Consider the following 54,817-nt stretch of genomic DNA (forward strand, 5'->3'; position numbering starts at 1 on the left):
CCTCCCCTTCTTCTCGTTTCAAATACTCCCGCCGGAGGCGGCCTGACGCCGCCCCCGCGCGCGCCGGTCAGTCGCCTTCGAACACCGGTTTTTCCTTGGCGACAAAGGCATGGTAGGCGCGGTGGAAATCCTGCCCCTGCATGCAGATCGCCTGCGCCTGGGCCTCGGCCTCGATCGCCTGTTCGATCGACATGCACCATTCCTGCGCCAGCATGGTCTTGGTCATCATGTTGGCGAAATTGGGCCCGGCGGCGATGCGCGCGGCGAGGTCGCGGGCGGTCGCGTCCAGCTCTTCCGCCGGCACCACCTTGTTGAAATAGCCCCAGGCCAGGCCCTCCTCGGCGCTCATCGCCCGGCCGAGGTACAGAAGTTCAGCCGCCCGGCCCTGGCCGATGATGCGCGGCAGGATCGCGCAGGCGCCCATGTCGCATCCCGCCAGTCCGACCCGGTTGAACAGAAAGGCCGTCTTCGCCCCCGGCGTGGCCACCCGCAGATCGGAGGCCATCGAGATGATCGCGCCCGCCCCGGCGCAGATACCATCAACGGCGGCGATGATCGGCTTGCCGCAATTGATCATCGCCTTGACCAGATCACCGGTCATCCGGGTGAAGGTCAAAAGCTCCTTCATCGTCATCTTGGTCAGCGGGCCGATGATGTCATGCACGTCGCCGCCCGAGCTGAAATTTCCGCCGTTGGAGGCAAAGACAACCGCCTTGACCGTGTCGTCGTAATGCAGGTCGCGGAACCAGTCGCGCAGTTCGGCATAGCTGTCAAAGGTCAGCGGGTTCTTGCGGTCGGGCCGGTCCAGCGCGACGGTGGCGATGCCGTCGGCGATCTCGCATTTGAAATGCTGCACGTCGCTATTCATGGTCATTCTTTCTCCTCCAGGGTGTTATTCAGGTAATCAAGCCGCCGGATCATCCCCGCGACGTCATCGGCGTTCAGCCCGTCGAGCATGTCGTCGATCCAGCTTTCATGGGCCGCGGCATGTTCGGCAAAGGCCGCCTGCCCCTTGGGCGTCAGCCGCACCAGCGAGGCGCGCCGGTCGCCCGGCACCGCCACGCGCAGCGCCAGCCCCTCGTCGGTCAGCCGGTCGACGATGCCGGTTACGTTGCCGTTGGAGACCCGCAGCATCTCCGAGATCTGCGACATCTTCAGCCCCTCGGGGCTGCGCGCCAGCGCCGACATCACGTCGAAACGCGGCAGGGTGGACTGGTACTGTTCGCGCAGGCGGCGACGGATCTGGTCCTCGATCAGGTTGCTGGCCTTGAGCAGTTTCAGCCAGAGCCGCAGGCGGGATTTCGACAGCGGCTCGTTGCGGGTCTCGACCGATTGCGGTGTCATATCTCTCCCCCCGAAAGGCTCAGCGCGTGGCCGTTGACCGAGCGCGCGGCCTGCGAACACAGCCAGAGCGCGGCGCCTGCAACCTCGTCGGTCTGGATGAAGCGCTTCTGCGGGTTGCCGGATTTCAGCGATTTTTCCGCCTGTTCCGCGCTCATGCCGGTGGTCGTGACGATATTCTCGATCGAGCGCTCCAGCAACTGGGTCTCGATGAACCCGGGGCAGATAGCGTTCACCGTGACGCCGGTGGCGGCCAGTTCCAGAGACAGCGCCCGGGTCAACCCGACCACCCCGTGTTTCGCCGCGCAATAGGCGGCAACGTAAGGATAGCCCTTGAGCCCTGCGGTGGAGGCCACGGCGATCATCCGGCCCCAGCCCGCCGCCTTCATGTCGGGCAGCGCCGCCTGCCAGCAGTTGGAGACCCCCACCAGGTTGACCGAGAGCATGGCGGTCAACTGCTCCGGCGTCATCTTTGCAAACGGCACGCTGTCGGCAGCGCCGGCGTTGGCGACCATGATCCCGACCGGCCCCTGTTCGGCGCGCGCGGCCTCGAAGGCGGCCCGAACCGCACCCGCGTCGGTCACGTCACACAGCTGATAGGGCAACCCCTGCGCCTTGAGCGGCGCCTCCGACCGGCCCATGATGGTGACCTTGGCGCCGGCCTCGGCCAGGGCGCGGGCCACCTCGGCCCCCACCCCGGTGCCGCCGCCGGTGACGACGGCATGTTTACCCGAAAGGCTCATACCTTGATCGCCGCTTCGGCTTCGCGCTCGGCCAGGCGCCAGTAGAGGTCTCGACCACCGCGATAGGGATCGGGCCAGACCGCATGGCGATCGCCCAGCTGGCTGCCCGCATGCAACGTCCAGTAGGGATCGGCCAGATGCGCCCGCGCCAGGCAAACCAGGTCGGCGCGCCCGGCCATCAGGATCGAGTTGACGTGGTCGGGCTCGTAGATATTGCCGACCGCCATGGTCTTGATCCCGGTCTCGTTGCGGATGCGGTCCGAGAACGGCACCTGGAACATCCGGCCATAGACCGGCTGTTCCTCCGACACGGTCTGACCCGAGGAAACGTCGATGATATCGACACCGGCGGCGTCGAAGGCCTTGGCAATCTCCACCGCGTCCTCGGGCTGGTTGCCATCCTCGCCGACCCAGTCATGGGCCGAGATCCGCACCGACATCGGCTTGGACGCGGGCCAGACGGCGCGCATCGCGTCGAACACCTCCAGCGGGAAGCGCAGGCGGTTTTCCAGGCTACCGCCGTAATCGTCGCCGCGCTGGTTGGTGGCCGGCGACAGGAAGCTGCCGATCAGATAGCCGTGGGCGGCGTGCAGCTCGATCATGTCGAAGCCGGCGCGCTCGGCCATCTGCGCGGCTGCAACGAACTGGTCGCGCACCATGTCCATGTCCGCGCGGGTCATCTCGCGCGGGGTCTGGCTGGCCGGTTTGTAAGGCAGCGACGAGGGGGCGAGGATTTCCCAGTTGCCGTCCGCCAGCGGCGCGTCCATGCCGCCCCCGTCCCAGGGCACGCAGGTCGAGCCCTTGCGCCCCGAATGGCCGATCTGGCAGCACATCCTGGCCTGCGTCTCGGCATGCACGAAATCGGTCAGACGTTTCCACGCCGCCTCGTGCTCGGGGGTGTAGAGGCCGGGGCAGCCGGGCGTGATCCGCCCCTCGGGGCTGACGCAGGTCATCTCGGTATAGACCAGCGCGGCGCCGCCCTTGGCGCGTTCCGAGTAATGGACGAAGTGCCAGTCGGTCGGGCAGCCGTCCACCGCCTTGTACTGCGCCATGGGCGAGACAACGACGCGGTCGATCAGCTCCATCTCGCGCAGCTTGAAGGGGGCGAACATGGGCGCGCGCACCGGCGCATCCGCCGGCACGCCGGCCTGCATCTGGAACCATTTCTCGGCCGATTCCAGCCACTTGGGGTCGCGCAGCCGCAGGTTTTCGTGGGAAATCCGCTGCGACCGGGTCAGCAGCGAATAGTTGAACTGCACCGGGTCCAGGTCGAGATAGCGTTCGACCTCCTCGAACCATTCGAGCGAGTTGCGCGCCGCCGATTGCAGCCGCAGCACGTCGAGGCGCCGCTCTTCCTGGTAGCGTTCAAAGGCCTTTTCCAGCGTCGGTTCGGAGTGCAGGTAATTGGCCAGCGCAATGGCACTGTCAAAGGCCAGCCGCGAGCCCGACCCGATCGAGAAATGCGCCGTGGCCGAGGCATCGCCCAGCAGAACCACGTTCTCGTGATACCATTTCTCGCACAAGACGCGGGGAAAGTTGATCCAGACCGCCGAACCGCGCAGGTGATCGGCGTTCGACATCAGCTCGTGCCCGCCAAGGTGAGCCTCGAACACCTTGCGGCAGGTCTCGACGATCTCTTCCTTGCTCATCCCCTCGAAGCCGAAATTCTCCCAGGTCTGTTGCGAGCATTCGACGATGAAAGTCGCGGTCTTGTCATCGAACTGATAGGCATGCGCCCAGATCCAGCCGTGCTCGGTCTTTTCGAAGATGAAGGTAAAGGCATCATCGAACCGCTGGTGGGTGCCGAGCCAGAGGAACTTGCACTTGCGGGTGTCGATATCGGGCTTGAAGTGGTCCGCATATTCGGTCCGCACGCGCGAATTCAGACCGTCGCAGGCGACCACCAGATCGTATTCCTGCCGGATCGCCTCGGCGGATTCGAATTCGGTCTCGAACCGCAGCTCGACGCCCAGCTCGCGCGCCCGCTCCTGCAGCAGGATCAACATCTGCTTGCGGCCGATCCCGGCGAAGCCGTGCCCGCCCGAGACAGTGCGCACGCCATCGTGCACCACCGCGATGTCATCCCAATAGGCAAAATGGTTGCGGATTGCCTCGGCGCTGACCGGATCGTTCTCGCGCAGGTTCTCCAGCGCATCATCGGACAGGACCACGCCCCAGCCAAAGGTATCGTTGGCGCGGTTCCGCTCGATCACGACGACCTCGTGGCCCGGGTCGCGCAGCTTCATCGAGATCGCGAAATAGAGCCCCGCCGGCCCGCCGCCCAGACACGCAATGCGCATGAGGATTCTCCCCCCTTTGAGTGTTTCCCAAGGGCCGGCAGCCCGGCCGTTGAGGAAACGCTAGAGCGAGTCGCATTTTACTTCAAGCTTAAACTTTATATACCAAAAATATTCATGTTCGAATTTCTGAAACCCGGTTTCGAAGCGCCAGGGATTTGCCGAGAGGGCCGCAAACAAGACACCGCCGCCGGCGATCCCTCACCGGCAGATCAGTTGCCATGGCGGAAGTGTGAACGCGGCTAGCCCAGCACCGCCGGAAGGCTGGCGTAGCCACGGAACCGGATGCGCCCGCCGGACACGCGGCCCCCGGTCACGCGGTAGCCGGGAAAGCGATCCAGCAGCCGACCGATGGCGATACGCCCCTCCAGCCGTGCCAGCGTCAGCCCGACGCAGACATGCGGCCCGCCGGCAAACGCCAGATGCTTGTTCGGCCTGCGGGTGATGTCGAACGCCTGCGGGTCAGGGAACACCTCCGGGTCACGGTTGGCGGCGCCGATGCACAGGTGCAGGTTGGTGCCCGGCGCAATGGTCATGCCGCCGATCTCGACCTCTTCGGTGGTTTCCCGGTTGCCGAACTGGTTGGGCGAGCGGAACCGCAGAACCTCCTCCACCGCGGGCTGGATCAGGCCCGGGTCGGCCAGCAGCCGCGCCTTTTGCTCGGGGTAGTCGTTGAGCAGCGCGAGCCCGTTGCCGATCAGGTTCGTCGTGGTTTCATGGCCCGCGTTGAGGATGAAGATGCAGTTCTGGATCAACTCGATCTCCGACAGGGTGCCGTCGGCCCCCTCGCCCCGGATCAGCCGGGTCAGCACGTCGGTCTCCACATCGCCGGGGGCGGCACGCCGCCGCGCGACAAGATCCTCGAGGTAGACCTTGAACTCCTCCACCGCGCGGTTGCCGCGGTCCAGCTCTTCCCGGCTCAGCGATGGTTCCAGCGCGCCCAGGATCGCCAGCGACCAGTCGCGCAACGGCCCGCGTTCCTCCATCGGCACGTCGAGCAGGTTGCCGATGATCTGGATCGGGATCGAGGATGCGAAATCCTCGATCAGATCGACCTGCGGTTTTTCCGCCATAACGTCCAGCAGATGATCCACCGTTTCGATCAGACCGGGCTCCATCCTGGCAATGGCGCGCGGCGTCAGGGCCGAGGTCATGATCCTGCGGACCCGCGTGTGCAATGGCGGATCGCTAAACACCAGTGAGGTGGTGTGATGTTCGTAAAGCGGCGCACCGGCGCCGAACTTCGGCTTGAAGGCCTCCGTTTTATCGGAGGAAAACAGCTTGGTGTCGCGGTAGATCCGGTCGAGGTCGCCGTAGCGGCACAGCAGGACCGATCCGTCCGGTTGGCGCAGTACCGGCGCATGGGCGAGCAGCGCGTCGTAGATGGGAAACGGGTCTTCGACAAACCCCTCCGGCGGATTGGCCAGATCGAATGTCAGCGCGATGTTGCGTAGCGCCGTGTCGCTTGGTTCCATGCTGTGTCCTCCTCCCGGTTCTGACTTCTAAGCCCCGTCTACCCGACCCTGCCGAACCCCGTCATCGCACGGGCGCTGTCCTCGTCCGACCGTTTCAGCCGCCGCGGCGAGGCTTTGATCCCCTCGCGCATCTCGCCGTCGCTGCGCAACACCGGCCGGTCCAGCGGCGCCCGCGCCGCCAGGATCGCCCGCGCCCCGGTCGATCCGTCGAAACGATATAGGTGCAGGCTGTCCCATTCCAGGTGACCGCCGTCATGCAGAGCCTGCAGATCGGCCACGAAATTGTGGCACTGGGGATTTTCCATCAACAGGACATAATCCTCGGCCATCCGCACCATGTTCGACAGCGCCACGAGATGGCTGACCGCGGTGTGGATATGCATCACCACCGCCTGGCTGTAGACCAGCGCGGCGCGCGGCCAGGCCGAGGAATGGGGCATTGTGATATCCTGCAACCCCAGCCGCCCGGCCAGTTGCGGATGCCGCTCCAGCGCCAGTTCCAGTTGCGTTGCCCCCCGGTCGCCGCCGGTCACCGCGACATCGGGGAAAAGCGTGGCCACGTTGGCGATGTGATCGCCGCCGCCACAGCCCACCTCGTGTACCGTCGCCGGCGCCAACTGCCCGACCGCCTCGAGGATCAGCTGCTGGTTGGGATGGATCGGCTGCCCCTTCGAGGTGACCTGCCCGGTTCCGGGCTCGAAGGTCAGATCGCCCGGACCCGAAATCGCGCGATATTGCGTTTCGATGTCCCGCTTGACCCGCCGCAGGTAGCTGTCCTTGGTGTAGTTTTCCCAGTCGAAATCGTCGTCGTAGAACTTTCGGGTCTTGTAAAACAGCTGCCGGAACATGCCTCGCCTCCCCCCTGCGTGCTTACCAACCGCCTACCCGGTTTGTACCCCGGGAACAATACACCATGGGCGCCGCAGCCGTGACTGGCCCTGCCTGCGCCCACAAGCTATGGGTGGGCCATGTCCGACCCGGTTTCGACGATCTGCAATCTTGGCCCCGCCTCGGAAGAGAGCTTTGCCCGCGCCGGCATCGGCACGGCCGAGGAGTTGCGTGTGCTCGGGGCAGATGCCGCCTATGCGCGGCTGCTGGCCGCCGGCACCCGGCCGCATTTCATCGGCTACTACGCCTTGGTGATGGGGTTGCAGGGACGCCCGTGGAACGATTGCCAGGGCGAGGAAAAGGCGGCGCTGCGCCGCCGTTTCGACGCGATCCGCGCAGAGGCGCGCGGCAAGGGCGACGCCGGGCTGAGCGCGCTGGAGGCCGCGCTCGACGCGATCGGGGTGGTGGAACGGCGCAGGTAAGCGCAGGCGAAGCCACGAAAAAACGCCCCGCAGGGCGTTTTCGTCGGTCGCGAAAGGGCAAGGGGGCCTTGGCCCCCTGCCCTGTGTCGTTCCGGCTTAGCCGACCAGCTCGGTGCCGGCAAAGAAATAGGCGATCTCGACCGCCGCGGTTTCCGGCGCGTCCGAGCCGTGGACCGAGTTTTCGCCGACCGATTCCGCGAACTCGGCGCGGACGGTGCCGGCGGCGGCGTCTGCCGGGTTGGTGGCGCCCATCACTTCGCGGTTCTTGGCGATGGCGTTCTCGCCTTCCAGCACCTGCACCACGACCGGGCCGGAGGACATGAATTCGCACAGTTCGTCATAGAACGGGCGTTCCTTGTGCACGCCGTAGAATTCACCGGCCTGTGCCTTGGTCATCAGGATGCGCTTTTGCGCGATGATGCGCAGACCGGCGTCCTCGAACTTGGCGTTGATCTTGCCGGTCAGGTTGCGGCGGGTTGCGTCGGGTTTGATGATCGAGAACGTGCGTTCCAGTGCCATTGAGAATGCTCCTTGATGACCCGTCCCAGCGGGGCTGCGGGACGATGCTGACATTGCGCGCCGCGTAGCACGGGCCGAGGCGATTGAAAAGCCTTCCACGCTGCGCCGTCAGTCGGTCACCGGCAGCGGCTCGCGTTGATCGACCCAGCGCACGTAAAGCGCCGCGATCAGCCCGAGGATGCTGGTCGTCAGCATGATGGACAGCACGATGTAAGGAGCGTGTTCCGGCGTCACCAAGGCCCCGGTGAGGCTGGTCATCACCGCCCCCAGTCCCACCGTCATCGCCCCCGATAGACCCGAGGCACTGCCCGCCAGCCGCGGCCGCACCGACATTACGCCGGCACTTGCATTGGCATTGGTCAGCCCGTTGCCGAAGCCCACCACGATGGCCGAGCCGAAAAACACCCAGAGCGTCCCCGCCCCGGACCAGAACAGCACCAACCCCACCGCCGGCCCGACGGTCGCAAAGATACGCCCGGCCAGAACCATGGTCACCAGCGCGCTGCGTGCCCCGATCCGGCCCGAAACGAAGTTGCCGGCCATGAAGCCCACGGTGATGATCCCGATCCCCACCCCCAGTGCCGCCGGACTCAGGTTGTACCACGCCGCCGCCACCAAAGGTGCCCCGGTGATGAAGGAAAAGAACCCCGCCACGGCAAAGGCGTAGCACAGGCTGTAGCCCCAGAACCGACGCGACCGGAAAAGCTCGGGGTAGTCGCGCATCTGGTCGCCAAGGCTCAGGCTTGCGCTGGTCGGGTTGGTCTCGCCCAGATCGCCCCAGAGGATCACCAGCATGAGGATGCCCAGCAGCGCGTAAAGGACGAAGGACGACCGCCAGCCAAAGACCATGTCCAGCCCGCCACCAAGCATCGGCCCCAGCATCGGGGCCAGCGCCATCGCCATGGCAACATGGCCCAGCATCCTTGCCGCCGCCTTTGGCTCGTGCAGGTCCCGGATCACCGCCCGCGACAACACCTGGCCCGACACGATCCCCGCCTGCAACATGCGAAATCCCAGAAACACCCAGATGTCCTGCGCCAGCGCGCATCCGACCGAAGCAGCGGCGAAAATCGCCGTGGAGACCAGCATCACCGGGCGCCGGCCGAAACTGTCCGACAGCGGCCCCATCACCAGTTGCAGGACCGCCGAGATCGCCAGATAACCCGCCACCGACAGATTCACGAGACCATAGTCGGCCTCCAGCGCCTCGGCCATCTTGGGCAGCGAGGGCAGGAACATGTTCAGCGTCAGGACAGAAAGCGCATTGGCCAGGATCAGGGTCAGCAGATGCGGCGGGGTCTGGGCTGGGCGCATGGTCAGGATCTGTCCGGAAGGAACTTAACAAGTTCGGCGCATACCATAGGGGGGCAGCCTTGACCATCCAGCGCCAGGACCGGGTGCGCCAAAACGCCCCCTCGCCTTACCTGACTTTTTTAGTATGCCTTTAAACGCACGCAAAACCAACATCGAAAGGCCGCACCGATGTCCCTGAAATATTCCCTCTCCGCCCTCGTCCCGGCACTGTTCGCCCTGCCCGCTTTGGCACAGGACCCGCAGCCCCTGACCTATGCCATGTTCGAGGCGGCCGTTCCTCATGTCGACCTCGAGACATGCCCGGGCAGTTTGCCGCAGCAAGACAGTTTCTGCCGGGCATCAGTGAAACACTCGGAAATCCACGTTTTCGCGTTTTCCGAGGATGGCGACAGCCCGATGATCGGTTTTGCCTCATTCCCGGCAGATCAGCTTGGATTGCTGTTGAAATAAGCCGCAGGAGTGATTGACATCGACCGGGCGCTGCGACAGTGGTCCGTCCATGCTACGGATCAAAGACATATCATATGCGGTCGCAGGCCGCCCACTCTTCGACGGCGCCAGCGCCACCATTCCCAATGGCCACAAGGTTGGCCTGATCGGACGCAACGGCGCGGGGAAAACCACTCTGTTCCGCCTGCTCCGGGGAGAGCTGGCGCTGGAGTCGGGGTCCATCTCGCTGCCGTCACGCGCCCGCATCGGCGGCGTCGCGCAAGAGGCCCCTGCCTCGGATGTCTCGCTGATCGACACCGTGCTCGCCGCCGATACCGAGCGCGCCGAGCTGATGGAAGAAGCGACCCATGCGACCGACCCCACGCGCATCGCCGAGGTGCAGACCCGGCTGGCTGATATCGACGCCTGGTCGGCCGAGGCGCGGGCCGCCGCGATCCTCAAGGGGCTGGGTTTTTCCGACGCTGATCAGCAGCGCCCCTGCGCCGATTATTCCGGCGGCTGGCGCATGCGCGTGGCGCTGGCCGGGGTGCTGTTTTCGCAGCCCGATCTGCTGCTTCTCGACGAACCGACCAACTATCTCGACCTTGAAGGCGCGCTCTGGCTGGAAAACTACCTGGCGCGCTATCCCCATACGGTGATCATCATCAGCCACGACCGTGGGCTGCTGAACCGCGCCGTGGGCGCGATCCTGCACCTCGAGGGCAAGCGTCTGACGCTCTACAACGGCCCCTATGACCAGTTCGCCCGCCAGCGCGCCGAACAGCGCGCGCTGCAGGCCGCCGCGGCCAAAAAACAGGATGCCCGCCGCGCTCACCTGCAAAGCTTCGTCGACCGCTTCAAGGCCAAGGCGAGCAAGGCCAAACAGGCGCAGTCGCGGGTCAAGATGCTGGAAAAGATGGAGAAGATCACCGCGCCCGAGGATGCCGCGCGCACCGTCTTCACCTTTCCCGAGCCCGAGGAACTGTCGCCGCCGATCATCTCGCTCGAGGGCGCCTCGACCGGCTATGGCGACAAGGTTGTCCTGCGCGGCATGACCCTGCGCATCGACCAGGACGACCGCATCGCGCTCCTGGGCCGCAACGGCGAGGGCAAATCGACCCTGTCCAAGATGCTGTCGGACCGGTTGGCACTGATCGACGGTAAGATCATCCGCTCGTCCAAGCTGCGGATCGGATTCTTCGCCCAGCACCAGGTCGACGAGCTCTACATCGACGAAACGCCGCTGCAACACCTGCAACGCGCCCGTCCCGGCGAACAGCAATCGAGGCTGCGCGCCCGGCTGGCCGGGTTCGGCCTGGGCGCCGACCAGGCCGAAACCGCCGTGGGCCAGCTTTCGGGCGGGCAAAAGGCGCGGCTGTCGCTGCTGCTGGCGACGCTGGATGCGCCGCACCTGCTGATCCTCGACGAACCGACCAACCACCTCGACATCGAAAGCCGCGAGGCCCTGGTCGAGGCGCTGACCGCCTATTCCGGCGCGGTTATCCTGGTCAGCCACGACATGCACCTTCTGTCGATGGTGGCCGACCGTCTCTGGCTGGTCTCCGACGGCACCGTCAAACCCTATGAGGGCGATCTCGAGGAATACCGCGCCTTCCTGCTCTCTGCCGATCAGCCGGCGCGCAAGAAATCCGAGGCCCCGAAACCGGAGGCCCGACCGAAACGCGCTCCGCGCGAAACCGTGCTGGCGCTGCGCGCCGAGCTGCGCAAATGCGAGGACCGGGTCGCCAAGATCGGCGACATGCAGGACAAGCTGTCGTCCAAGCTGGCCGATCCGGCGCTGTACGAGGGCACGCGAAACGGCGAGCTGGAGGTCTGGAACCGCAAATACGCCGAGGTGAGCGAGGCCATGGACAAGGCCGAGGCGCTGTGGATCGCGGCGCAGGAAAAGCTCGACGCGGCAAAGGGCTGAGCGGCGGCCGGGGCTTTTCTTTCCGGCCCTGCCGGTCCATCCTGCGCCCGACCGCAAACCGGGGGCCCGCATGGACACCGCCTTTCTGATCACCGCCTTCGTCACCCTCTTCGTGATCATCGATCCGATCGGGCTGACCCCGATGTTCGTGGCCCTGACCCAGGGCATGGGGCACGCCCGGCGCCGGTCCCTCGCGCTGCGCGCCTGCATCACGGCGGCGGTTCTGCTGACCCTCTTTGCCGGCTTTGGCGAGGCGGTTCTGGGCTTTGTCGGCATCTCGATGCCCGCCTTTCGTGTCGCCGGCGGCATCCTGTTGTTCCTCACCGCGCTCGACATGCTGTTCGAACGCCGCACCAAGCGGCGCGCGGGCCAGGCCGAGGAGGCCGAGGAAGAGGACGACAGCCACGACCCCTCGGTCTTTCCCCTCGCCATTCCGCTGATCGCCGGCCCCGGCGCCATCGCCACCATGATCCTGCTGGCAGGCCAGCGCCCGGGTCTGGTCGGGCTTGCCATGGTGGTCGGGGTGATGCTGGCGGTGCTGGTGCTGCTGTTCGTGCTGTTTCTCGCCGCCGGGCTGTTCGAACGCGCCATGGGCAAGACCGGGATCAACGTCATCACCCGCCTGCTGGGCATGCTGCTGGCCGCGCTTTCGGTGCAATTCGTACTCGACGGGCTGCGCGCCTTTGGCCTCGCCAACTGGTAACCGGGGCGGCAATGCCTACATCTGTCTGGTGACGTCACGGAGGCCAGGGGAATGGACACATGGGATATCGGCAGCCTGGCCTATCTGGGCCTGCTGGGGGTGGCCCTCGTCTTCTGGCTGGTCGTCCATAACCGGCAATCGCTCGGCCGCACCCTGCAACAGGCGGCAGGATGGGTGCTGATCTTTCTCGCGGTGATCGCCGCCGTGGGCCTGTGGGACGACATCCGCCGCAGCGCCCTGCCCGGCCGTGCCACCGTGGCGACCGAGGGCCGGATCGAGGTGCCGCGTTCGCCCGACGGGCATTTCTACCTCACGCTGCTGGTCAACGGCGCGCCGGTGCAGTTCATGGTCGATACCGGCGCCAGCGCGGTGGTGTTGCGCGCCCGGGATGCGGCCCACGCCGGCATCGACACCGCCGATCTGGCCTTTACCGGGCGCGCCAATACCGCCAACGGCGCGGTGCGCACCGCGCCGGGACGGCTCGACAGCATCGCGCTCGGCCCGATCGAGGATCGCAACCTGCGCGCCTGGGTGAACGAGGGCGAGATGGACCAGTCGCTGCTCGGCATGTCCTACCTGGAACGCTGGGGAAGGATCGAGATCACCGGCCGCAACCTGGTGCTGGAACGATAACCGCACCGCCCCGGCGCGTTGACCAGGATCAAGGTTCGGCGGCCCCGGATCGCCTTGACTAGCAGAACACTCCGATTGGCGCATTTGCAAGGGGCCACCGCGTGACAGACCCGAAACAGCCCGATATCCCCGATCCCCCGGCGGTCCGCCGGCTGTCCGCGTAATCTTGATCGGCGGGCTGATCCGGACCACGCTGGTGGGCCTGGCCGCGCGCCGGGCGCTCGCGGCACGGGGCGTTGCGGTGGTCGACCTGTCGCGGGGCGCGGTGATGATCCTGCCCGTAACCCTGTTTTTCGGGGTGCCCTTCGTCCTCCTCACCATGATCGTTCGGCGGCTGCTGCGAAAAACCTTCCGGCAACAGCCCGAGGCGCTGACAAAGTGGCTCTACATGTCCGGCGGCGCCTTTGCCGGAATGCTGGTGGCGATCGCCTACAGCCAGTTCGACATGTTTCTCTATTCCGGTCCCGGCGGCTTCGGCGAGGTGGTGGGCATGGTGCTGGCGCTGTGGATGCTCACCCTGCCCTCCTTCCTTGCCATCGGCGCGGTCGGCGCCGGCGTCGGCACGGTGCTGGGGCAACTCGTCTGACGCCTCCGCTCAATGCGGGGCCAGTAGCACCCCCTACTTCTCTGCCTTCTTCTCCCAGCGGCCCGCGTCCTCCGACCAGTATTGCGCCGAACAGCCCGCCTCGGTCAGCGCCTTCCACTGGCCGCGCGCCCGGGCCAGCGCCTCGGCGTCATGGCCGTCGAAGAGGATGCAGACCCGTTCCAGCCCCTGCACCTCCTGCGCCGTCACCCCGGCCCCGTCCACTGCCATCAGGCAGGCCGCACCGTTCGCCGCGTCACCCGTGGTCAGCAGCACCGGCTGATCGGCATCATGCGGCCCGCCGGCCAGCCCATGCGGCAGAAAGCTTTCCTCGCCGCCCAGCCACAGCTTCTCGTCCAGCCATTCCAGACGCCCGGCGTCGGTGCCGCGCACCGCGATGCGCCAGCCTGCCGCACGGGCCTTGTCCAGCAGCAGCGGCAGGGTCGCCTCCAGCGGGCGCCGCGTCAGGTGATAGAAATAGGCCGCCCCCATCGCCCTAGGCGGTCTCGAACCGGTCCCGCACCAGCCGGTCCAGCGCCATCACGCCCCAGCCGGTCGCACCCTTGGGCGCCAGGTCGGTGCCCTCCTTGACCGAGGCCACCCCGGCGATGTCGAGGTGAATCCAGGGCGTGCCCTCCTTGACGAACCGCTGCAGGAACTGCGCCGCGGTGATCGACCCGGCGGGCCGGCCGCCGACGTTCTTCATGTCGGCGATGCGCGATTTCAGCATCTTGTCATAGGCCGCGCCCAGCGGCATCCGCCAGGCGCCCTCGCCCTCCTGCTCCGCCGCCTTGAGGAAATCGCCGCAGAGCGCGTCGTCATTGGAAAAGACGCCCGCGTTCTCATGCCCCAACCCGATGATGATCGCGCCGGTGAGCGTGGCCAGGTCGATCATGCCGGTCGGGTTGAACCGCTCCTGCGCGTACCACATCACGTCGCAAAGCACGAGCCGCCCCTCGGCATCGGTGTTGATGATCTCGACGGTGTCGCCCTTCATCGATTTCACCACGTCACCCGGGCGGGTCGCGGTGCTCGACGGCATGTTCTCGACCAGCCCGACCAGCCCCACCACATTGGCCCTGGCCTTGCGCAGCGCCAGCGCACGCATGGTGCCGGCCACCACCCCGGCACCGCCCATGTCCATGGTCATATCCTCCATCCCGGCGCCGGGCTTGAGGCTGATGCCGCCGGTGTCGAAAACCACGCCCTTACCGACCAGCGCCAGCGGGGCCTCGTCTTTCGCGCCGCCGTTCCATTGCATCACCACCACCTTGGTCGGGGTGGCCGAGCCCTGGCCGACGCTGAGCAGGGTGCGCATCCCCAGCTGTTCCAGCTCTGCCTCTTCCAGCACCTCGACCTCCAGACCCAGGTCGCGCATCTCGGACAGCCGGTCGGCGAACTCGGTCGTGGTCAGGATGTTCGCCGGTTCGTTGACCAGGTCGCGGGTCATCAGCACCCCCTCGGCCACCGCCAGCAGCGGCGCCGCCTCATCCTCCAGCGCCTCGGGCCGGGGATGCATCACCGTGATGTCGCCACCAGCCTTGTCGCTGTCATCCTCGGTCGTCTTGTGCGCGTCGAAGGCGTAGCTGCGCAGCGCCATCCCCTGTACCAGCACCGCCGCACGGGCATGGGCCGATCCCAGCGCCAGCAGAACCGGCGCACTCGCCGCCCGCGCCGTCAGCGCGGCTCCGGCCCGGCGCGCCTCTACCACGTCGGCCTTCTTCGACAGTACCAGGATGTCCAGCGCCTCGGCCGCCATGCCCGCGGGCCAGGCCAGCGTGATTACTTCGCCACTCTTCGCCTTTTCGAACCGCGCGCTCTCCACCAGCCGCTTGACCGCCCCCTTGCACAGCCGGTTGGCGCGCCGCGCCGCGGCATCGAGCGTGCCCTCGGGCGTGACCGTGACGACAATGCGGCCCTCGGTCCCGGCAAGGGCATCGAGGTCAAGCTCGGCAAATCGAATCGGTGTCGGGCGGGTCATGCGGGTCTCCTTGATTTCGCTGGCTCCCGTCATGGGTAGCGCGCGGGTCGTCGATTGACCAGATAGCAGTTTTCCCCGCCAATCAATTGCACTAATGTCTGCCGCAAAGCCAATGGCCGGCTCCGGGGGGATCGTAGTGCCAAGACGTGTCAGCGGGAATACGCTGCCCAATCTGCTGCCTGTCGAACCGGGCGCCAGCGAGGCGCCCGAATGATTCTCGACAGGTATTTCGCGCGCCGCTTCCTGCTGGCCTTCGGCACCATCGCGGCCATCTTCCTGGCGCTGATCCTGCTGATCGACATGATCGAGCAGCTGCGCCGTTTCGAGGGGCTCGGCGTCGGCCTGGGGCAGCTGTTCCGGCTCAGCCTGCTCAGCGCCCCGGCAACGATGAGCCGGATCCTGCCACTGCTGATGATCCTGTCCACCGTCGTGCTCTTCGTCGGGCTGGCGCGCAGCAGCGAACTGGTGGTCACCCGGGCCGCCGGCCGGTCGGGCCTGCGAGCGCTGGCTGCGCCCATCGCCGTCGCCCTGGTGATCGGCGGGCTGACGGTGACCACGCTCAACCCCATCGCCGCGGCCACCTCGAACCGCTACACTCAGCTCTCCGAAACCTTCCGCGGCACCGGGCTGTCGGTGCTCTCGCTGAGCGGCGAGGGGCTGTGGCTGCGACAGGGCAGCGCGCGCGGGCAGTCGGTGATCCATGCCACCGGCCATGGTGGCGACGCGGTCACACTGTTCAACGTGACCATCCTGACATTTGCCCCCGGCGGCGGTCCGGTGCGCCGTATCGTTGCCAGAAGCGCCCGGCTGGAGGATCAGGCCTGGGTGCTGACCAACGCCAAGGTCTGGCCGCTGACCGCCGGACAGAACCCCGAAGCGGCGGCTGAAACCCACCAGATCCTGCACATTCCGACCACCCTCACCCGCGACAGCATCCGCGACAGCCTCGGCCGGCCATCCGGCGTGTCGGTCTACGACCTGCCGGCGACGATCCGCCAGTTGGCGCAAGCCGGCTTCTCCACCCGCCGCCACGAGATCTGGTACCAGGTCGAACTGGCCCGGCCCCTGTTCCTGGTGGCGATGGTGCTGGTGGGGGCCGCCTTTACCATGCGCCACACCCGGTTCGGCGGCACCGGGGTGGCGGTGCTCTCGGCGGTGCTGCTGGGGTTTTCGCTCTACTTCATCCGCAACTTTGCCCAGATCCTCGGCGAGAACGGGCAGATCCCGGTGGCGCTCGCGGCCTGGGCACCGCCGCTTGCGGCGCTGTTCCTTTCGCTCGGCCTGCTGCTGCACGCGGAGGAAGGGTGACACTGCGCCGCCTGATATCCGCACTCGTCCTGGTGGCGGGCACGCACCTGGGCGGCGTCGCGCTGGGCCAGTCTGGTCGGCCGGACACCACCCCGGCCGAGCCGCCGGCGATGCTGGTGGCCGACAGGGTCTTTGTCACTCCCGACCGGCAGCTTGTAGCCGAGGGTTCGGTCGAGGCGTTCCAGGGCGAAACCCGGCTGCGGGCCGAACGGATCACCTTCGACCGCAAGACCGGAAAACTGATCATCGAGGGGCCGATTCGTATCGACCAGGGCGACCGGTTCACCGTGCTGGCCGACGCCGCCGAGATGGACCGGGGCCTGCGCGACGGGCTGCTGCGGGGCGCCCGCCTCGTCTTCGATCAGCAGGTTCAGCTTGCCGCGCTGCAGATGGTCCGCGTCGGCGGCCGCTACACCCAGCTCTACAAGACCGCGGTCACCTCCTGCCATGTCTGCGAGGACGGCCGCCCGCCACTGTGGCAGATCCGCGCCCGCAGCGTCACCCACGACCAGCAGGAACGGCAGCTCTATTTCGAGGGTGCACAACTGCGCGTGCTCGACGTTCCGGTTTTCTATTTCCCGGCGCTGCGCCTGCCCGATCCCTCGCTCGAGCGCGCCACCGGCTTCCTGATCCCGACGATCCGCACCACCTCGCAGCTCAAGACCGGAGTCCGGGTTCCCTATTTCTTCCGGATCGGCGATCACAAGGACCTGACCCTCACCCCCTATGTCTCGCCCAAGACGCGCACCCTGACGATGCGCTACCGGCAGGCCTTCCGCCGCGGCCGGATCGAACTCCAGGGTGCCTTTACCCGGGATGACCTGCTTCCGACCGACAAACGCGGCTACTTCTTCGGCACCGGGGCCTTCGACCTTGCCAACCGGTTCAAGCTGAGTTTCGACATCAAGACAGCCTCCGACAACGCCTATCTGGTAGATTACGGCCTGACCGACTATGACCGGCTGGAAAGCGAAGTGGAACTGACGCGGACCACCCGCAACACTGCTTTCCGCAGCGCCGTGATCCACTATGACTCGCTGCTCGACGGCGAGGATGAATCGCTGCTTCCCACCCTGATCACCGATTTATCCTTTGAACAACGCGCCCACCCGCGCGGGCTCGGTGGCGAATTGCAACTGGGGCTGGATTTCCTCGGTCACCGCCGGACCTCGGGGCTGGATATCCTCGGCCGCGATGTCACCCGGCTCACCGCCGATGCGGCATGGCGGCGCAACTGGCTGTTCGGACCCGGTCTGCGCGCGGATTGGGAGATCGGGTTCTCCGCCGACCGCTTCGAGATCAGCGACGATTCCACCTATGCCTCCTCCATCACCCGGACCACGCCGCGCGCGTCCCTGGCGCTGCGCTACCCGATGACGCGCGGTACCGAGGGCGGCGCGACCCAATTCCTCGAACCGCTGATCCAGATCGGCTGGAGCGACGTCAGCGGACCCGCGGCACCGATCGATGAAAGCCGCTTCGTCGAATTCGACCAGGGCAACCTGCTCTCGCTCTCCCGGTTTCCCTCCTCCGATGTGCGCGAGGACGGCACCGCGCTGGCCGTGGGGGTGAACTGGGCGCATTACGCCGCCTCCGGCTGGCGGGCGAACGCCACCGTGGGCCAGGTCTTCCGCGGCCTGGCGGACCCGAATTTCTCCACCACGTCGGGCCTCTCGGGCGAGGCCTCGGCCTTGCTGGTCGCGGGCCAGGTCGTGATGAACAAGGGGCTCAGCCTGACCGGGCGCTCCCTGCTCGACGACTCGTTGCATTTCAACAAGGTCGAGCTGCGCGGCAACTGGTCCAGCCCGCGCACCCGCATCAGCGGCTCCTACCTCTGGCTCGCTATCGACCCGGCCGAGGGGCGCACCGCAGATGTCTCCGAGCTCTGGTTTGATGGCAGTTACCGGGTCGGCGGAAACTGGACGGCGAGCGCAAACCTGCGCTACGACATCGCGGACGACAGCGCCTCGCGCGCCGGGGTCGGACTTGTCTACCAGAACGAATGCGTGACTGTCGATCTTTCGGTAAACCGGCGCTATACCTCGTCGACAAGTGTTGAGCCTTCGACCGATTTCGGCTTTACCATCGCTCTCAGCGGCTTTGCCGTCGAAAGCGGAACAGAAAAATACAGGCGATCATGCGGAAAATCCTGACCCACCTTCTGATCCACCTGCACCGGCGCGCCCGCGCCGCATTGCTGCTGGCGGTCCTGGCACTCTCGGCCTCCCTGACCGGCCCGGCGGCGGCCCAGGGCCTGTTTTCTCCGGTTATCACCGTCAACGGCGATGCCATTACCGGCTATGAGCTGGAACAGCGCGCCCTGCTGCTTCGGGTTCTCAATGCCCCCGGCGACACCGTCGAACTGGCCCGCCAGGCCCTGATCGAGGATCGGCTCAAGCAGCAGGCTGCCAAGGCGGTCGATATCGAGGTTCCGCCAGAGGACGTGGAGACCGGCATGGACGAATTCGCCGCCCGTGCCAACCTGTCCATCGAAGAGCTTCTGAAAGCGCTCGCGCAAGAGAATATCTCGCGCCAGACCGTACGGGATTTCGTCAAGGTCAACCTGATCTGGCGCGCCTATGTGGCGGCCCGCTTTGGGGCCCGCGCCCGGCCCACCGATGTCGAAATCGACCGCGCGATGGGCAGCGGCGGCGCCTCGGGTGGGATCCAGGTTCTTCTCTCCGAGGTGATCATCCCCATCACCCCGCAGACCGCGGCACAGGTCGAGGGGCTGGCAGACCAGATCGCCCAGGTGCAAAGCTACGATGCCTTCTCGGCCGCCGCGACCCAGTACTCGGCCAGCAACAGCCGCACCGATGGCGGCCGGCTGGGCTGGATGCCGCTGACGCGCCTGCCCGCACCGCTGCAACCGGTGATCCTGGCGCTGAAAAAAGGCGAGATAACCGCCCCACTGGCCCTGCCCAACGCCGTCGCCCTGTTCCAGATGCGCGGCATCCGGGAATCAGGTGTCACCGAACCGCGCTATGCCAAGATCGACTATGCCAGCTACCTGATCCCCGGCGGCCGCTCGCCCGAGGCGCTGTCCACCGCCCAGCGGATCATCGATGGCACCGACACCTGCGACGACCTCTACGGCATCGCCAAGGGCCAGCCGCCCGAGGTGCTGGAACGCCGCGATCTGCCACCACGCGAAATCCCGCGCGACGTGGCGCTGGAACTGTCCAAGCTCGACGCCAGCGAATCCTCGACCGCGCTCACCCGCAACAACGGGCAGACGCTGGTTCTGCTGATGCTCTGCGGCCGCACCGCCGAGTCCACCGCCGATGCCACCCGCGATCAGATCGGCAACGCCCTGCTCGAACAGCGGCTGCAAAGCTTTGCCGCCAGCCATCTCGAACAGCTCAAGGCCGACGCGCTGATCCGCGAACGATGAGGCCCCCGGTCGCGCTCAGCTGCGGTGAACCGGCCGGCATCGGGCCGGAAATCGCCGTGCGGGCCTGGCAGGCGCTGCGCGGCGACTGCCCCTTCGTCTGGATCGGCGATCCGCGCCACCTGCCCGCCGGCACCCCGGTGGCCGAGTTGGGCGACCCGGCCGAAGCCGCCGCTGCCAGCGCCTTTGCCTTTCCGGTCCTGCCGCATCCGTTCGCCGCGCCCAACACGCCAGGCCAGCCCGACCCGGCCAACGCGCGCGGCGTCATCACCGCCATCGAACGCGCCGTCGCCCTCACCCAATCCGGCCTGGCCTGCGCCGTCTGCACCGCGCCGATCCACAAGAAGGCGCTGATCGACGGCGCCAATTTCGCCTATCCCGGCCATACCGAGTTTCTCGCCGCCCTCGGCGGGGTCGACCGCGTGGTGATGATGCTGGCCAGCGATCAGTTGCGCGTGGTGCCCACCACCATCCACATCGCCCTGTCCGAGGTGCCGCATCGGCTCACCCCCGATCTGCTGCGCGAGACCATCGGGATCACCGCGCGCGGCCTGCGCGACCGGTTCGGCATCGCCCACCCGCGCCTCGCCGTCGCGGGCCTCAACCCGCACGCCGGCGAAGGCGGCGCCATGGGCCGCGAAGAGGTGGACTGGATCGCTCCTTTGTTGGTGCAGATCCCGCAGGAGGGATTCACCCTCACCGGCCCGCATCCCGCCGATACGATGTTCCACGCCGCCGCCCGCGCCCGCTATGACGCCGCGATCTGCATGTACCACGATCAGGCGCTGATCCCGATCAAGACGCTGGATTTCGACCGCGGCGTCAACGTCACCCTCGGGCTGCCCTTCATCCGCACCTCGCCCGATCACGGCACCGCCTTTGACATCGCAGGACAGGGAAAGGCCAATCCCTCCAGCCTGATCGAGGCGCTGAAACTGGCGCAGACGATGGCCGGGGCCCCATGACCTTCGGGCTTTTTCTGGCCGAAAATACTCCCGCCGGAGGCGGAAAATCCTTGTCCCGGACCAGAGGATTCTGGTCCTCCGGCGCGGAGACTTGCGGTGAAAGGACACGATGAGCGCCATCGACCCCCTCCCGCCGCTGCGCGCGGTGATCGCCAGTCACGGCCTCTCGGCGCGCAAATCGCTGGGCCAGAACTTCCTGCTGGACCTCAACCTCACCGCCAAGATCGCGCGGCAGGCGGGCGACCTCAGCCAATGCGACGTGCTCGAGATCGGCCCCGGCCCCGGCGGGCTGACCCGGGGCCTTCTGGCCGAGGGCGCGCGCAGGGTGCTGGCCATCGAAAAGGACACCCGCTGTCTCCCCGCGCTGGAGGAGATCGCCGCGGCCTATCCCGGCCGGTTGCAGATCATCAACGGCGATGCGCTCCAGCTCGATCCGCTGGCGCATCTCACGCCCCCCATTCGCGTCGCCGCCAACCTGCCCTACAACATCGGGACCGAGCTTCTGGTGCGCTGGCTCACGCCCGCCGACTGGCCGCCGTTCTGGCAAAGCCTGACCCTGATGTTCCAGCGCGAGGTGGCCGAGCGGATCGTCGCCGCGCCCGGCTCCAAGGCCTACGGGCGACTGGCGATCCTGGCGCAATGGCGCAGCACCGCCCGCATCGTGATGTCCCTGCCGCCCGAGGCCTTCACCCCGCCACCCAAGGTCTCCAGCGCCGTGGTGCATCTCGAGGCCCTGCCAGAGCCGCGCTTTCCGGCCGATCCGGCGGTGCTGTCGCGGGTCGTCGCCGCCGCCTTCAACCAGCGCCGCAAGATGCTGCGCGCCGCGCTCAAGGGGCAGGCCCCGGATATCGAGGACCGGCTCATCGCCGCCGGCATCGCCCCCACCGAACGCGCCGAACAGGTCGGGCTCGAGCAGTTCTGCGCCCTCGCCCGGACGCTTGCCCGCCCCTGACCGGGGCCCGGATTATGAAAAAAAACCGCTTTGGTGTATCGTGCCGCATTGTTGGGGGTCGATGTGTGGCCTCTTTTTCAGGGGGGCACCATGATTATCATTCACGAACTGAATCTGCGCGGATCCCCCTTCCAGTGGGTCTTTGCCTCCAGCCTCAGCAAGATCGACATCGATCTGGTCGTTTCTGACAGTCCCGACAGCCTCTCCTTCCCGGATCCGGACGCTGGCCTGGTTTTCACTTTGCACGGCAGCGGGTTGAGCGTCGGGCCGGACGGTCCGTTCAACGGTACCGCCAACCGGCTCGTGATCACGAGCCTTGGCTCACCGGGCGATTCTGTTGACGTCACCCTGCCCACCGAGACCGCGTTCGCCGATCTGGTGACCACTGCGCGGGACGTGCCGCCCCGGGGTACGATCAGGGATCTTGCGGACTTCAACCGCGTGCTGATGCCCGACGATTCGCCCTTTCCCGACCTGAATTTCACCGGCGGCAGCGGCCCCAACGTGGCACTGGGGTTCGGTGGCAATGACGTCTTCGACCTCGGCGGCGGGCGCGACACGGTGTTCATCACCCCCGGCAATGACCATATCGACGGCGGCCCCGGCAAGGACACGGTCAGCGGGGAATTCTCCGACACGCCCATGGACATGGACCTGGACGGCGCAACGATCGTGTTTGGTGGGTTCGTCGTCACGATAAAAAGCGTCGAGAATGCCGATGGCTCGAGCTACAACGACGTCATCTTTGGAAACAAGGTCGGCAACGTTTTCAGGGGCCACGAAGGCGACGACACCCTCAACGGTCGCGCCGGAAACGACACCATCGACGGTGGCGGCGGAAACGACACCATCAGCGGTGGCGGCGGCAACGACACCATCAGAGGTGGCTCCGGGGACGACACCCTCAAGGGCGGCAAAGGCAACGACCGGATCGAAGGCGGAGATGGCGATGACACGATCCACGGTGAGGGCGCCGTGAACGTGATCTTTGGTGGTCCCGGCAAGGATTCGATCTATGCCAGCAACAAGGGCGGCATGGTGAAAGGCGGCAGCGGCCCGGACCTGATCGTCGGCGGGTTTGGAAAAGATGACCTGTTCGGTGGCTCCGGCCCGGATGAAATCGTCGGCGGTGCCGGGAACGACAAGATCGATGGAGGCAGCGGCAACGACAAGCTGAGCGGCGGTCGCGGAAAGGACACCGTCAGTGGCGGCACAGGAAAGGACAAGATCGACGGCGGCGCCGGCGACGATACCCTGAAAGGCGGCTCCGGCAACGACAGTCTGGAGGGGGGAGAGGGTGATGACACGCTGTTCGGGGGCGCGGGGCGCGACACCCTGGTGTTCCGCGCCAGCACCCCGGGCCGGACCGAGGGCGACGATACCGTCCTCGGTTACCAGCCGGGCAAAGACACGATCACCATCGTCGAAGGGGCGTCGGACGAGGTGCACGTGACGACGAGGGGCGGCAACACGATCATCGACTACGGCAACGGCACGATCACCATCGAGGATCAGATCCTGACGCGGGACCAGATCACCTTCGAGTACGACCTGTAGCGCGCCAAAAGGGCCAGTGCGGTGTCCCGCCCGGCCCCTTGTGTCACATCGATCCGTTACGCCCAGCTGCGATCGCTCGGCGGCGGCGTTGGCCCCGTCCGAACGTGCCGAACAGGTCGGGCTCGAGCCGTTCTGCGCCCTCGCCCGGACACTTGCCCACCCCTGACGGGGGCGCGGATTATGAAAAAAACCGGCTTTGGTGTATCGTGCCGCCTTGTGGGGCCGATGTGTGGCCTCCGTTTTTTCTGAGGTTACCATGATCGTTCTCGCGCGACTGCTCGAACAACAGTTCCCTTTTCAATCGGTTTTAGTTGCGGCTATGTCGCGTATAGACCTTGCCCTGATCGTCTCGGACAACCCCGACATCCTTGCCTTCAAGGATGGGGACTTCGATCTGTCTTTCACCTTGTACGGCAGCAGGTTGAGCGCCGGGCCGGACGATGTATTCTCCGGCACCGCCGACCGGATCGTCATCAGCAACCCCGACACCCCGGGCGAGACCGTCGACATCACCCTGCCAACAGCAACCCCGCTCCAGGATCTCGTGGACACCGCACGCGCCGTTCCGCCGCCGTACTCGCCCGGCGATCTGGATGACTTCAACCGCGTGCTGATGCCCGACGATTCGCCCTTTCCCGACCTGTTCTTTACCGGCGGCGATGGGCCCGACGTGGCGCTGGGCTTTGGTGGCAACGACGTGTTCGCCCTCGGCGGCGGGCGCGACACCGCGCTCCTGACCCCGGGCAACGACAGTATCGACGGCGGCCCCGGCAAGGACACGGTCAGCGGTGAATTCTACGATGGGCCGTTGGTCATCGATCTCCGCGGCAAGGCCGTTTCCGGGAAAGAGGTCGATGCCCTGCTGAACAGCATCGAGAATGCCACCGGCTCCGCCTTCGACGACACCATCAAGGGCAACGCAAAGGCCAACGTCATCAAGGGCGGCGACGGCGACGATACGCTGACCGGCGGCAAGAAGGGCCGAAACGTGATCGACGGCGGTGACGGAATTGACGTGATAGAAGGCGGCGCCGGAAACGACCGGATCGACGGCGGCAACGGCAACGACGAAATCGACGGCGGCGGTGGAGACGATCGCATCAAAGGCGGCGACGGCGATGACGTCATCAAGGGCGGCGGCGGCCGGGACCGCATCGAAGGTGGCGACGGCGATGACTCAATCCGTGGCCAAGGCGGGCCAAACACGATCCTGGGCGGCTCCGGAGAAGATTTTATCGTCGCCGGCAACCAAGGTGACCAGATCAATGGCGGCAAAGGCCAGGACTTAATCCAGGGCGGAAATGGAAACGACAGGCTGTTCGGTGGATCCGGCCTGGACGTGATCAGAGGATCGAACGGCGACGATTTCATCGACGGCGGCAGCCACACCGACACCCTCGCGGGCGACGACGGCGACGACACCATCCTGGGCGGAAAGGGCCGGGATCGGATCGACGGCGGCGCGGGCGATGACACGATCGAGGGCGGTAGCGGAGGCGACCGGATCAAGGGCGGCGACGGCAATGACACGATCGAGGGCGGCGCGGGATCTGACTTAATCGACGGCGGCCTGGGTGATGACGTCCTGAATGGCGGACGCGGGTCCGACACCTTCTTCTTCCGGACCTATCCCGATGAACGGTCCGATGGCGCGGACCGCATCGTCGCCTTTGAGGCCGCAATGGACACGATCAGGATTTTCGGCATCGGCGACAGTCGCGACATCACGGTGACGAATACCGGTGGCGACACGGTGATCGATTATGGCCACGGCACGATCACCATCGAGGATCAGACCTTGTCCCGCGACGACATCGCCTTGGTATTCACCTAACAACACACAATAAGGGCCGGCGCGGTCACCCCGCCCGGCCCTTTGGTTTCGTCCGATTGCGCGCAGATCACTCGGCGCTGATCACTCGGCGGCGGCGTTGGCCCCGCCCGCATCGCCGGGGGTCTCACCGCCCGGTGCCTCGGATTTCGCCTCCGGCTTCGCGTCACTCTTGGAGTCGGCTTCTTCCGATGCGCCGTCCTTGGGCTTGGCCGCGGGCTTGCGCGCGCGCGGCTTGCGTGTGGGGGGCTTCTTCGGCTTGCTTTCCGGGGTCTCGACCAGCCCGCTCTCGCCCTCGCCGTCCGACCCGCCCAGGTCCATAACGTCGGGCTGCGGCGCTGCGGCCGGGTCCGGCGCACCGGGCTCCCGCTCCTGACGCTGTTGGGCACGCTCGCGCTCGCGGTCGCGCTCGGCCTGGCGTTCGCGGTTCTGCCGCTCCTGCTCGTCGCGGCGCGCGTCCTGCTCGCGCTGGGCCTCGCTCAGCATGCGCAGGTAATGCTCCGCGTGCTGTTGAAAGTTCTCGGTCGCCACGCGGTCGTTGCCGAGTTGCGCATCGCGCGCCAGCTGGTTGTATTTATCTATGATCTGCTGCGGCGTGCCGCGCACCTTTCCTTCGGGACCGGAACTGTCAAACACGCGGTTGACGATGTTTCCACCAGAAGAGGGACGGTTGCGGTTCGACTTCGACCGCGAACGGGATTTGGACGATCTCATTTTATCTTACGTCAGCCTTGTCTTCACTGTCGTATGATCCGGGTGCGCCTCATGCGCTGCAAACAGTGGCCAGATCTGCGACTTCGGGGGCTTTGTGTTGCACAGAAGCTGCGACAGCCTCTGTCGGGGCAACAATTGCGAATAAACATGTCCTGCGGGCCCACACAAGGGGGGGGAAGGCAAAAAACCGGCTTTTTGTGCCTCTGCCGCGCCTTTTCCACCGATGCCGTTGCCCATTTGCCGCCGTTAACGCAACCAGGCGCAAACCACGCGGTCGCGCCCGTCGAGGTCCTGCACAACGCCGGTATCGCTCAGCCCGGCCGCCGTGAGGATCGCGGCCACCGCTTCGGCCTGGGTCGGGCCGATCTCGACCAGCAGCCGCCCGCCGGGCTCCAGATGCCCGGCCACATGCGCCGCGATCGCCCGATAGGCGCCCAGCCCGTCACCGCCGTCGGTCAGCGCCAGCGCGGGTTCGTGCCGGCGCACCTCGTCGGCCAGCCCCGCCATCTCGCCCGCCGCGATATAGGGCGGGTTCGACACGATCAGGTCGAACCGCCCGGCGACGTTGGAAAACCAGTCCGACTGCTCGATCTCGGCGCGCGCCTGCACCCGGTGCAGCACCGCGTTGGCGCTGGCCTGCAGGCAGGCCGCCTCGCTGATATCCACGCCCAGCCCGGTGGCCTCGGACCGCTCGGCCAGCAGCGTCACCAGGATGCAGCCCGAACCGACGCCCAGATCCAGCACCCGTGAAAAGGGGTCCGCCAGCGCCGCCTCGATCAGCGTCTCGGTTTCCGGTCGCGGATCCAGCACATCGCCCGACACCTTGAAGCGGCGTCCGTAGAATTCCCGCTCCCCCACCAGATGCGACACCGGCACCCGGATCGCGCGAAGGGAAATCAGCTGCTCGTACCGTTCGGCGATCTCCGGCTCCAGGTCCTCCGGCGCGATCAGCGTCACCCGAGCCGCCTCGATCCGCGCCGCATGGGCCAGCAGCACCCGCGCATCCCGCGCCGGATCGTCCACCCCCGCCGCGCGCAGCCGGGCGGCGGCCGCCGCCATCGCCTGCGCCGCTGTCTGGCCGCCGCTCATTGCCCCATCTCGGCCAGCATGCGGGCCTGATCGTCGGCGGTCAGCGCATCGATCGCCTCGTCCAGATCGCCCTGCATCACCTGCTCCAGCTTGTAGAGCGTCAGGTTGATGCGGTGATCGGTCATCCGCCCCTGCGGAAAGTTGTAGGTGCGGATACGCTCGCTGCGATCACCCGAGCCGACCTGGCTCTTGCGTGCCTCTGAGCGCGCGTCATGCGCCCTCTGCCGCTCCATGTCGTAAAGCCGCGTGCGCAGCACATCCATCGCGATCTCGCGGTTGCGGTGCTGCGATTTCTCCGAGCTCGTCACCACGATTCCGCTGGGGATATGGGTGATCCGCACCGCCGAATCCGTGGTGTTCACATGCTGCCCGCCGGCGCCGGAACTGCGCATGGTGTCGATGCGGATGTCGTTCGCGTCGATCTTGATGTCCACGTCCTGCGCCTCGGGCAGGACCGCCACCGTCGCCGCCGAGGTATGGATGCGCCCGCCGCTCTCGGTGCTGGGCACCCGCTGCACCCGGTGCACGCCGGATTCGTATTTCAGCCGGGCAAAGACATTCTCGCCGCCGATCCGGATCACCGCCTCCTTGACGCCGCCCAGTTCGGTCTCCTGCAGTTCGATCACCTCCCAGCGCCAGCCGCGCGCCTCGGCATAGCGCTGGTACATCCGCAGCAGGTCGGCCGCGAACAGCGCCGCCTCGTCGCCTCCCGTCCCCGGCCGGATCTCCAGCATGGCCGAGCGGGTGTCGGCCTCGTCGCGCGGCAGCAGCGCCAGCCGCAACGCGTGCTCGGCCTCCGGCAGGCGCGCCTTCAGGACCGGGATCTCCTCCTCGGCCAGTTCACGCAGGTCGGGATCGGCCCGCATCGCCTCGGCCCCGGCCAACTCATCGCGCAGGCGGCGCCAGCCGGCGATCTTCTCCACCACCGGTTTCAGATCGGAATACTCCTTGGCCAGCGCGGCGATTTCGCCGCCGGCGGCACCGGCCATCGCGGCTTCAAGGTACTCAAACCTTTGGGTGATCTGTTCTAGTCGTTCTTCGGGGACCATCCGCGCGGTGTCCTTCATCCCGGGGCTTTGGTCAAGAGGAATGCCATGCTAGGCTGGGTGTCACAGAACGTTCGGAGCCGCCCAATGACCCGTCTCACCCTGCTTTTCGCCCCGCTCCTTGCCCTTGTCGCCGGTCCGGTCGCGGCCGATGTCATCGCCCCCGATGGATCGGTACGCGATTGCTACTGTACCGACAGCGGCGGCGGCAGGATCGAACTGGGTGAAACCATCTGCCTTCACGTCGACGGGCGCATGTTCATGGCGCAATGCCAGATGTCGCTCAATGTCCCGATGTGGCGCGAGGTGCAGGAGGGCTGCCTGTCATCGCGCCTGCAATCGCCCAAGCCACCCCTCGACGCGGGCCCGGTTCACCCCAAGATCTGAGCGCCCGAAGCGCGACCGGGCATGGAGCTCCAGCGTTCCGTTCACCTTCTGAACAGTGGTGTAATCAGGAAACCCCATCACCCGGCTGCGGGTGACATAAGTGATCATGCCGTCGTCCAGCGATCCTGCCAGAACCCGCGTGCGCGGCGTCGCCTGGACGATCGCGTCCAGCCGCACCAGCCCCTCCGGCCCTGCCGGTAGCCGCCGCTTCACCCCCGATTTGAAGGTCTTGTTGCTGTTCACATCTGGCGGGCGGTGCCACCGCGCCGGATTGCTGGGGGCCAGCCGGACATACGCCAGCCCCGCCACCGCCACGGCCAGAACCGCCCAAAGCACCACCATCATCCGCCCCATCCCCGGCTCACATCAACATGGTCCAGCCCAGCAGGCAGATGATCGACACCGCCACATGGGCACCGGCCACCGCCGTGATGCCCGCCGGGTCGAACGGCGGCGAGACCTCGACCACGTCGCCCCCCTTGATGTTGATCCCGCCCAGGTCGCGCAGGATCATCGACGCCTGCGCCGAACTCATCCCGCCCCAGACCGGCGTGCCGGTGCCCGGCGCAAAGGCCGGGTCGAGCCCGTCGATATCGAAAGTGAGGTAAGTGGGATGATCGCCCAGGATGCCCTTGATCTTTGCCGCCACCGCCTGCGGCCCGGTCTCATGCACCTCACGCGCGTCGATGATGTTCACCCCCATGGTGTCGTCATTGTGGGTGCGGATGCCCACCTGGACCGAGCGCGCCGGGTCCACCAGCCCCTCCTTCACCGCCTTGTAGAACATGGTGCCGTGGTCGATGCGGTCGGGATCGTCATCGGCCCAGGTGTCGGTATGGGCATCGAACTGCAACAGCGACATCGGCCCGTATTTCTCGGCAAAGGCCTTGAGCACCGGGTAAGTGATGTAGTGATCGCCGCCCAGCGTCACCGGCGCCACGCCCGCCGCCAGGATCTTGGCGATATGCACGGTCAGCGCCGTGGGGAACGCCGGGATATTGGCATAATCATAGGCCAGGTCGCCATAATCCACGATTGCCAGCTCGCTCAGCGCCCGGAACGGCCAGCCATAGGGCTCGTCATAGGGCTGATAACTCGACGCCTCGCGAATTCCGCGCGGACCCAGCCGGGTTCCGGGCCGGTTCGACACCGCCAGATCGAAGGGCACCCCGGTCACGGCGATCTGCGCGCCGCTCAGATCCTTGGTATAGCGCCGCTTGAGAAAGGACACCGCGCCGCCATAGGCAGCCTCCAGGTTGGTGCCGCGCAGGTCCTCGCGGGTGAAGCCTGCGTCGATCTCGTTTTCCACATCGCTCATGCCCATGGTGGCCCCTCCCTATTTCGCCGCCAGCGGCTGCGCGCGTTCCACCAGCCGGGCAAAGAACGAGGCGCCGACCGGGGCAATCTCGTCGTTGAAATTGTATTCCGGGTGATGCAACCCGGCGCCCTCGCCCTGGCCGAGGAACAGATAGGCGCCCGGGCGTTTTTGCAGCATATAGGCGAAATCCTCCGCCCCCATCTCGCGCCCGACCTCGCCCTGAACCTTTGCGGCGCCGACGACTTCCTCGGCCACCTGCACCGCGAAACGGGTTTTCTCGGCATCGTTCACCGTCGCCGGATAGCCGACCTCATAGGTCAGCCGCGCCTCTACCTCGAAACTGGCGGCATGGCCGGCCACGATGGCACGCATCCGGTCCCGCACCATCTGCTGCACCTTGGGATCGAAGGTGCGCACCGTGCCGTTCAGATAGGCGGTCTCGGGGATCACGTTGTCCACCGTGCCGGTATGGATCTGGGTGACCGAGACCACCAGATCGTCCAGCGCGTAATGGTTGCGGCTGACAATCGTCTGGAACGCCTGCGCGATGGCCACCGCCGCGACCACCGGATCGCGGGCCTCATGCGGCATCGCGCCATGGCCGCCGAGGCCCTTGATATGGATGTGGAACTGATCCACCGCCGCCATCAGCGGCCCCGGCGTGGTGCAAAAGGCGCCGGTCTCCAACCCCGGCGCATTGTGCAGCGCATAGACCTGCCCGATGTCGAAGCGGTCCAGAATACCCTCTTCGACCATCACGCCGGAACCGCCGCCGGCCTCTTCCGCCGGCTGGAAGATCAGCGCCACGCGCCCGGCAAAATTCCGCGTCTCCACCAGGTATCTCGCCGCACCCAATAGCATCGTGGTATGCCCGTCATGCCCGCAGGCGTGCATCTTTCCGGCATGCTCCGAGGCATAGTCCAGCCCGGTCGCCTCCGTGATCGGCAGCGCGTCGAAATCGGCGCGCAGCCCAATGGTCGGCCCCGCGCCCTGCCCCTCGATGATCGCCACGATGCCGGTCTGCGCGATGCCCTCGTGAATCTCGTCGATGCCGAAATCGCGCAGCCGCGCGGCGATGAACCCGGCAGTCTGCGGGCAGTCGAACCCCAGTTCCGGGATCCGGTGCAGATGGCGGCGCCAGCCGGTCATCTCTTCGGCGTAGTCGGCAATGCGGTTGACGACAGGCATGGGGTGGACTCCTTGGACCTCATCCGGAATTGATGCATCTGACACCGGAAAAGGAGGCTCCGCAATGCCCGAACACGACCTTGTTCACGACCCGGAGGCGGGAATTGAGCGGCTCTTGGAGATCATGCGACGGCTGCGCGACCGCGACACCGGATGCCCCTGGGACATCGAGCAGGATTTCGACACCATCGCCCCCTATACCATCGAGGAGGCCTATGAGGTTGCCGACGCCATCGAGCGCCGCGCCTGGGACGAGCTGAAGGGCGAGCTGGGCGATCTGCTGTTCCAGTCGGTGTTCCACGCGCAGATGGCGCAGGAGGCCGGGCATTTCACCTTTCAGGACGTGGTGCGCACCATGTCCGACAAGATGGTCGCGCGCCATCCGCATGTCTTCGGCAATGAGACCCGCGACAAGAGCGCCGAACAACAAACCCGCGACTGGGAGGCGATCAAGGCCGCCGAACGGGCCGAAAAGGCGCAGCGCGGCGCGCTGGAGGGGGTGGCGGGCAACCTCCCCGCGCTGCTGCGCGCCTACAAGCTGCAGCAGCGTGCCGCGCGGGTCGGCTTCGACTGGCCCGACACCGGCGACGTGATCGCCAAGATCGCCGAAGAGGCCAATGAACTGGTCGAGGCCCGCGACAGCCTCGGCCCCGACGAGATCGAGGAGGAATACGGCGATCTGCTCTTCGTCATGGCCAACCTCGGCCGCCACCTCGGGGTGGAACCCGAAGCCGCCCTGCGCCGCGCCAACGCCAAGTTCACCCGCCGCTTCACCGCCGTCGAGGCCGCACTCGCCGAGGCCGGCAAGCGCCCCGAGGACAGCGACCTTGCGGAAATGGACGCGCTCTGGGACGCGGTGAAGGCGCGGGAGAAGGAACACAGGTAGACGCGCGCGCCCCGCTGGACATCGCCGCGCGCCCCTGCAACTGTCGCGCCGCAAAAGACAGAGGCCACCCATGACCGCGCGAAAGATCATCATCGACACCGACCCCGGACAGGACGACGCTGTCGCCATCCTGTTGGCGCTGGCCAGCCCCGAGGAGGTCGAGGTGCTGGGCATCACTGCCGTGGCCGGCAACGTGCCGCTGCCGCTGACCGCCAGGAACGCCCGCATCGTCTGCGAACTGGCCGGGCGCCCCGAGATCCCGGTGCACGCCGGTTGCGACACCCCGCTGGCGCGCCCGCTGGTCACCGCCGAACATGTGCACGGCAAGACCGGGCTCGACGGCCCCACCCTGCCCGATCCCGAAACCGACCTGGCCCCCGGCCACGCGGTCGACTTCATCATCGACACCCTGCGCGCGCATCCCCCCGGCACCGTCACCCTCTGCCCGCTGGGCCCGCTGACCAATATCGCCACCGCCTTTCGCGACGCCCCCGACATCATCCCCCGCGTCCGGGAAATCGTCCTGATGGGCGGCGCCTATTTCGAGGTCGGCAACATCACCCCGGCGGCCGAGTTCAACATCTACGTCGATCCCGAGGCCGCCGACATCGTGTTCCGCGCCGGCGCGCCGCTCACCGTGATGCCGCTGGATGTGACCCACAAGGCGCTGGTCACCCGGCCGCGCAACGACGCCTTCCGCGCGCTGGGCACGCCGGTCGGCATCGCGGTGGCCGAGATGACCGATTTCTTCGAGCGTTTCGACAAGGAGAAATACGGCAGTCTCGGCGCACCGCTGCACGATCCCTGCGTCACCGCCTGGCTGATCCGGCCCGACCTGTTCAAAGGCCGCCACATCAACGTGGAGATCGAGACCACATCCGCCCTCACCCTCGGCATGACCGTGGCCGACTGGTGGCGCGTGACCGAGCGCGCGCCCAATGCCACCTTCATGGGTGACGTGGACGCCGACGGTTTCTTTGCCCTGCTGACGGAAAGGCTGGCGCGGCTGTGACCGCGCTGCATCTTGCCCGGCCCGAGGATCTCGACCGGCTGTTGCCGCTCGCCGCCGCCTGTCACGGCGAACTGGGCATCGCGCGCGACGACGACAGCCGCCGCGCCGGGCTGGCGCCGCTGCTCGACGGGGTGCCGCAGGGGGCGGTCTACCTGATCGGACCGGCCCGCGCGCCGCTGGGCTACGCCGTGCTGAGCTTCGGCTGGTCGCTCGCCGAGGCCGGGATCGAGGCGCGGCTGGACGAATTGTTCATCCGCCCCGCGGTGCGCCGCCGCGGCATCGCGACCGAGGTGCTGGCCGCCCTGCCCCGCGCGCTGGGCGAGGCCGGGGTAAGGGCGCTCACCCTGCGGCTCGCCCCCGATGCGCCGTCCCGCCCCCTGTTCGAACGCGCCCGGTTCCAGCCGGTCGCGGCGGAGCTGCTGGTCAAACCGCTCTGAGCGCGAACGCCGCCCCCCTTCAAAACCCCCAACGCAAAACCCCCGCCACCTTGCGGAAGCGGGGGCAAAACCCTGCGATCGGAAAAGGCGATCAGCCCTTCAGGATCGAGCGTCCGGCATATTCGGCCACGTCGCCCAGCATCTCCTCGATGCGGATCAGCTGGTTGTATTTCGCCAGCCGGTCCGACCGCGCCAGCGAGCCGGTCTTGATCTGGCCGCAGTTGGTGGCGACCGCCAGATCGGCGATGGTGGCGTCCTCGGTTTCGCCCGAGCGGTGGCTCATCACGTTGCTGTACCGTGCGCGATGGGCCATATCGACCGCCTGCAGCGTCTCGGTCAGGGTGCCGATCTGGTTCACCTTCACCAGCATCGAATTGGCCACGCCGCGCTCGATCCCCTCGGCCAGACGCGCCGGGTTGGTCACGAACAGATCGTCACCCACCAGCTGCACGCTGCCGCCCAGCTTGTCGGTCAGGATCTTCCAGCCGTCCCAGTCGTCCTCGCTCATGCCGTCCTCGATCGAGATGATCGGGTAATCGGCGCAGAGCGCGGCGAGGTAATCGGCGTTTTCCTCCGAGGACAGGGTCTTGCCCTCGCCCTTCAACTCGTACTTGCCGTCGCGAAAATACTCGGTCGCGGCGCAATCCAGCGCCAGGCAGATCTCCTCGCCCGGGGTGTAACCGGCCTTCTCGATCGACTTCAGCACGAAGTCCAGCGCGTCGCGGGTCGAGGCCAGTTCGGGGGCAAAGCCGCCCTCGTCGCCGAGGCCGGTGGACATGCCCGCCGCCGACAGCTCTTTCTTCAGGGTGTGAAAGACTTCCGAGCCCATGCGCACCGCGTCGCGAATGTTCTCTGCCGCCACCGGCATGATCATGAATTCCTGGATGTCGATCGGGTTGTCGGCATGTTCGCCGCCGTTGATGATGTTCATCATCGGCACAGGCAGAACCCGCGCCGAGGTGCCCCCGACATAGCGATAAAGCGGCTGTGCGGTGAAATCCGCCGCCGCCTTGGCCACCGCGAGGCTCACACCCAGGATCGCGTTGGCGCCAAGCCGTCCCTTGTTGTCTGTGCCGTCCAGCTCGATCATGGTGCGGTCGATGCCGACCTGCTCGGTCGCGTCGAAACCGACCAGTTCCTGCGCGATCTCGCCGTTCACCGCCGCCACGGCCTCCAGCACGCCCTTGCCCATGTAACGGGCCTTGTCGCCGTCGCGTTTCTCCACCGCCTCATAGGCGCCGGTCGAGGCGCCCGAGGGCACTGCCGCGCGGCCCATGGTGCCATCTTCCAGAATCACGTCCACCTCAACGGTGGGGTTGCCCCGGCTGTCCAGAATCTCGCGCGCGTGAATGTCGATAATCGTGCTCATGTCCAATGTCCCGATGTGATGGTTGCCCGCCTCATACCGGGGCAAAGGCCCAAGGAAAAGGGGCGCTCAGGCCGCAGGGCGATGTTTGCGCTCGCGCCAGACCGCCCGTTCACGCAGCACCGTGTAGATGCCCGAGCCCACGATCACCGCCGCGCCCAGCAGGGTCAGCGCGTCGGGCCGCTCGCTGAACACGAAGAATCCCACCACCAGCGCGAACAGCAGGCGAAAATAGCGGAACGGCGTGACAATGGACACCTCGCCGATCCGCATTGCGCCGACGATGGCGTAATAGGACAGCGTCCCCAGCACCACCGCCCCGGCCATCATCGACCACAGGTAGCCATCCGGCAGCACCGGCGCGCGCGGGCTGACCAGCGACAGCACCGCCGCCGCCGGGATCAGGGTGAGAAAGGCCAGGAAACTCAACTGGTACGAGGACACGCCGCGATCCACCCGCCGGGTCGACAGGTCGCGGATCGCCAGCCCGATCACCCCCTGCACCGCGAAGAGCGCATTGATGTCGAACCCCTCCAGCCCCGGCCGGATCACCAGCAGCACGCCCGCGAACCCCGCCAGGATCGCGCTCCAGCGCCGCCAACCCACCGGCTCGCCCAGAAACAGCGCCGCCCCCAGCGTCACCGCCAGCGGCGTCGCCTGCAACACCGCCGAGGCCGAGGAGATCGGCGTCAGCGCGATCGCGGTGACGAACCCCACCGTGCCGATCAACTCGCCAATATTGCGCAACAACACCGCCCGGCTCAGGAACGCCCGGGTGAACAGCCGCTGCCCCCGCAGCACCGTCAGCACACCGAACACCAGTGCCCCCCCGGTGCCGAGTGCGGCGATGATCTGCCAGGTCGGCAAGGCCCCCGCCATCAGCTTGACGAACATGTCCTCGGCGGCAAAGCCGAGCATGGCCAGCGTCATCAGGGCGGGGCCGCGCAGATTGTCCATCTCGGAGTATCCCGGAAAACTCGGTCGTTGAATCCGCAATGGCCGGATTCTCCGGTGGCCGCAAGCCCCTCGCAAACCCGGTTTTGCCAGATTGTTGGCGTCCCGGCCCGATGCTATGGATCTTGCATGCCGACCACCCCGCTTGCCTCGTCGATCTGGATCAACGCGCGCACCATCGCCCTGGGCGCGCTGGGCGCCGCCCTTGCCTGGGCCCTGACAATGCCCGCCGCGCTGCTGGTCGGGCCGGCGCTGGCGATCACGCTCGCCGGGGTCTCCGGGCTGCGTTGCGCCATCGCCGCGCCGCTGATGCAGGTCTGCTTCGTCATTCTCGGCATGGGCGTCGGCGCCGGCTTCACCGAACAGGCCGGTGGCGCGGTGCTGCACTGGCCACTGGCCTTCGCCGCGCTGGGGCTGGCGCTGCCCGCCACCATGGGGATCTGCCGGGTGCTTCTCGAACGCGGCTTCGGCTTTGACCGCCGCAGCGCGGTATTGGCCGCAGCACCTGGCCACCTGAGCTTTGTTCTGGCCGCCGCCGCCGACAGCGGCAGCGATCTGGCCCGGATCGCCGTGGTCCAGTCGATCCGGCTCCTCGCGCTGACCCTGATCGTACCCTTCGCGGCACTGGCGATGGGATACCGGATGGGGGCCAGCGTGGTCCTGGCCGGCGCACCGATACATCCCGTGCATCTGATCGCGCTTGCCCTGATCGGCGTGGCACTGGGGCTGGTGTTCCGCCGGATGCGCCTGCCGGCGCCGATCCTGCTGGGGCCGATGCTGGCCTCGACGCTGGGCCATGTCACCGGGCTCACGCCCGGCACCCTGCCAACCTGGCTGATGACGCCCGCCTTTCTGGTGATGGGCACGATGATCGGCACAAGGTTCTCGGGCATGGCCCCGGGCCAGGTGCGCGCGGCGCTGCTGGCCGGTCTCGCCGTCACCCTGACCGGGGCCGGCATCGCCGCGCTGGCGGCGGTGCCGGTGGCGCTGGCGCTGGGCATCCCGCAGGCCCATGTGCTCGCCGGGTTCGCGCCGGGCGGGCTCGAGACGATGATCGCGCTGGCCGCCGTCCTCGGCGCCAGCCCCGGTTTCGTCGCCGCCTGTCACATCATCCGTCTGCTGATCCTGAGCGTCCTGATCCCGATCGCCCTGCACCGGGCCGAGCGGCAGGCGCGCGCCGCCTGAGGCGACCGGCGCTATTTCTTCCGCGGCACCCCGTAAAGCTCCAGCTTGTGCCCGCGCAGCTCATAACCCAGCCGCTCGGCGATCTTCTCCTGCAGCGCCTCGATATCGGGATCGCAGAACTCGATCACCTCACCCGAGTTCATGTCGAACAGGTGGTCGTGATGGTCGCGCTCGGCATCCTCGTAGCGCGCGCGCCCGTCGCCGAACTCCAGCCGGTCGAGGATTCCCGCCTCCTCGAACAGCTTGACGGTGCGATAGACCGTGGCGATCGAGATGCCCGGATCGATCGCGCTGGCCCGCGCGTGCAACTCCTCGGCATCCGGATGATCGCCGCTCTCCTGCAGTACCGTTGCGATGGTGCGGCGCTGGCCGGTCATGCGCAGCCCCTTGGCCTCGCAGCGTTCCATGATGGTGTCGGTCATCGGCGATCCCATTCTTCTCTGGCCCCCGGGTTTAGCGTGTGTTTCTGCGCGCTGCCACAGGGTTTTCCGTCACAGGTCGGCACGCAACGGTTGACATCGGGGCCGTCGGGGGCCATGTGCCCCCTATTGGCGTCGTCTCCTGCCGCGTGAGCAGACCAGACCAAGAGCGATGATACCCGCCCGGCCCGCAAGGGGCCCGACAGACCGGGACGCGCCAGTGAGTTCCCAAGATCACGCGTGGGGCCAATGCGCCGATGCGTCCCGTCGCGGCATCCTGCCGCCGGGTCTGAGCATCTTGCGCCCCAACCGCCGCGCGAGATGCGGCAGAACGCCCGGCCTGCGACCGTCGCAGGTCCGAAAGGATACGACTTGAACCAATTCGAAATGATGGGGCTTCCGGCCTCGCTCGTGACCCGCCTGACCGAGATGGGCTTTACCGAGCCGACCCCGATCCAGAGCCGCGCGATCCCCCATGCGCTGGACGGCCGCGACGTGATGGGCCTGGCCCAGACCGGCACCGGCAAGACCGCCGCCTTTGGCCTGCCGCTGGTCACCCGCATGCTGGAGATCGGCCGCAAGCCCGACCGCTACACCGTGCGCGGCCTGGTGCTCGCCCCCACCCGCGAACTGGCCAACCAGATCAGCCAGACCCTGCGTGCGCTGACCGAGGGCACCCACCTCAAGATCGGCTTCGTGGTCGGCGGCCAGTCGATCAACGCCCAGATGAAACGGCTCGAACGCGGCACCGACCTGCTGGTCGCCACCCCCGGCCGCCTGCTCGACCTGCTCGACCGCAACGCGCTGACGCTCGAGGAATGTTCCTTCCTCGTGCTGGACGAGGCCGACCAGATGCTCGACCTGGGCTTCATCCACGCCCTGCGCAAGATCGCCGCCCTGCTGCCCGAAAAGCGCCAGACCATGCTGTTCTCGGCCACCATGCCGAAACAGATGAACGAGATTGCCAACAGCTACCTGCAGAACCCGATGCGGGTCGAGGTCAGCCCCCCGGGCAAGGCCGCCGACAAGATCACCCAATCGGTGCACTTCATCGCCAAGGCGGAAAAGACCGCCCTGCTCAAGGAACTGCTGGATACCCACCGCGACGAACGCGCGCTGGTCTTCGGCCGCACCAAGCACGGCTCGGAAAAGCTGATGAAATCGCTGGAAAAGGCCGGGTTCTCCACCGCCTCGATTCACGGCAACAAGAGCCAGGGTCAACGCGACCGCGCCATCGCCGCCTTCAAGGCCGGCGAGATCAAGGTGCTGGTGGCCACCGACGTGGCCGCGCGCGGGCTCGACATCCCCGACGTCAAGCATGTCTACAACTACGATCTGCCCAACGTGCCGGACTCCTATGTCCACCGCATCGGCCGCACCGCGCGAGCGGGCAAGGACGGAGCCGCCATCGCCTTCTGCGCCCCTGACGAGATGGGCGAGTTCAAGGCGATTCAAAAGGTCATGGGGCTCTCGATCCCGGTCGCCTCGGGCCGCCCGTGGGCGGCCGTCGATGCCCCCGCCAAACCCTCCGGCGGCAATCGTCGTCGCGGTGGCGGCGGTGGCGGTGGTTACGGTGGCGGCCATGGCGGCGGCGGCAAGCCGGGCGGCGGCCAACGCCGGCGCCGGGGCCCTTCCGGTGGCGGTGGCGGCCAGAACCGTGGCCGGCAGGCGGCCTGATTACATCACCAGGACCATCGGAAAGGCCCCCGCGCGGGGGCCTTTTCTTTTGCGCCCTCCCCAGTCACCCCGGGCTTGACCCGAGACCTCCCGACGCGCCTCCAGAGCCCGAACGCCCCGCCCTATCCCTCCACCACCACGTCGGCCCAGACCGGCAGGTGGTCCGAGGCGATATGTGCCGGCTGCTCCAGGTGCACCCCGTGCCCGGCGACCCCCAGCCCCACGCTCAGCGCGATCCGGTCCAGCGGCCCCAGCGGGCGCAACGCCGGAAAGCTCGCCCGTGGCGGCAGGAACCGCATCGCCGGCGCCAGCCCCTCCAGCGCGCTGCGCCGGGACCATTCGTTGAAATCCCCGGCCCAGATCATCGGCATCGCCGGCAGCCGCGCGCACTCCTGCGCCAGATGCAGCACCTGCTTGCGGCGATACCGCCCGACCAACCCCAGATGCAGCCCCACCACACGCAATGGGCCAAGCGGGCTGTCAAAGGCCACCCAGACCGCGCCGCGCGGCTCCAGCCCCGGTAGATCGATATGGCCCATGTCGCGCAGGTGCAGCGCGCCGCGCCGCCAGATCACCGCATTGCCATGCCAGCCGAGCGAGCCGGCGCCGCCCAGATCGGCCACCTCCCAACCAGCCTCCTCCAGCACGAAATGCGGCAGCGCGGCCGGGCGCGGCGGCAGCCGCTTGTCGGCCTCCTGCAACACCACCACCTGTGCGCCCAGCCGCGTCAGGACCTGCAACACGCGCCGGGGCTGACGCCGCAGATCAAGCCCGACGCATTTCTGGATGTTGTAGCTGGCCAGGCGCAGCGCGGCGCTCTCGTTCATTCCGCAGGGTCCGGATACAGGGCAGATGTCTGACCCGATTGTGCCGATGTGCGGTGACGGTGCAAGCCCGGCGATTTACCTGCTCTTGACAGTTGCATGCCTTGCACATCCTTTGGGCGCATGGAGGAGAAACGCGCAATCGACCCCGCCGGCGCCGCGGCCCTGACCGGGTTCGCGCTGCTGCTGGCCTTCAACCAGGTGGTGATCAAGCTCACCGGCGGCGGTTTCGCCCCGGTGTTCCAGGCCGGGCTGCGCTCGGCCGGGGCGATCCTCGTGCTGCTGATCTGGATGCGCGCGCGCGGCCTGCCGATGACCGTCCCGCGTGCGGCGATTCCCTGGGGCATCCTGTCCGGGCTGGTCTTCGCCTTCGAGTTCACCTGCCTCTATATCTCGCTCGACCTGACCACCGTGGCCCGCGCCTCGATCATCTTCTACTCGATGCCGGTCTGGCTCGGGCTGGCGGCGCATCTCTGGCTGCCGGGCGAGCGGATCACCGGGCTGCGCGCCCTCGGCATGGCGCTGGCGATGGGCGGGGTCGCGCTGGCGCTGGCCGACCGCTCCAACGGCGCGGCCAGCCTTGCCGGCGACCTGCTGGCGCTGACCGCCGCGCTGGGCTGGGCCGGCATCATCCTGCTGATGCGCCTGACCCCGCTCAGCCGCGCCAGCCCGGTGATGCAGCTTTTCTTCCAGGTCCTTGTCTCCGCCCCGGTGCTGCTGGCCCTGGCACCGCTCTTCGGCCCTCTCACCCGCGATCTGACGGCGCTGCACATGGCCGGGCTGGCGTTCCAGACCATCTGCGTGGTCAGCCTCGGCTTCCTGCTGTGGTTTCACCTGATGTCGATCTACCGCGCCTCGGGCGTTGCCTCCTTCAGCTTTCTTTCGCCGGTCTTCGCGGTGGTGCTCGGCTGGGCGATCCTGGGCGAGCGGATCGGCCCGCCGGTCTGGATCGCGCTGGCGCTGGTGGCGGCGGGGATCGTGCTGATCAACCGGAAGTGACAAGGCGCACCGGGGCAAAGGGGGCTGTCTGCCCCCCTCTTTCCCTGCGGGAAATTCACCCCCCGAGAGTATTTTCAGCCAGAAAAAGAGATTACGTCCCGCAGAACGTGGCCTCCACCGCCTCGCCCGGCAGCGGCGGGCGGGTCAGGTCCCTGGCCTCCGGCTGATCGTCATAGGGACGCGCCAACACCGCGTTCAGCCGATGGAACGGCGCATAATCGCCTTCGACCGCCGCCGCGATCATCTGCTCCACCCGGTGGTTGCGCGGGATGAAGGCCGGGTTGGCCGCGCGCAAAAGCGGCCCGGCCTCGGGCAGGTCCGCCCGCCGCGCGCGCCAGGCCTCTTCCCAGCCGTCATAGGCCGCCGGCTCAAGGAACTGGTCGCGCGCGCGCGCCGTCCCGAGCGCGCGGAACGTATTGGTGAAATCCGCCTGCCCGGCCACCATCCGGCGCAGCAGATCCTCGATCAACTCCTGGTCGCCCGCCCGCGCATCGCTCAGCGCCAGCTTGGCGCGGAACAGCCGCAGCCACTCCGCCTCGATCTGGCCGGTCATGGCATGCACGATCGCGGTCGCCTCCTCCACCGCCGCCTCGCGATCCTCCATCTGCTGGACCAGCGCGGTGGCCAACTGCGCCAGGTTCCACACCACCATTTCCGCCTGCCGGTCATAGGCATAGCGCCCATAGCGGTCGATCGAACTGTAGACCGTCTGCGGATGGAACATGTCGATAAAGGCGCAGGGGCCATAATCGATCGTCTCGCCCGAGATCGCGCAATTGTCGGTGTTCATCACCCCGTGGATGAAGCCCACGCCCATCCACTGCGCCACCAGCCGCGCCTGCGCCGCGCAGACCGCCCGCAACAGGTCCATCGGCCCCCCGGCCTGCGGGTAATGGCGCGCGATGGCATAATCCGTCAGGCGCTTCAGGCTCTCGATATCGCCGCGCGCCGCGAACACCTGGAATGTGCCCACGCGCAGATGGCTCGCTGCTACCCGTGTCAGCACCGCGCCGGGCAAGGGGCGCTCGCGCATCACCTCTTCGCCGGTCTCCACCGCTGCCAGCGCCCGCGTGGTGGGAATGCCAAGGGCATGCATCGCCTCGCTGACCAGGTATTCGCGCAGCACCGGCCCCAGCCAGGCACGCCCGTCGCCGCCGCGCGAATAGGGCGTGCGCCCCGATCCCTTGAGCTGGATGTCCCGGCGCTTGCCATCCCCGCCCACCACCTCGCCCAGCAGCACCGCACGCCCGTCGCCAAGCTGCGGGTTGTACTGGCCGAACTGATGCCCGGAATAAAGCTGCGCCAGCGGCGCGGCCCCCTCCGGCACCAGGTTGCCGGCAAAGACCTGCGCCAGTTCCGCCACCTCGTCCGCCACGATCCCCATCAGTCGCGCCAGATCGGCGTGGAAGGCCACCAGCCGCGGCGCGCGCACCGGCTGCGGCGCCTGCGCGGTGAAAAACGCGCCCGGCAACCGGGCATAGGAGTTGTCAAAGGGAATATGCAGGCTCATGGGGCAAAGATAACTCCTGCACACAGGAATGCCATAGCACCCGGCCCCGCAGGATGCATAATCACCGCCATGACCGACCAGACCGCAACCCGCATCATCGAGACCCTGAACCTGCAACCCCACCCCGAGGGTGGCTGGTTCGCCGAGACCTGGCGCGCCGACACCCCCGGCCGCGCCAGCGGCACCGCCATCTATTTCCTGCTGGCCGGAGGCGAGGCGAGCCATTGGCCCCGGGTCGACGCCACCGAGATCTGGCACTACCACGCCGGCGCGCCGCTGCTGCTCTCGCTCAGCGAGACCGACGCCGGCCCGGCGCAAGATCACCTGCTCACCCCCGATCTGGCAACAGGCCGCCCGCAGATCATCGTGCCCGAACAGCACTGGCAGGCTGCCCGCAGCACCGGCACCTATACGCTTGTCTCCTGCACCGTCTCGCCCGGGTTCGAATTCTCCGGCTTCACCCTCGCGCCGCCGGGTTTCGACATCCCGCGGGGCTGAGCCTTCGCCCCTGCTTTTTCTGGCCGGGAAATACTCCGGGGGAGTCGCGGCCCGCCGCGACGGGGGCAGCGCCCCCTAATCCCCCCGCCGGCTGACGATGCCGCCGCCCACCAGCGCCCGCACCCCCGTGGTGCCGGGGCAGGAGGTCGCCATCCCGTAGGCCACCCGCACCGCGAGAAAGCCAAAGGCCTGCGCCTCCAGCATGTCGCCATCCAACCCTACCGCCTCGACCGGCTCCACCGGGCACTCCAGCGAGACCCGCAGCATCTCCATCAGCACCGGGTTGAGCCGCCCGCCGCCGGTCACCAGAACCCGTTCAGGCGGGCGCGGGCAATGCTCCATCCCCTGCACCACCCCGGCCGCGCTCATCGCCGTCAGCGTCGCCACAGCGTCGGCATCGTCCAACTCGCCCACCAGCCCGATCATCTCGGAAAAATCGTTCCGGTCCAGCGACTTCGGCGGTATCCGCGCGAAATAAGGCTCGGCCAGGAACAGCTCCAGCGCGCCCTCCTCGACCTTCCCGGTCGCGGCCAGCGCGCCGCCCTCGTCCATGTATCTGCCCAGCCGCGCCTGCATCAGGTCGTTGACCGGCGCATTCGCCGGCCCGGTGTCAAAGGCCAACAGCGCCCCCTCCGCCTCCGGCCCCTCGAATGACGGATCGACATAGGTCAGATTCGCCACCCCGCCGAGATTGAGAAAACACAGCGGCTCCTGCGCCCCGATCCATTTGGCGCAGGCGAAATGAAAGAACGGCGCCAGCGGCGCGCCCTCGCCGCCCATCGCCACGTCGTCACTGCGGAAATCCCAGACCACCGGCAGCCCCAGCGCCTCGGCCAAAGCCGCACCGTCGCCCACCTGAAAGGTGCCCCGCCCGCGCGGCTCATGCGCCAGCGTCTGGCCGTGAAAGCCGACCAGGTCGATCCCCTCGAACCCCGCCAGCAACTCCGCATGGGCGCCGTCCACCACGCGTCCCGCCGCCTCGGCCTCCTGTCCCGCCCACCGACCCAGTGCGGCGCGCAGCACCGCGCGCTCCGCCTCCGAATAGGCGCGATAGCCGGTCTCGCCAAAGCCCAGGATGCGCCGCCCGTCGGTCTCCACCACCGCCGCATCGACGCCATCGAGAGAGGTTCCGCTCATCGCCCCCAGCGCACGCAGCGGCGCGCCCGTCTTGCCGGCCTTATTCATGGCCTTTTCCTTTGTCTCACTGCCGCCTATACACTCCCCGCAAATCAAACCCGAGGCAAGCCATGACATACCACCCGAAATCGGACTTCATGCAGGTGATGATGACCCGCGGCTTTCTGGCCGACTGCACCGATTACCAGGGCCTCGACGAGGCGCTGAGCAGTGGCACGGCTTGCCCCGCCTACATCGGCTTCGACGCCACCGCCAAATCGCTGCACGTGGGCTCGCTGATCCAGATCATGATGCTGCGCTGGCTGCAAAAGACCGGGCACAAGCCGATCACCCTGATGGGCGGCGGCACCACCAAGGTGGGCGATCCCAGCTTTCGCGCGGATGAGCGCCCGCTGCTGACCCCGGCGCAGATCGACGACAATATCGCCGGCATCGGCCAGGTCTTTGCCAAATACATCACCTATGGCGACGGCCCCTCCGACGGGCTGATGATCAACAACGCCGAATGGCTCGACGGGTTGAACTACCTCGATTTCCTGCGCGACATCGGCCGGCATTTCTCCGTCAACCGGATGCTCAGCTTCGAGTCCGTGAAATCCCGGCTCGACCGCGAACAATCGCTGTCTTTCCTCGAATTCAACTACATGATCCTGCAGGCCTATGATTTCCTTGAGCTGAACCGCCGCTATGGCTGCATCCTGCAGATGGGCGGATCGGACCAATGGGGCAATATCGTCAACGGCATCGACCTCACCCGCCGGGTACTGGACCACGAGATCTATGGTCTCACCTCGCCACTCCTGACCACCTCGGACGGCAAGAAGATGGGCAAAAGCCAGGATGGCGCCGTCTGGCTCAACGCCGACATGCGCAGCCCGTACGAGTTCTGGCAGTTCTGGCGCAACACCACCGATGCCGATGTGGGCCGCTTCCTCAAGCTCTATACCGAGTTGCCGATCGACGAATGCGACCGCCTCGGCGCGCTGGAAGGCTCCGAGGTCAACGCGGCCAAGATCATCCTCGCCAATGAGGTGACGACGCTGTGCCACGGGGCCGAGGCGGCGGCGGCGGCCGAGGCCACCGCGCGCGAGGTCTTCGAAAAGGGCGGCGTCGGCGACGACCTACCGACGCTGGCGCTGACGCCGGCCGACCTGGCCGACGGCGGCATCTCCATCGTGCAGGTGATCGTGCGCGCGGGCCTTGCCAAATCCGGCAAGGAGGCCAAGCGCCTGATCGCCGAGAACGGCGCACGGCTCGACGACGCCCCGCTGACCGACGCCGGGATGATGCTCGACGCCGGAGCGCTGTCCGCGCCGATCAAGCTCTCGGCGGGCAAGAAACGCCACGCGCTGGTGCAGCTGACGGACTGACCCGCCGCCTCCCCGCCCCGCTCTCCCCCCCCTTGGGGGGAGAGATGGAGAGGGCGGAGCGCTGCACCGGACGAAGCCCCCCGTAGGGCGGGCTTCAGCCCGCCATCCCCGTTTACCGCCTTTCTCATCCCAATGCCGCCGCGTTCCATCCCGCGGCTACTGGATTTCCCCGCCCGCCGCCTGCTATCTGGGCGCGGACCAAGATCAAGGGAGAGGGACCCCGACATGAAACTCAGCAATACCGCGGCCGTGATCACCGGCGGCGCCTCGGGCCTGGGCGAGGCCACCGCGCGCCACTTCGCATCGCAGGGCGCACAGGTCACCCTGCTCGACCGCGACGCCGAGCGCGGCCCGAAGGTCGCCGAAGAGATCGGCGGTCACTTCATCCAGACCGACGTGACCAGCGACGACTCGGTCGCCGCCGCCATCGCCTTTGCCAAGGACAAGATGGGCAAGATCACCGCCGCCGTGAACTGTGCCGGCATCGGCACCGTCGGCAAGACCCTGGGCCGCGAGGGGCCGCTGCCGCTCTCGACCTTCCAGACCACCATCAACGTCAACCTGGTCGGCAGCTTCAACGTCGCGCGCCTCGCCGCCGCCGAGATGGCACAGAACGAACCGGACGAGGATGGTGAGCGCGGCGTGATCATCAACACCGCCTCGGTCGCCGCCTTCGACGGGCAAAAGGGCCAGGTCTCCTACTCCGCCTCCAAGGGCGGCATCGTCGGCATGACCCTGCCGATGGCCCGCGACCTGGCACGCGACAACATCCGCGTCATGGCGATCGCACCGGGCATTTTCCTGACCCCGATGCTGATGGGCCTGCCCGAGGCCGCACAGGAACAGCTCGCCGCCGACGTGCCCAACCCCGCCCGCCTCGGCCGCCCCGAGGAATACGGCCGCCTGGCCGGGTTCATCGTCGAGATGGGCTACCTGAACGGCGAGGTGATCCGCATCGACGGCGCCCTGCGGATGCGCTGAGCGAGACCCGGAAAACCGTGATCGGCGAGGTTTCCCGCGCGATTCCGCCTTGAACGTACAAAACGGTCCGGAAACTCCCCAACCGGGGTTTCCGGGCCGCTGATCTTCTCCGCAAACTGTACAAAACGCGGCCCGAACCCTACGTTTCAGACGCCTTTTCCTCCAGCTCCAGCCACTCCTCCTCGGCCGCCGAAAGCTTTGCCTGCCGCGCCGTCAGCGCCTCACTCGCCTTCTTGAACTTCACCGGCTCGCGGGTGAACAACTCGGGGTCGGCCAGCAGCCCCTCCAGCTTTCCGATCTCGGCCTCCAGCCGCTCGATCTCGCCGGGAAGCGCCTCCAGCCGGTGTCTTTCGGTAAAGGAAAGCCCCGCCTTCGGTTTCTCGTCACGCTTTACTTTTGACGCGGAACCTTTTGTCTTTTCTATTTTTTCAGTGTCTATATCCGGGCGCTGCGCCTGATAATCGCTCCAGCCGCCCGCATAGATCGTGGCGCGCCCGTCGCCCTCCATCGCCACCGTCGTGGCGGCCATCCGGTCAAGGAAATCGCGGTCGTGGCTGACCAGCAGCACGGTGCCGTCGTAGTCGTCCAGCAACTCCTGCAACAGGTCCAGCGTCTCCACGTCCAGGTCGTTGGTCGGCTCGTCCAGCACCAGCAGGTTCGACGGCTGCGCCATCAGTTTCGCCAGCAGCAACCGCGCCTTTTCGCCACCCGAAAGCGCCCTGACCGGGGCCCGTGCCTGGCTTTCGTCGAACAGGAATTCCTTAAGATAACCAACGACATGCTTGGGTGTTCCGCGCACCATGACCTGATCCGCCTTGCCCGAAACCCTCATCCCCGGATCGCTGGTCAGGCTCTCCCACAGGGTGGCGTCCGGATCGAGCTGCGCCCGCGCCTGATCGAACACAGCCACCTCCAGGTTAGTGCCCAGCTGCACGGTTCCGCTATCCGGCGCGACCTCTCCCAGCAGCATCATGAGCAGGGTCGTCTTGCCCGCGCCGTTCGGCCCGACAAAGGCGACGCGGTCTCCACGCTGGATCTTGATCGAGAAGTCCTTCAGGATCACCTTGCCATCGTAAGCCTTTGAAATATTGGCCGCCTCGATGACTTTTCGACCGGATTTCTGCCCTGAATCCAGCGCCATTCCGGCAGCGCCCTGGCGCTTGATCTGCCCCGCGCGTTCGGCCCGCAGCGCCTGCAATGCCCGCACCCGGCCCTGGTTGCGCTTGCGCCGCGCGCTGATCCCCTCCACCGCCCAGCGGGCCTCGGACTTGATCAGCCGGTTCAGCTTGTGTCTTTGCGTATCCTCTTCCTCCCAGATCGCGTCGCGCCAGGCCTCGAAGTCTCCGAATCCCTTGTCCTGCCGACGGATGATTCCCCTGTCGAGCCAAAGGGTTGCGCGCGTAAGATTACGCAGAAAGGCACGGTCGTGGCTGATCAGAACATAGCCCGCGCGGGTCGCCTTCAGCTCCTGCTCCAGCCAGCCGATCGCCTCGATGTCGAGATGGTTGGTCGGCTCGTCCAGCAGCATCAACTCGGGCGCCTCGGCCATCAGTTTCGCCAGCGCCGCCCGCCGCCGCTCACCCCCCGAGGCGGTTTCGACCGGGCGCGCGGGATCGAACTTCAACCCCTCTCCGGCCCGCTCGACCTTGTACATCTCGCCCGGCTCCAGCCCCGAGGACGCAAACTCGCCCAGCGTGGAAAACCCTTTCATATCCGGGTCTTGCTCCATGTATCCAACCGAGGATCCGGGGCCGACGATCACCTCGCCCTTGTCCGGTTCGACCAGCCCGGCCATCACCTTCATCAGGGTCGACTTGCCCGATCCGTTGCGCCCGACCAGCGCGATCCGGTCGCCGGGCTGCACCACCAGGTCGAGGCCGGAAAACACCGGCTCCCCGCCGAAGGTCAGGGAAATGCCATTGAGCTGCAAAAGAGGTATACGTGCCATGCCCGCCAGCTATCCCCGCCCGCGCGCGCCGTCAACGCCCCTGCGCCCCCGCCGCGAAAAACCCCGGCTCAGCCCGCCACGGTCCGAAGCAGTTTCTTGCGCGCCGGGGGAATCGCCCCGATCTCCAACCCGGTAAAGACGTGCAGCGTGTTCAACTGCCGGTCGACCACCGCGTGATCGCTGACCCAGCCGCCCATCATCAGGTAGGTGCGCAGGAGCGGCGGCATTCGCAGCATTGCCTTCCTGGCGTCTGGCTTGCGCCGCAGCCGCGCGGCAAAGCGGAACACATCCGGCGCCTTGACCCGCGGCAACCAGCGTTTCGGCCCCAGGTGGCGGTGTTTCAGCATCGCGAAGGCGTCGAGATATTGCTCGGTCTCGGTCCCCGCGAAGGAGGAGCAGCCGAACAGCATGGCGACGCCATTGCCATCGACAAAGCGCGTCATCGCCCCCCAGGCCACCCGCAGGATGTCCGGGTCGTGCCAATCCGGATCGATGCAGAACCGCCCCATCTCGACCATGCGACCGTCAAAGCTCTGCAAGCCGTCCAGCTCGTAGAACTGCGCCGAATAGCTGCGCGCAAGCTCGGCCCCGCCCTCGAGCATCAGCATGCGGAAACAGCACACCAGCGCGCCGCTGCGGGTCTCGTGCACGAGGATGTGCGAACATATCTCGTCGTAGGTATCCCGGTCGGGTTCCAAGGTGCGGAACGCCCGTGTGCGCAGCGCCTGGGCCGCCGCGATATCGTCGGCGGTTTCGGCCAGGCGCGCCCGGTACCGGCCCTTGGTCAACAGCGGCATGAGTCCCTCCGCAACGCTTCGGCAGGATCGTAAGTCTGCGCCGTCTAGCACACAAGATATGACATCGGCATGACGCCGGTCAGTTCTCGAGCACGTTACCCGGGTTGAACCGGCCGAGGTTGCCAAGCAGCTGCCGCAAGAAGGTCTTGTCCTCGACGCTGGAGCTGGTCACGCGGCGTTGCAGCGGGATGGTGCGGCCATCCTCGAGCCCATAACGCTCGATGCCACGCACCACGCCGCGCTGGTCGAAGGTGATCGCCACGACCTCGCGCGAGACCAGTTTCGGCGCCGCGGCGCCATAGTGGCGCATTCTCGAGGCCACGTAGTAGAACCCGCTGTCCTTCAGCACGCCGGAGGACGATGGCGGGCCGACCGCCTCGGTCACGCTGTCACGGGTATCCTTGCCGACCTGGATCGCGTCCAGCTCTTCCGGCGTGGGCACATAGCCGTGATTGCGATAGATCGCGACACAACCCGACACGGCCACCAACACCAGCGCCAGACCGGCGCCGCGCAGGATCGCTTTCAGCGGAGTGACGTATGCTTTCATGTCGGCCCCTTCGGCTTGGCTTTTCTGTGCCTGCCATCCCGCTTATATAAACTGCGCCCACGGTTCAAGATTGCGAACACCAATGATGAAAGGCGAGATCAGGGAATGAGTGATACCGACGCGCTGCGCGTGGCCGACTTGCCACAGACCGCCCCGACCCTTTTCGACCTGGCCCCCGGGGCCGAGGCGCGTGCGGCGCTGGCCGGCGACCTGGGACTGAGCGCGCTGCGCAAACTGCGCTTTGACGGCCGGATCACCGCCAGCGGCAAGCGGGACTGGCTGCTCGAGGGGCACCTCGGCGCCACCGTGGTGCAGCCCTGCGTGGTAACGCTGGAGCCGGTGACGACCCGAATCGATACCAGGGTGCGCCGGCTGTTTCTTGCCAGGATGCCGGGGACCGAGACCGACGAGGCCGAAATGCCCGACGACGACAGTGTCGAGGCGCTGGGTGCCTGGATCAATCCCGCGTCGGTGATGGCCGAGGCGTTGGCGCTGGCGCTGCCGCTCTACCCGCGCAAGGAAGGCGCCGAACTGAGCGAGGCGGTGTTCACCGAACCCGGTAAGGTGCCCCTGCGTGACAAGGACACCCGGCCCTTTGCCGGGCTGGCCGGGTTGCGCGACGCCTTGAAAAAGGACAGTTGACGGGCCTTCGGGTGACGCCGGCGACCGGCGGCGGGACCGCCAGCGGAAGAATCGGTTGCATGCGGGAAAAATGCCGGTATTTTCGCCCGCTCATCCGAATTAGGGTTGGACATCGCGCAGGCTGCGGCCTAAACGCACGTCACGCCGTAACAAACGGAATCGAAACATCGCCCGCGAGACCGCTCGGGGCCCAAATCAGACAAGGGTTGAGACATGGCTGTCCAACAGAACAAAGTTTCCAAGTCGCGCCGCAATAACCGCCGGGCGCATGATGCCTTGGTTGCTGCGAACCCCAACGAATGCCCGAACTGCGGCGAGTTGAAGCGCCCGCACCACGTGTGCCCGTCCTGCGGCCACTATGACGACAAGGAAATTGTCGCCATGGCCGACGACGTCGATCTGGACGAAGACGCGGCTTGAGCCCCACCGAAACCACCCACGCATGACGGCAGAGTCCGACCAAACGAGCGACCCGTCCCGCCCTGAGGGCGCGCGAATCGTCATATCGGTCGATGCGATGGGCGGCGATGCCGGCCCCGGTGTCGTGGTTGCCGGGATGGCACAATCGGCCAAGAAGAATCCGGATCTCGGCTTCATCCTGCACGGGCCGGAAGAGGCGCTGAAAAAACTGGTCGCGCGCCGCCGCATGCTTGCGGGGCGCGTGTCTTTTCGTGATGTGCCCGATGTCGTCACCATGGACGACAAGCCCAGCCACGTGATGCGCCACGGCAAGGGAACCTCGATGTGGTCGGCGCTCGAGGCGGTCCGCTCGGGCGAGGCGCACGGCGCTGTGTCCTGCGGCAACACCGGCGCGCTGATGGCGCTGAGCATGCTGTGCCTGCGCAAGCTGCCGGGCGTCAGCCGCCCGGCGATCGCAGTGCTTTGGCCGTCGCGCAACCCGCAGGGGTTCAACGTGATGCTCGACGTCGGCGCCGACGTCCGTGCCGATGCCCAGGACCTGCTGCAATACGCGCTGATGGGCGCCTCTTACGCCCGCAACGGGCTGGACCTGCCACGGCCGCGGATCGGCCTGCTCAATGTCGGCACCGAAGAACACAAGGGCCGCCCCGAACTGAAAGAGGCGCATGGGCTGATCGCGCGCTTTGCCGATGGCGCCAGCTACGATTTCGTCGGCTTCGTCGAGGGGCGCGACATCCCCGGCAACGTGGCCGACGTGATCGTCACCGACGGGTTCACCGGCAACGTGGCGATCAAGACCGGCGAAGGCACCGCCGGGATGATCGGCGAGTCGCTGCGCGAGGCGTTCCGCTATTCACCGCTGTCCTGGCTGGCCTCGATCCTGGCGATCACCTCGCTCCGGCGTCTGCAAAAGCGAATCGACCCGCGCCGGGTCAACGGCGGCGTTTTCCTGGGATTGAACGGAACGGTGGTGAAATCCCACGGCGGCGCCGATGCCACCGGGGTTTCGGCGGCGATCAAACTGGCCTTTCACCTGGCGCAATCGGGCTTTGCCGAGCGGCTGGCGGCGCGGGTTGCATCCACTGCCGCACTTGTCGAGGATGCCTCGGAGGCGGCGGAACATGCCGGCAAATCAGTACAACAAGAAGGCGGACGCGAGGCATGACGAAACGTTCTGTGGTGATCGGGGTCGGCCATTATCTGCCGGAACGGGTGGTCCCCAACTCCGAGTTTGAGGCATCTCTCGACACCTCCGACGAATGGATTCGCAGCCGGTCGGGAATCGAGCGCCGTCATTTCGCCGCCGAGGGGGAAACCACCTCGGACCTCGCCACATATGCCGCGCAGGCGGCGCTGGCCGATGCCGGGCTGGAGCCCGGGGATCTTGACGCCATCATCCTGGCCACCTCGACCGCCGATCTGACCTTTCCCTCGGCCGCGACCATGGTGCAGGCCCGGCTGGAGATGACCACCGGCTTTGCCTTCGACGTCCAGGCGGTCTGCGCCGGGTTCATCTATGCGCTGAGCAACGCCAACGCGATGATCCTGTCGGGTCAGGTCAAGCGGGTGATGGTGATCGGCGCGGAAACCTTTTCGCGCATCATGGACTGGACCGACCGGTCGACCTGCGTGCTGTTCGGCGACGGCGCCGGGGCGCTGATTCTCGAAGCTCAGGATGGCGCCGGCACCGCTGAGGACCGCGGCATTCTTGCGGTCGATCTGAACTCCGACGGGCGCTACAAGGATCTGCTTTACGTCGATGGCGGGGTGTCCACCGGCACCTCGGGCTATCTGCGGATGCAGGGCAACCAGGTGTTCCGCCACGCGGTCGAAAAGCTTGCCAAGACGGCGGAAACCGCACTGGAGCGTGCCGGCCTGACCCCTGGCGACGTGGACTGGATCGTCCCGCACCAGGCCAACATCCGCATCATCCGGGGCACCGCCAAGAAGATGGGGCTGAGCATGGACAAGGTGGTGGTCACCGTGCAGGATCACGGCAATACCTCGGCGGCCTCGATCCCGCTGGCGCTGTCGGTGGGCAAGGCGCGCGGCCAGATCAAGCAGGGCGATCTTGTCGTGACCGAGGCGATCGGCGGCGGCCTGGCCTGGGGTGCGGTGGTCCTGCGCTGGTGACACCGCGGTTTTCCACCTAAACCGCCGCTTCCAAATCATTGATATTGACAGTGAATTTGCGCTGACCCTATTCTCGGGAGAAAAACGGGGGATGGAATGGGTTCAAAAACACTGACGCGGATGGATCTGAGCGAGGCGGTTTTTCGCGAGGTCGGTCTGTCGCGCAACGAAAGCGCCCAGTTGGTCGAAAGCATGCTGGACCTGATTTCCGATGCGCTGGTCCGCGGCGAACAGGTCAAGATTTCGTCCTTTGGCACCTTCAGCGTGCGCGACAAGTCCGCCAGAATCGGCCGCAATCCGAAGACCGGGGAAGAGGTTCCGATCCAGCCGCGTCGCGTGCTGACCTTTCGACCGTCGCACCTGATGAAAGACCGCGTCGCCGACGGCAACCGGAAATAGACGGGTTCCGGGCGCATGATGAAGTCCCCCGACGCCTTTCGCACCATCAGCGAGGTTGCGGCCTGGCTCGGGGTCCAGGCGCATGTGCTGCGGTTCTGGGAGAGCAAGTTCAGCCAGGTCCGGCCGGTGAAACGGGCCGGTGGGCGCCGGTATTACCGGCCTTCGGACATGCGCCTGATCGGCGGCATCAAGACCCTGCTGCATGACGAAGGGATGACCATAAAGGGCGTCCAGAAACTGCTGCGCGAACAAGGCGTTGCACATGTCGCTGCCCTTTCTCCCCCGATGGAGGGCGAGGCGGCCGACACCATCGACGCGGCGCAGGAACCGCGTGGAACCGTTCTGGCCTTCAAGGCAAAACCGGCGCCGGATGACGACGCGGATATACAAGACGTCCCAACCGCCGCTCCGGCGGGCGCGCTGCCGTCGTTCCTGAACCGCCCGTCATCCACGGACATGCCACACGCCGCCCCGGTCCGGGCTGACAAGGCCACCCCATCCGGGTCCGCCGGTGGGGAACCACCCGAATCCGATCTGCCCTATACGCCGGGCGTGCTTGGCCACCTGGCCGGGATCACCGCGTTGAGCCGGGACAGGGCCGACCGGATCGCACCTTTGGCGCGGGCCTTGCGCGATTGGTACGACCGCACTGCCAAAGCTGGCTGGGGCTGACGAAATTTCGATGTTTCCCCCTTGCCCCCGGCCGCAGAAACGGTATGAAGGCGCTCACGTCGGGCTATGGCGCAGCCTGGTAGCGCGTCCGTCTGGGGGACGGAAGGTCGCAGGTTCGAGTCCTGCTAGCCCGACCAAATCACACCGACGTAACGAAAAAACAGGCCGCCTGCCCCCGCGCGGCGGGGTGCAGGCATGACCGGAGTTTGTCCCGACCATCAGATCCGGGCGATGATCGACACGGGCGCGATCCGCGCCGCAACGCCGGTGCTGGACGATCAGGTGCAGCCCGCCAGCCTCGACCTTCGGCTCGGCCGCGTGGCCTATCGCATCCGCGCCTCCTTTCTTGCCGGAAAGGGGCGCTCTGTCGCCGACAGGCTGGACGAGTTCGAGATGCACCGAATCGAGCTTGAAGGCGGCGCGGTGCTGGACAAGGGCTGCGTCTACCTGGTGCCACTGGAGGAATCGCTCGCCTTGTCCGGGGACATGAGCGCGGTGGCCAATGCAAAAAGCTCCACCGGGCGGCTCGATCTGCTGACCCGTACGATCACCGATGGCGGGACAGAGTTCGACCGCATCGCGCCGGGCTATGCCGGACCGCTCTACGCCGAGATCTGCCCGCGCAGCTTTTCGGTTCTGGTGCGCCCCGGCATGCGGCTGAACCAGATCCGGTTCCGCCAAGGTCAGGCGGTGCTCAGCGACGCGGAGCTCAAGGCGCTGCACGCCAAGGCGCCGCTGGTGGATGGTGCGGCGATGATCGAGCAGGGGTTGGGGTTTTCCGTCGATCTGCGCCCCGAGGGATCGGACCTCGTGGGGTATCGCGCCAAGCCTCACACCGGGGTGATCGACCTTGAGCGCATCGGCGCCTACGATCCGGCCGAGTTCTGGGAAGAGGTCCGCAGCAAGACCGGCCAGATCATCCTAGACCCCGGCGCCTTTTACATCCTTGTCAGCCGCGAGGCGGTGCATATCCCGCCCGATTTCGCCGCCGAGATGG

Annotated in this window: 55 protein-coding genes and 1 tRNA gene (1 of these 56 cut by a window edge); 31 read left to right on the top strand and 25 right to left on the bottom strand. The window is 66.9% G+C overall.

All coding sequences use genetic code 11. The annotated features are described in order from the left end of the window. Window positions 1-67: 67 nt before the first annotated feature. The 6 genes from P1U75_RS10895 to P1U75_RS10920 form a co-directional block, all read right to left on the bottom strand. Window positions 68-868 (bottom strand): enoyl-CoA hydratase family protein, encoded by an 801-nt coding sequence (locus tag P1U75_RS10895; protein WP_300243255.1) that lies wholly within the window; start codon window positions 866-868, stop codon window positions 68-70. A gap of 2 nt (window positions 869-870) precedes the next feature. Beyond that, the gene (locus P1U75_RS10900) at window positions 871-1,344 is read right to left on the bottom strand and encodes a MarR family transcriptional regulator (RefSeq protein ID WP_300243081.1); all 474 of its coding nucleotides are present in this window, start codon (window positions 1,342-1,344) and stop codon (window positions 871-873) included. After that, a complete protein-coding gene (locus P1U75_RS10905; protein WP_300243084.1) occupies window positions 1,341-2,084 on the bottom strand; it encodes an SDR family NAD(P)-dependent oxidoreductase in 744 nt (247 codons plus the stop codon). The genes P1U75_RS10900 and P1U75_RS10905 overlap by 4 nt, the downstream gene beginning before the upstream one ends. Further along, window positions 2,081-4,384 (bottom strand): bifunctional salicylyl-CoA 5-hydroxylase/oxidoreductase, encoded by a 2,304-nt coding sequence (locus tag P1U75_RS10910; RefSeq protein ID WP_300243087.1) that lies wholly within the window; start codon window positions 4,382-4,384, stop codon window positions 2,081-2,083. Before P1U75_RS10910 ends, P1U75_RS10905 begins: the two co-directional genes overlap by 4 nt. A gap of 239 nt (window positions 4,385-4,623) precedes the next feature. Beyond that, on the bottom strand, window positions 4,624-5,856 hold the full coding sequence (locus tag P1U75_RS10915; RefSeq protein ID WP_300243090.1) for a cytochrome P450: 1,233 nt from the start codon (window positions 5,854-5,856) through the stop codon (window positions 4,624-4,626). 38 nt (window positions 5,857-5,894) lie between these two features. Beyond that, on the bottom strand, window positions 5,895-6,704 hold the full coding sequence (locus P1U75_RS10920) for a class I SAM-dependent methyltransferase (RefSeq protein ID WP_300243093.1): 810 nt from the start codon (window positions 6,702-6,704) through the stop codon (window positions 5,895-5,897). Window positions 6,705-6,824: 120 nt separating this feature from the next. Between P1U75_RS10920 and P1U75_RS10925 the strand changes: the two genes are divergently transcribed. Continuing rightward, window positions 6,825-7,166 carry a TfoX/Sxy family DNA transformation protein gene (locus tag P1U75_RS10925; protein ID WP_300243096.1) on the top strand — a complete coding sequence of 114 codons (342 nt, stop codon included), beginning with the start codon at window positions 6,825-6,827 and terminating at the stop codon, window positions 7,164-7,166. Window positions 7,167-7,262: 96 nt separating this feature from the next. Here P1U75_RS10925 and ndk read toward each other — a convergent pair whose 3' ends face one another. Together ndk and P1U75_RS10935 are read right to left on the bottom strand one after the other, a co-directional pair. After that, window positions 7,263-7,685, bottom strand: coding sequence for a nucleoside-diphosphate kinase (gene ndk / locus P1U75_RS10930; RefSeq protein ID WP_300243099.1), 423 nt, complete (start codon window positions 7,683-7,685; stop codon window positions 7,263-7,265). Window positions 7,686-7,793: 108 nt separating this feature from the next. Continuing rightward, complete coding sequence (locus P1U75_RS10935; protein WP_300243101.1) at window positions 7,794-8,999, bottom strand: multidrug effflux MFS transporter; 1,206 nt, start codon at window positions 8,997-8,999, stop codon at window positions 7,794-7,796. 168 nt (window positions 9,000-9,167) lie between these two features. On the opposite strand from P1U75_RS10935, the gene P1U75_RS10940 reads away from it, so the two are divergent. The 5 genes from P1U75_RS10940 (at window position 9,168) to P1U75_RS10960 (ending at window position 13,280) form a co-directional block, all read left to right on the top strand. Then, window positions 9,168-9,449 (top strand): hypothetical protein, encoded by a 282-nt coding sequence (locus tag P1U75_RS10940; RefSeq protein ID WP_300243103.1) that lies wholly within the window; start codon window positions 9,168-9,170, stop codon window positions 9,447-9,449. Between the two features lie 49 nt (window positions 9,450-9,498). Continuing rightward, window positions 9,499-11,358, top strand: coding sequence for an ABC-F family ATP-binding cassette domain-containing protein (locus tag P1U75_RS10945; RefSeq protein ID WP_300243106.1), 1,860 nt, complete (start codon window positions 9,499-9,501; stop codon window positions 11,356-11,358). 70 nt (window positions 11,359-11,428) lie between these two features. After that, the gene (locus P1U75_RS10950) at window positions 11,429-12,061 is read left to right on the top strand and encodes a MarC family protein (RefSeq protein WP_300243109.1); all 633 of its coding nucleotides are present in this window, start codon (window positions 11,429-11,431) and stop codon (window positions 12,059-12,061) included. Between the two features lie 51 nt (window positions 12,062-12,112). After that, window positions 12,113-12,694, top strand: a complete 582-nt coding sequence (locus tag P1U75_RS10955; RefSeq protein WP_300243111.1) for a TIGR02281 family clan AA aspartic protease — start codon at window positions 12,113-12,115, stop codon at window positions 12,692-12,694. Between the two features lie 166 nt (window positions 12,695-12,860). Continuing rightward, window positions 12,861-13,280 carry a hypothetical protein gene (locus P1U75_RS10960; protein ID WP_300243113.1) on the top strand — a complete coding sequence of 140 codons (420 nt, stop codon included), beginning with the start codon at window positions 12,861-12,863 and terminating at the stop codon, window positions 13,278-13,280. Window positions 13,281-13,313: 33 nt separating this feature from the next. Here the strand turns inward: P1U75_RS10960 and P1U75_RS10965 are convergent, their stop codons facing one another. Further along, window positions 13,314-13,769 (bottom strand): DNA polymerase III subunit chi, encoded by a 456-nt coding sequence (locus P1U75_RS10965; RefSeq protein WP_300243115.1) that lies wholly within the window; start codon window positions 13,767-13,769, stop codon window positions 13,314-13,316. Window positions 13,770-13,773: 4 nt separating this feature from the next. Beyond that, a complete protein-coding gene (locus P1U75_RS10970; RefSeq protein ID WP_300243117.1) occupies window positions 13,774-15,258 on the bottom strand; it encodes a leucyl aminopeptidase in 1,485 nt (494 codons plus the stop codon). Window positions 15,259-15,468: 210 nt separating this feature from the next. Here P1U75_RS10970 and lptG point away from each other — a divergent pair, with 210 nt between their 5' ends. The 7 genes from lptG (at window position 15,469) to P1U75_RS11005 (ending at window position 25,265) form a co-directional block, all read left to right on the top strand. Then, window positions 15,469-16,566 carry an LPS export ABC transporter permease LptG gene (gene lptG, locus P1U75_RS10975; RefSeq protein ID WP_300243119.1) on the top strand — a complete coding sequence of 366 codons (1,098 nt, stop codon included), beginning with the start codon at window positions 15,469-15,471 and terminating at the stop codon, window positions 16,564-16,566. 47 nt (window positions 16,567-16,613) lie between these two features. Continuing rightward, on the top strand, window positions 16,614-18,719 hold the full coding sequence (lptD, locus tag P1U75_RS10980; protein ID WP_300243257.1) for an LPS assembly protein LptD: 2,106 nt from the start codon (window positions 16,614-16,616) through the stop codon (window positions 18,717-18,719). After that, entirely contained in the window at window positions 18,704-19,960 is a 1,257-nt protein-coding gene (locus P1U75_RS10985; RefSeq protein WP_300243121.1) for a peptidylprolyl isomerase, read from the top strand. The genes lptD and P1U75_RS10985 overlap by 16 nt, the downstream gene beginning before the upstream one ends. Further along, window positions 19,957-20,922 (top strand): 4-hydroxythreonine-4-phosphate dehydrogenase PdxA, encoded by a 966-nt coding sequence (pdxA, locus tag P1U75_RS10990; RefSeq protein ID WP_300243124.1) that lies wholly within the window; start codon window positions 19,957-19,959, stop codon window positions 20,920-20,922. The genes P1U75_RS10985 and pdxA overlap by 4 nt, the downstream gene beginning before the upstream one ends. A 109-nt stretch (window positions 20,923-21,031) precedes the next feature. Next, the gene (gene rsmA, locus P1U75_RS10995; RefSeq protein ID WP_300243126.1) at window positions 21,032-21,874 is read left to right on the top strand and encodes a 16S rRNA (adenine(1518)-N(6)/adenine(1519)-N(6))-dimethyltransferase RsmA; all 843 of its coding nucleotides are present in this window, start codon (window positions 21,032-21,034) and stop codon (window positions 21,872-21,874) included. Between the two features lie 90 nt (window positions 21,875-21,964). Continuing rightward, window positions 21,965-23,431, top strand: coding sequence for a calcium-binding protein (locus tag P1U75_RS11000; RefSeq protein ID WP_300243128.1), 1,467 nt, complete (start codon window positions 21,965-21,967; stop codon window positions 23,429-23,431). Window positions 23,432-23,630: 199 nt separating this feature from the next. After that, window positions 23,631-25,265 (top strand): calcium-binding protein, encoded by a 1,635-nt coding sequence (locus tag P1U75_RS11005; RefSeq protein WP_300243259.1) that lies wholly within the window; start codon window positions 23,631-23,633, stop codon window positions 25,263-25,265. 81 nt (window positions 25,266-25,346) lie between these two features. Here the strand turns inward: P1U75_RS11005 and P1U75_RS11010 are convergent, their stop codons facing one another. From P1U75_RS11010 to prfA, 3 genes are all read right to left on the bottom strand, one after another. Then, a complete protein-coding gene (locus tag P1U75_RS11010; protein WP_300243130.1) occupies window positions 25,347-25,976 on the bottom strand; it encodes a DUF4167 domain-containing protein in 630 nt (209 codons plus the stop codon). Window positions 25,977-26,222: 246 nt separating this feature from the next. Beyond that, window positions 26,223-27,065, bottom strand: coding sequence for a peptide chain release factor N(5)-glutamine methyltransferase (gene prmC / locus P1U75_RS11015; RefSeq protein ID WP_300243133.1), 843 nt, complete (start codon window positions 27,063-27,065; stop codon window positions 26,223-26,225). Beyond that, window positions 27,062-28,114 carry a peptide chain release factor 1 gene (prfA, locus tag P1U75_RS11020; protein ID WP_300243135.1) on the bottom strand — a complete coding sequence of 351 codons (1,053 nt, stop codon included), beginning with the start codon at window positions 28,112-28,114 and terminating at the stop codon, window positions 27,062-27,064. Before prfA ends, prmC begins: the two co-directional genes overlap by 4 nt. A gap of 84 nt (window positions 28,115-28,198) precedes the next feature. Here prfA and P1U75_RS11025 point away from each other — a divergent pair, with 84 nt between their 5' ends. Next, complete coding sequence (locus P1U75_RS11025) at window positions 28,199-28,498, top strand: hypothetical protein (protein WP_300243138.1); 300 nt, start codon at window positions 28,199-28,201, stop codon at window positions 28,496-28,498. Here the strand turns inward: P1U75_RS11025 and P1U75_RS11030 are convergent. The 3 genes from P1U75_RS11030 to P1U75_RS11040 are packed head-to-tail and all read right to left on the bottom strand — an operon-like array spanning window position 28,436 to window position 31,004. Beyond that, complete coding sequence (locus tag P1U75_RS11030; RefSeq protein WP_300243141.1) at window positions 28,436-28,843, bottom strand: DUF1499 domain-containing protein; 408 nt, start codon at window positions 28,841-28,843, stop codon at window positions 28,436-28,438. The two genes, P1U75_RS11025 and P1U75_RS11030, sit on opposite strands and share 63 nt — an antisense overlap. A gap of 16 nt (window positions 28,844-28,859) precedes the next feature. Continuing rightward, on the bottom strand, window positions 28,860-29,822 hold the full coding sequence (gene speB, locus P1U75_RS11035; protein ID WP_300243143.1) for an agmatinase: 963 nt from the start codon (window positions 29,820-29,822) through the stop codon (window positions 28,860-28,862). Between the two features lie 12 nt (window positions 29,823-29,834). Next, a complete protein-coding gene (locus tag P1U75_RS11040) occupies window positions 29,835-31,004 on the bottom strand; it encodes a M20 aminoacylase family protein (RefSeq protein ID WP_300243146.1) in 1,170 nt (389 codons plus the stop codon). Window positions 31,005-31,068: 64 nt separating this feature from the next. On the opposite strand from P1U75_RS11040, the gene mazG reads away from it, so the two are divergent. The 3 genes from mazG (at window position 31,069) to P1U75_RS11055 (ending at window position 33,339) form a co-directional block, all read left to right on the top strand. Next, on the top strand, window positions 31,069-31,890 hold the full coding sequence (gene mazG, locus P1U75_RS11045) for a nucleoside triphosphate pyrophosphohydrolase (RefSeq protein ID WP_300243148.1): 822 nt from the start codon (window positions 31,069-31,071) through the stop codon (window positions 31,888-31,890). A 70-nt stretch (window positions 31,891-31,960) separates the two neighbouring features. Next, window positions 31,961-32,902, top strand: coding sequence for a nucleoside hydrolase (locus P1U75_RS11050; protein WP_300243150.1), 942 nt, complete (start codon window positions 31,961-31,963; stop codon window positions 32,900-32,902). Further along, window positions 32,899-33,339 carry a GNAT family N-acetyltransferase gene (locus tag P1U75_RS11055; protein WP_300243152.1) on the top strand — a complete coding sequence of 147 codons (441 nt, stop codon included), beginning with the start codon at window positions 32,899-32,901 and terminating at the stop codon, window positions 33,337-33,339. Before P1U75_RS11050 ends, P1U75_RS11055 begins: the two co-directional genes overlap by 4 nt. A gap of 91 nt (window positions 33,340-33,430) precedes the next feature. Here P1U75_RS11055 and eno read toward each other — a convergent pair whose 3' ends face one another. Both eno and P1U75_RS11065 read right to left on the bottom strand, forming a co-directional pair. Beyond that, window positions 33,431-34,708 carry a phosphopyruvate hydratase gene (eno, locus tag P1U75_RS11060; protein ID WP_300243154.1) on the bottom strand — a complete coding sequence of 426 codons (1,278 nt, stop codon included), beginning with the start codon at window positions 34,706-34,708 and terminating at the stop codon, window positions 33,431-33,433. Window positions 34,709-34,774: 66 nt separating this feature from the next. Next, on the bottom strand, window positions 34,775-35,662 hold the full coding sequence (locus P1U75_RS11065) for a DMT family transporter (RefSeq protein WP_300243157.1): 888 nt from the start codon (window positions 35,660-35,662) through the stop codon (window positions 34,775-34,777). A gap of 126 nt (window positions 35,663-35,788) precedes the next feature. Here P1U75_RS11065 and P1U75_RS11070 point away from each other — a divergent pair, with 126 nt between their 5' ends. Next, window positions 35,789-36,844: an AbrB family transcriptional regulator gene (locus tag P1U75_RS11070; protein ID WP_300243159.1), complete on the top strand. Its 1,056-nt coding sequence runs from the start codon at window positions 35,789-35,791 to the stop codon at window positions 36,842-36,844. A gap of 11 nt (window positions 36,845-36,855) precedes the next feature. Here P1U75_RS11070 and P1U75_RS11075 read toward each other — a convergent pair whose 3' ends face one another. Further along, window positions 36,856-37,266, bottom strand: a complete 411-nt coding sequence (locus tag P1U75_RS11075) for a Fur family transcriptional regulator (protein WP_300243162.1) — start codon at window positions 37,264-37,266, stop codon at window positions 36,856-36,858. A gap of 369 nt (window positions 37,267-37,635) precedes the next feature. Here P1U75_RS11075 and P1U75_RS11080 point away from each other — a divergent pair, with 369 nt between their 5' ends. Beyond that, window positions 37,636-38,940 carry a DEAD/DEAH box helicase gene (locus P1U75_RS11080; protein ID WP_300243164.1) on the top strand — a complete coding sequence of 435 codons (1,305 nt, stop codon included), beginning with the start codon at window positions 37,636-37,638 and terminating at the stop codon, window positions 38,938-38,940. A gap of 122 nt (window positions 38,941-39,062) precedes the next feature. On the opposite strand, the gene P1U75_RS11085 is transcribed toward P1U75_RS11080, so the two are convergent. After that, a complete protein-coding gene (locus P1U75_RS11085) occupies window positions 39,063-39,767 on the bottom strand; it encodes an endonuclease/exonuclease/phosphatase family protein (protein ID WP_300243166.1) in 705 nt (234 codons plus the stop codon). 120 nt (window positions 39,768-39,887) lie between these two features. Here P1U75_RS11085 and P1U75_RS11090 point away from each other — a divergent pair, with 120 nt between their 5' ends. Further along, on the top strand, window positions 39,888-40,763 hold the full coding sequence (locus tag P1U75_RS11090; protein ID WP_300243169.1) for a DMT family transporter: 876 nt from the start codon (window positions 39,888-39,890) through the stop codon (window positions 40,761-40,763). 91 nt (window positions 40,764-40,854) lie between these two features. Here P1U75_RS11090 and P1U75_RS11095 read toward each other — a convergent pair whose 3' ends face one another. Next, window positions 40,855-42,273: a protein adenylyltransferase SelO gene (locus tag P1U75_RS11095; RefSeq protein WP_300243171.1), complete on the bottom strand. Its 1,419-nt coding sequence runs from the start codon at window positions 42,271-42,273 to the stop codon at window positions 40,855-40,857. Window positions 42,274-42,342: 69 nt separating this feature from the next. Here P1U75_RS11095 and P1U75_RS11100 point away from each other — a divergent pair, with 69 nt between their 5' ends. Beyond that, window positions 42,343-42,771: a cupin domain-containing protein gene (locus P1U75_RS11100; RefSeq protein ID WP_300243173.1), complete on the top strand. Its 429-nt coding sequence runs from the start codon at window positions 42,343-42,345 to the stop codon at window positions 42,769-42,771. Window positions 42,772-42,846: 75 nt separating this feature from the next. On the opposite strand, the gene P1U75_RS11105 is transcribed toward P1U75_RS11100, so the two are convergent. Continuing rightward, window positions 42,847-43,956 (bottom strand): anhydro-N-acetylmuramic acid kinase, encoded by a 1,110-nt coding sequence (locus tag P1U75_RS11105; protein ID WP_300243175.1) that lies wholly within the window; start codon window positions 43,954-43,956, stop codon window positions 42,847-42,849. Between the two features lie 62 nt (window positions 43,957-44,018). Between P1U75_RS11105 and tyrS the strand changes: the two genes are divergently transcribed. Then, window positions 44,019-45,278, top strand: coding sequence for a tyrosine--tRNA ligase (gene tyrS / locus P1U75_RS11110; RefSeq protein WP_300243178.1), 1,260 nt, complete (start codon window positions 44,019-44,021; stop codon window positions 45,276-45,278). Window positions 45,279-45,503: 225 nt separating this feature from the next. After that, entirely contained in the window at window positions 45,504-46,259 is a 756-nt protein-coding gene (locus tag P1U75_RS11115) for an SDR family NAD(P)-dependent oxidoreductase (RefSeq protein WP_300243180.1), read from the top strand. 139 nt (window positions 46,260-46,398) lie between these two features. On the opposite strand, the gene P1U75_RS11120 is transcribed toward P1U75_RS11115, so the two are convergent. The 3 genes from P1U75_RS11120 to bamE form a co-directional block, all read right to left on the bottom strand. Continuing rightward, a complete protein-coding gene (locus P1U75_RS11120; protein WP_300243182.1) occupies window positions 46,399-48,207 on the bottom strand; it encodes an ATP-binding cassette domain-containing protein in 1,809 nt (602 codons plus the stop codon). 68 nt (window positions 48,208-48,275) lie between these two features. After that, a complete protein-coding gene (locus tag P1U75_RS11125; RefSeq protein WP_300243185.1) occupies window positions 48,276-49,004 on the bottom strand; it encodes a GNAT family N-acyltransferase in 729 nt (242 codons plus the stop codon). A gap of 79 nt (window positions 49,005-49,083) precedes the next feature. Then, window positions 49,084-49,554, bottom strand: coding sequence for an outer membrane protein assembly factor BamE (gene bamE / locus P1U75_RS11130; RefSeq protein ID WP_300243187.1), 471 nt, complete (start codon window positions 49,552-49,554; stop codon window positions 49,084-49,086). 105 nt (window positions 49,555-49,659) lie between these two features. On the opposite strand from bamE, the gene P1U75_RS11135 reads away from it, so the two are divergent. The 8 genes from P1U75_RS11135 to P1U75_RS11170 form a co-directional block, all read left to right on the top strand. Continuing rightward, window positions 49,660-50,196: a DUF177 domain-containing protein gene (locus P1U75_RS11135; protein ID WP_300243190.1), complete on the top strand. Its 537-nt coding sequence runs from the start codon at window positions 49,660-49,662 to the stop codon at window positions 50,194-50,196. 213 nt (window positions 50,197-50,409) lie between these two features. Next, the gene (rpmF, locus tag P1U75_RS11140) at window positions 50,410-50,616 is read left to right on the top strand and encodes a 50S ribosomal protein L32 (RefSeq protein WP_300243192.1); all 207 of its coding nucleotides are present in this window, start codon (window positions 50,410-50,412) and stop codon (window positions 50,614-50,616) included. Between the two features lie 22 nt (window positions 50,617-50,638). Continuing rightward, window positions 50,639-51,781: a phosphate acyltransferase PlsX gene (gene plsX / locus P1U75_RS11145; protein ID WP_300243195.1), complete on the top strand. Its 1,143-nt coding sequence runs from the start codon at window positions 50,639-50,641 to the stop codon at window positions 51,779-51,781. Beyond that, the gene (locus P1U75_RS11150; protein WP_300243198.1) at window positions 51,778-52,749 is read left to right on the top strand and encodes a beta-ketoacyl-ACP synthase III; all 972 of its coding nucleotides are present in this window, start codon (window positions 51,778-51,780) and stop codon (window positions 52,747-52,749) included. Before plsX ends, P1U75_RS11150 begins: the two co-directional genes overlap by 4 nt. A 96-nt stretch (window positions 52,750-52,845) precedes the next feature. Next, a complete protein-coding gene (gene ihfA, locus P1U75_RS11155) occupies window positions 52,846-53,148 on the top strand; it encodes an integration host factor subunit alpha (protein ID WP_300243200.1) in 303 nt (100 codons plus the stop codon). Between the two features lie 15 nt (window positions 53,149-53,163). Further along, window positions 53,164-53,820, top strand: coding sequence for a MerR family transcriptional regulator (locus P1U75_RS11160; RefSeq protein ID WP_300243202.1), 657 nt, complete (start codon window positions 53,164-53,166; stop codon window positions 53,818-53,820). Between the two features lie 60 nt (window positions 53,821-53,880). Continuing rightward, window positions 53,881-53,957 (top strand) — tRNA-Pro (locus P1U75_RS11165). A 58-nt stretch (window positions 53,958-54,015) separates the two neighbouring features. Next, window positions 54,016-54,817, top strand: partial view of a 2'-deoxycytidine 5'-triphosphate deaminase gene (locus P1U75_RS11170; RefSeq protein WP_300243204.1) — the 5' portion only. 275 nt of this gene lie beyond the right edge of the window; the window shows 802 of its 1,077 coding nt (coding positions 1-802); it begins with the start codon at window positions 54,016-54,018; its stop codon lies beyond the right edge, outside the window.

The sequence above is a fragment of the Antarcticimicrobium sp. genome, assembly GCF_029212575.1.
Lineage (GTDB): Bacteria > Pseudomonadota > Alphaproteobacteria > Rhodobacterales > Rhodobacteraceae > Antarcticimicrobium.

Bases quoted from the DNA above. Each gene is read 5' to 3' on its own strand.
- P1U75_RS10895 (WP_300243255.1), bottom strand. From the start codon at position 868: ATGAATAGCGACGTGCAGCATTTCAAATGCGAGATCGCCGACGGCATC.
- P1U75_RS10900 (WP_300243081.1), bottom strand. From the start codon at position 1,344: ATGACACCGCAATCGGTCGAGACCCGCAACGAGCCGCTGTCGAAATCC.
- P1U75_RS10905 (WP_300243084.1), bottom strand. From the start codon at position 2,084: ATGAGCCTTTCGGGTAAACATGCCGTCGTCACCGGCGGCGGCACCGGG.
- P1U75_RS10910 (WP_300243087.1), bottom strand. From the start codon at position 4,384: ATGCGCATTGCGTGTCTGGGCGGCGGGCCGGCGGGGCTCTATTTCGCG.
- P1U75_RS10915 (WP_300243090.1), bottom strand. From the start codon at position 5,856: ATGGAACCAAGCGACACGGCGCTACGCAACATCGCGCTGACATTCGAT.
- P1U75_RS10920 (WP_300243093.1), bottom strand. From the start codon at position 6,704: ATGTTCCGGCAGCTGTTTTACAAGACCCGAAAGTTCTACGACGACGAT.
- P1U75_RS10925 (WP_300243096.1), top strand. From the start codon at position 6,825: ATGTCCGACCCGGTTTCGACGATCTGCAATCTTGGCCCCGCCTCGGAA.
- ndk (WP_300243099.1), bottom strand. From the start codon at position 7,685: ATGGCACTGGAACGCACGTTCTCGATCATCAAACCCGACGCAACCCGC.
- P1U75_RS10935 (WP_300243101.1), bottom strand. From the start codon at position 8,999: ATGCGCCCAGCCCAGACCCCGCCGCATCTGCTGACCCTGATCCTGGCC.
- P1U75_RS10940 (WP_300243103.1), top strand. From the start codon at position 9,168: ATGTCCCTGAAATATTCCCTCTCCGCCCTCGTCCCGGCACTGTTCGCC.
- P1U75_RS10945 (WP_300243106.1), top strand. From the start codon at position 9,499: ATGCTACGGATCAAAGACATATCATATGCGGTCGCAGGCCGCCCACTC.
- P1U75_RS10950 (WP_300243109.1), top strand. From the start codon at position 11,429: ATGGACACCGCCTTTCTGATCACCGCCTTCGTCACCCTCTTCGTGATC.
- P1U75_RS10955 (WP_300243111.1), top strand. From the start codon at position 12,113: ATGGACACATGGGATATCGGCAGCCTGGCCTATCTGGGCCTGCTGGGG.
- P1U75_RS10965 (WP_300243115.1), bottom strand. From the start codon at position 13,769: ATGGGGGCGGCCTATTTCTATCACCTGACGCGGCGCCCGCTGGAGGCG.
- P1U75_RS10970 (WP_300243117.1), bottom strand. From the start codon at position 15,258: ATGACCCGCCCGACACCGATTCGATTTGCCGAGCTTGACCTCGATGCC.
- lptG (WP_300243119.1), top strand. From the start codon at position 15,469: ATGATTCTCGACAGGTATTTCGCGCGCCGCTTCCTGCTGGCCTTCGGC.
- P1U75_RS10985 (WP_300243121.1), top strand. From the start codon at position 18,704: ATGCGGAAAATCCTGACCCACCTTCTGATCCACCTGCACCGGCGCGCC.
- pdxA (WP_300243124.1), top strand. From the start codon at position 19,957: ATGAGGCCCCCGGTCGCGCTCAGCTGCGGTGAACCGGCCGGCATCGGG.
- rsmA (WP_300243126.1), top strand. From the start codon at position 21,032: ATGAGCGCCATCGACCCCCTCCCGCCGCTGCGCGCGGTGATCGCCAGT.
- P1U75_RS11000 (WP_300243128.1), top strand. From the start codon at position 21,965: ATGATTATCATTCACGAACTGAATCTGCGCGGATCCCCCTTCCAGTGG.
- P1U75_RS11010 (WP_300243130.1), bottom strand. From the start codon at position 25,976: ATGAGATCGTCCAAATCCCGTTCGCGGTCGAAGTCGAACCGCAACCGT.
- prmC (WP_300243133.1), bottom strand. From the start codon at position 27,065: ATGAGCGGCGGCCAGACAGCGGCGCAGGCGATGGCGGCGGCCGCCGCC.
- prfA (WP_300243135.1), bottom strand. From the start codon at position 28,114: ATGGTCCCCGAAGAACGACTAGAACAGATCACCCAAAGGTTTGAGTAC.
- P1U75_RS11025 (WP_300243138.1), top strand. From the start codon at position 28,199: ATGACCCGTCTCACCCTGCTTTTCGCCCCGCTCCTTGCCCTTGTCGCC.
- P1U75_RS11030 (WP_300243141.1), bottom strand. From the start codon at position 28,843: ATGATGGTGGTGCTTTGGGCGGTTCTGGCCGTGGCGGTGGCGGGGCTG.
- speB (WP_300243143.1), bottom strand. From the start codon at position 29,822: ATGGGCATGAGCGATGTGGAAAACGAGATCGACGCAGGCTTCACCCGC.
- P1U75_RS11040 (WP_300243146.1), bottom strand. From the start codon at position 31,004: ATGCCTGTCGTCAACCGCATTGCCGACTACGCCGAAGAGATGACCGGC.
- mazG (WP_300243148.1), top strand. From the start codon at position 31,069: ATGCCCGAACACGACCTTGTTCACGACCCGGAGGCGGGAATTGAGCGG.
- P1U75_RS11050 (WP_300243150.1), top strand. From the start codon at position 31,961: ATGACCGCGCGAAAGATCATCATCGACACCGACCCCGGACAGGACGAC.
- eno (WP_300243154.1), bottom strand. From the start codon at position 34,708: ATGAGCACGATTATCGACATTCACGCGCGCGAGATTCTGGACAGCCGG.
- P1U75_RS11065 (WP_300243157.1), bottom strand. From the start codon at position 35,662: ATGGACAATCTGCGCGGCCCCGCCCTGATGACGCTGGCCATGCTCGGC.
- P1U75_RS11070 (WP_300243159.1), top strand. From the start codon at position 35,789: ATGCCGACCACCCCGCTTGCCTCGTCGATCTGGATCAACGCGCGCACC.
- P1U75_RS11075 (WP_300243162.1), bottom strand. From the start codon at position 37,266: ATGACCGACACCATCATGGAACGCTGCGAGGCCAAGGGGCTGCGCATG.
- P1U75_RS11085 (WP_300243166.1), bottom strand. From the start codon at position 39,767: ATGAACGAGAGCGCCGCGCTGCGCCTGGCCAGCTACAACATCCAGAAA.
- P1U75_RS11090 (WP_300243169.1), top strand. From the start codon at position 39,888: ATGGAGGAGAAACGCGCAATCGACCCCGCCGGCGCCGCGGCCCTGACC.
- P1U75_RS11095 (WP_300243171.1), bottom strand. From the start codon at position 42,273: ATGAGCCTGCATATTCCCTTTGACAACTCCTATGCCCGGTTGCCGGGC.
- P1U75_RS11100 (WP_300243173.1), top strand. From the start codon at position 42,343: ATGACCGACCAGACCGCAACCCGCATCATCGAGACCCTGAACCTGCAA.
- P1U75_RS11105 (WP_300243175.1), bottom strand. From the start codon at position 43,956: ATGAATAAGGCCGGCAAGACGGGCGCGCCGCTGCGTGCGCTGGGGGCG.
- tyrS (WP_300243178.1), top strand. From the start codon at position 44,019: ATGACATACCACCCGAAATCGGACTTCATGCAGGTGATGATGACCCGC.
- P1U75_RS11115 (WP_300243180.1), top strand. From the start codon at position 45,504: ATGAAACTCAGCAATACCGCGGCCGTGATCACCGGCGGCGCCTCGGGC.
- P1U75_RS11120 (WP_300243182.1), bottom strand. From the start codon at position 48,207: ATGGCACGTATACCTCTTTTGCAGCTCAATGGCATTTCCCTGACCTTC.
- P1U75_RS11125 (WP_300243185.1), bottom strand. From the start codon at position 49,004: ATGCCGCTGTTGACCAAGGGCCGGTACCGGGCGCGCCTGGCCGAAACC.
- bamE (WP_300243187.1), bottom strand. From the start codon at position 49,554: ATGAAAGCATACGTCACTCCGCTGAAAGCGATCCTGCGCGGCGCCGGT.
- P1U75_RS11135 (WP_300243190.1), top strand. From the start codon at position 49,660: ATGAGTGATACCGACGCGCTGCGCGTGGCCGACTTGCCACAGACCGCC.
- rpmF (WP_300243192.1), top strand. From the start codon at position 50,410: ATGGCTGTCCAACAGAACAAAGTTTCCAAGTCGCGCCGCAATAACCGC.
- plsX (WP_300243195.1), top strand. From the start codon at position 50,639: ATGACGGCAGAGTCCGACCAAACGAGCGACCCGTCCCGCCCTGAGGGC.
- P1U75_RS11150 (WP_300243198.1), top strand. From the start codon at position 51,778: ATGACGAAACGTTCTGTGGTGATCGGGGTCGGCCATTATCTGCCGGAA.
- ihfA (WP_300243200.1), top strand. From the start codon at position 52,846: ATGGGTTCAAAAACACTGACGCGGATGGATCTGAGCGAGGCGGTTTTT.
- P1U75_RS11160 (WP_300243202.1), top strand. From the start codon at position 53,164: ATGATGAAGTCCCCCGACGCCTTTCGCACCATCAGCGAGGTTGCGGCC.